This is a genomic window from Fundicoccus sp. Sow4_D5 (genome assembly GCF_052116365.1).
In the GTDB taxonomy this organism is placed as follows: Bacteria; Bacillota; Bacilli; order Lactobacillales; family Aerococcaceae; genus Fundicoccus.
Map to the genome: position 1 here is coordinate 1 of NZ_JBQKLF010000015.1, position 44,445 is coordinate 44,445.

At 39.5% G+C, this 44,445-nt stretch carries 41 protein-coding genes and 1 pseudogene; 16 read left to right on the forward strand and 26 right to left on the reverse strand.

The genetic code is table 11. From position 1 onward, the window contains the following. Positions 1-1,449: 1,449 nt before the first annotated feature. The 11 genes from tuf to ACTQ45_RS12780 all read right to left on the reverse strand — a co-directional run bounded on the left by tuf (position 1,450) and on the right by ACTQ45_RS12780 (position 15,869). Positions 1,450-2,643: an elongation factor Tu gene (gene tuf, locus ACTQ45_RS12730; RefSeq protein WP_441753560.1), complete on the reverse strand. Its 1,194-nt coding sequence runs from the start codon at positions 2,641-2,643 to the stop codon at positions 1,450-1,452. A gap of 153 nt (positions 2,644-2,796) precedes the next feature. After that, the gene (gene fusA, locus ACTQ45_RS12735) at positions 2,797-4,887 is read right to left on the reverse strand and encodes an elongation factor G (RefSeq protein ID WP_441763959.1); all 2,091 of its coding nucleotides are present in this window, start codon (positions 4,885-4,887) and stop codon (positions 2,797-2,799) included. Between the two features lie 89 nt (positions 4,888-4,976). Beyond that, entirely contained in the window at positions 4,977-5,447 is a 471-nt protein-coding gene (rpsG, locus tag ACTQ45_RS12740; RefSeq protein WP_441753563.1) for a 30S ribosomal protein S7, read from the reverse strand. Positions 5,448-5,511: 64 nt separating this feature from the next. Further along, positions 5,512-5,925: a 30S ribosomal protein S12 gene (gene rpsL / locus ACTQ45_RS12745; protein WP_441753565.1), complete on the reverse strand. Its 414-nt coding sequence runs from the start codon at positions 5,923-5,925 to the stop codon at positions 5,512-5,514. A gap of 301 nt (positions 5,926-6,226) precedes the next feature. After that, the gene (locus ACTQ45_RS12750; RefSeq protein WP_441753567.1) at positions 6,227-6,511 is read right to left on the reverse strand and encodes a GNAT family N-acetyltransferase; all 285 of its coding nucleotides are present in this window, start codon (positions 6,509-6,511) and stop codon (positions 6,227-6,229) included. A gap of 92 nt (positions 6,512-6,603) precedes the next feature. Beyond that, entirely contained in the window at positions 6,604-8,115 is a 1,512-nt protein-coding gene (gene lysS, locus ACTQ45_RS12755) for a lysine--tRNA ligase (RefSeq protein ID WP_441763960.1), read from the reverse strand. Between the two features lie 119 nt (positions 8,116-8,234). Next, positions 8,235-9,122 (reverse strand): Hsp33 family molecular chaperone HslO, encoded by an 888-nt coding sequence (hslO, locus tag ACTQ45_RS12760; protein WP_441753571.1) that lies wholly within the window; start codon positions 9,120-9,122, stop codon positions 8,235-8,237. A 161-nt stretch (positions 9,123-9,283) separates the two neighbouring features. Continuing rightward, positions 9,284-11,335 (reverse strand): ATP-dependent zinc metalloprotease FtsH, encoded by a 2,052-nt coding sequence (ftsH, locus tag ACTQ45_RS12765; RefSeq protein WP_441763961.1) that lies wholly within the window; start codon positions 11,333-11,335, stop codon positions 9,284-9,286. Between the two features lie 69 nt (positions 11,336-11,404). After that, positions 11,405-11,959 (reverse strand): hypoxanthine phosphoribosyltransferase, encoded by a 555-nt coding sequence (gene hpt / locus ACTQ45_RS12770; protein ID WP_441753575.1) that lies wholly within the window; start codon positions 11,957-11,959, stop codon positions 11,405-11,407. 64 nt (positions 11,960-12,023) lie between these two features. Then, complete coding sequence (tilS, locus tag ACTQ45_RS12775; RefSeq protein WP_441753576.1) at positions 12,024-13,484, reverse strand: tRNA lysidine(34) synthetase TilS; 1,461 nt, start codon at positions 13,482-13,484, stop codon at positions 12,024-12,026. Positions 13,485-13,529: 45 nt separating this feature from the next. Next, positions 13,530-15,869 (reverse strand): ABC transporter ATP-binding protein/permease, encoded by a 2,340-nt coding sequence (locus tag ACTQ45_RS12780; RefSeq protein WP_441763962.1) that lies wholly within the window; start codon positions 15,867-15,869, stop codon positions 13,530-13,532. 201 nt (positions 15,870-16,070) lie between these two features. Between ACTQ45_RS12780 and ACTQ45_RS12785 the strand changes: the two genes are divergently transcribed. After that, positions 16,071-16,742, forward strand: coding sequence for a response regulator transcription factor (locus ACTQ45_RS12785; RefSeq protein WP_441753579.1), 672 nt, complete (start codon positions 16,071-16,073; stop codon positions 16,740-16,742). Next, positions 16,742-17,785: a sensor histidine kinase gene (locus ACTQ45_RS12790; RefSeq protein ID WP_441753580.1), complete on the forward strand. Its 1,044-nt coding sequence runs from the start codon at positions 16,742-16,744 to the stop codon at positions 17,783-17,785. Before ACTQ45_RS12785 ends, ACTQ45_RS12790 begins: the two co-directional genes overlap by 1 nt. A gap of 499 nt (positions 17,786-18,284) precedes the next feature. On the opposite strand, the gene ACTQ45_RS12795 is transcribed toward ACTQ45_RS12790, so the two are convergent. From ACTQ45_RS12795 to pth, 6 genes are all read right to left on the reverse strand, one after another. Next, the gene (locus ACTQ45_RS12795; protein WP_441763963.1) at positions 18,285-19,700 is read right to left on the reverse strand and encodes an N-acetylmuramoyl-L-alanine amidase; all 1,416 of its coding nucleotides are present in this window, start codon (positions 19,698-19,700) and stop codon (positions 18,285-18,287) included. 347 nt (positions 19,701-20,047) lie between these two features. Further along, positions 20,048-20,566 (reverse strand): S1 domain-containing RNA-binding protein, encoded by a 519-nt coding sequence (locus ACTQ45_RS12800; RefSeq protein ID WP_441763964.1) that lies wholly within the window; start codon positions 20,564-20,566, stop codon positions 20,048-20,050. Positions 20,567-20,666: 100 nt separating this feature from the next. After that, the gene (locus tag ACTQ45_RS12805; RefSeq protein ID WP_441763965.1) at positions 20,667-21,164 is read right to left on the reverse strand and encodes an FtsB family cell division protein; all 498 of its coding nucleotides are present in this window, start codon (positions 21,162-21,164) and stop codon (positions 20,667-20,669) included. 176 nt (positions 21,165-21,340) lie between these two features. Next, positions 21,341-21,625, reverse strand: a complete 285-nt coding sequence (locus ACTQ45_RS12810) for an RNA-binding S4 domain-containing protein (protein ID WP_441763966.1) — start codon at positions 21,623-21,625, stop codon at positions 21,341-21,343. After that, positions 21,625-25,188 carry a transcription-repair coupling factor gene (mfd, locus tag ACTQ45_RS12815; RefSeq protein WP_441763967.1) on the reverse strand — a complete coding sequence of 1,188 codons (3,564 nt, stop codon included), beginning with the start codon at positions 25,186-25,188 and terminating at the stop codon, positions 21,625-21,627. Before mfd ends, ACTQ45_RS12810 begins: the two co-directional genes overlap by 1 nt. 103 nt (positions 25,189-25,291) lie before the next feature. Beyond that, a complete protein-coding gene (pth, locus tag ACTQ45_RS12820; protein ID WP_441763968.1) occupies positions 25,292-25,861 on the reverse strand; it encodes an aminoacyl-tRNA hydrolase in 570 nt (189 codons plus the stop codon). A 168-nt stretch (positions 25,862-26,029) separates the two neighbouring features. Between pth and ACTQ45_RS12825 the strand changes: the two genes are divergently transcribed. Then, positions 26,030-26,998, forward strand: a complete 969-nt coding sequence (locus ACTQ45_RS12825; RefSeq protein ID WP_441763969.1) for an L-lactate dehydrogenase — start codon at positions 26,030-26,032, stop codon at positions 26,996-26,998. 178 nt (positions 26,999-27,176) lie between these two features. Here the strand turns inward: ACTQ45_RS12825 and ACTQ45_RS12830 are convergent, their stop codons facing one another. The 4 genes from ACTQ45_RS12830 to ACTQ45_RS12845 form a co-directional block, all read right to left on the reverse strand. Then, a complete protein-coding gene (locus tag ACTQ45_RS12830) occupies positions 27,177-27,410 on the reverse strand; it encodes a Veg family protein (protein WP_441753594.1) in 234 nt (77 codons plus the stop codon). A gap of 102 nt (positions 27,411-27,512) precedes the next feature. Further along, on the reverse strand, positions 27,513-28,394 hold the full coding sequence (gene rsmA, locus ACTQ45_RS12835; RefSeq protein WP_441753596.1) for a 16S rRNA (adenine(1518)-N(6)/adenine(1519)-N(6))-dimethyltransferase RsmA: 882 nt from the start codon (positions 28,392-28,394) through the stop codon (positions 27,513-27,515). Further along, positions 28,381-28,992 (reverse strand): ribonuclease M5, encoded by a 612-nt coding sequence (gene rnmV, locus ACTQ45_RS12840; RefSeq protein ID WP_441753598.1) that lies wholly within the window; start codon positions 28,990-28,992, stop codon positions 28,381-28,383. Before rnmV ends, rsmA begins: the two co-directional genes overlap by 14 nt. Positions 28,993-29,006: 14 nt before the next feature. Next, positions 29,007-29,786, reverse strand: a complete 780-nt coding sequence (locus ACTQ45_RS12845) for a TatD family hydrolase (protein ID WP_441753600.1) — start codon at positions 29,784-29,786, stop codon at positions 29,007-29,009. 287 nt (positions 29,787-30,073) lie between these two features. On the opposite strand from ACTQ45_RS12845, the gene ACTQ45_RS12850 reads away from it, so the two are divergent. Next, complete coding sequence (locus ACTQ45_RS12850) at positions 30,074-30,841, forward strand: superoxide dismutase family protein (protein WP_441763970.1); 768 nt, start codon at positions 30,074-30,076, stop codon at positions 30,839-30,841. A 157-nt stretch (positions 30,842-30,998) separates the two neighbouring features. On the opposite strand, the gene ACTQ45_RS12855 is transcribed toward ACTQ45_RS12850, so the two are convergent. Both ACTQ45_RS12855 and ACTQ45_RS12860 read right to left on the reverse strand, forming a co-directional pair. Continuing rightward, positions 30,999-31,244: a MazG-like family protein gene (locus ACTQ45_RS12855; RefSeq protein ID WP_441753619.1), complete on the reverse strand. Its 246-nt coding sequence runs from the start codon at positions 31,242-31,244 to the stop codon at positions 30,999-31,001. Positions 31,245-31,352: 108 nt separating this feature from the next. Continuing rightward, positions 31,353-31,646 (reverse strand): annotated as a pseudogene (locus tag ACTQ45_RS12860) (nucleotide pyrophosphohydrolase); the annotation flags it as partial. Between the two features lie 262 nt (positions 31,647-31,908). Here ACTQ45_RS12860 and ACTQ45_RS12865 point away from each other — a divergent pair. The 9 genes from ACTQ45_RS12865 (at position 31,909) to ACTQ45_RS12905 (ending at position 37,731) form a co-directional block, all read left to right on the forward strand. Further along, complete coding sequence (locus ACTQ45_RS12865; protein ID WP_441763971.1) at positions 31,909-32,205, forward strand: hypothetical protein; 297 nt, start codon at positions 31,909-31,911, stop codon at positions 32,203-32,205. 74 nt (positions 32,206-32,279) lie between these two features. Then, on the forward strand, positions 32,280-32,534 hold the full coding sequence (locus ACTQ45_RS12870) for a hypothetical protein (protein ID WP_441763972.1): 255 nt from the start codon (positions 32,280-32,282) through the stop codon (positions 32,532-32,534). Positions 32,535-32,544: 10 nt separating this feature from the next. Then, positions 32,545-32,709 carry an FUSC family protein gene (locus tag ACTQ45_RS12875; protein ID WP_441763973.1) on the forward strand — a complete coding sequence of 55 codons (165 nt, stop codon included), beginning with the start codon at positions 32,545-32,547 and terminating at the stop codon, positions 32,707-32,709. Positions 32,710-32,736: 27 nt separating this feature from the next. Further along, positions 32,737-32,922 carry a hypothetical protein gene (locus ACTQ45_RS12880; protein WP_441763974.1) on the forward strand — a complete coding sequence of 62 codons (186 nt, stop codon included), beginning with the start codon at positions 32,737-32,739 and terminating at the stop codon, positions 32,920-32,922. 197 nt (positions 32,923-33,119) lie between these two features. Beyond that, positions 33,120-34,043: a phosphate/phosphite/phosphonate ABC transporter substrate-binding protein gene (locus tag ACTQ45_RS12885; RefSeq protein ID WP_441763983.1), complete on the forward strand. Its 924-nt coding sequence runs from the start codon at positions 33,120-33,122 to the stop codon at positions 34,041-34,043. Between the two features lie 95 nt (positions 34,044-34,138). Then, a complete protein-coding gene (phnC, locus tag ACTQ45_RS12890; RefSeq protein ID WP_441763975.1) occupies positions 34,139-34,987 on the forward strand; it encodes a phosphonate ABC transporter ATP-binding protein in 849 nt (282 codons plus the stop codon). 20 nt (positions 34,988-35,007) lie between these two features. Continuing rightward, positions 35,008-35,787, forward strand: coding sequence for a phosphonate ABC transporter, permease protein PhnE (gene phnE, locus ACTQ45_RS12895; RefSeq protein WP_441763984.1), 780 nt, complete (start codon positions 35,008-35,010; stop codon positions 35,785-35,787). Then, positions 35,787-36,563 (forward strand): phosphonate ABC transporter, permease protein PhnE, encoded by a 777-nt coding sequence (gene phnE, locus ACTQ45_RS12900; RefSeq protein ID WP_441763976.1) that lies wholly within the window; start codon positions 35,787-35,789, stop codon positions 36,561-36,563. The genes phnE (ACTQ45_RS12895) and phnE (ACTQ45_RS12900) overlap by 1 nt, the downstream gene beginning before the upstream one ends. A 13-nt stretch (positions 36,564-36,576) precedes the next feature. Then, positions 36,577-37,731 carry a metallophosphoesterase gene (locus ACTQ45_RS12905; protein ID WP_441763977.1) on the forward strand — a complete coding sequence of 385 codons (1,155 nt, stop codon included), beginning with the start codon at positions 36,577-36,579 and terminating at the stop codon, positions 37,729-37,731. A 262-nt stretch (positions 37,732-37,993) separates the two neighbouring features. Here ACTQ45_RS12905 and metG read toward each other — a convergent pair whose 3' ends face one another. Further along, positions 37,994-40,042, reverse strand: a complete 2,049-nt coding sequence (gene metG, locus ACTQ45_RS12910) for a methionine--tRNA ligase (RefSeq protein WP_441763978.1) — start codon at positions 40,040-40,042, stop codon at positions 37,994-37,996. Between the two features lie 325 nt (positions 40,043-40,367). On the opposite strand from metG, the gene ACTQ45_RS12915 reads away from it, so the two are divergent. After that, positions 40,368-41,378, forward strand: a complete 1,011-nt coding sequence (locus ACTQ45_RS12915) for an ornithine cyclodeaminase family protein (RefSeq protein WP_441763979.1) — start codon at positions 40,368-40,370, stop codon at positions 41,376-41,378. A gap of 70 nt (positions 41,379-41,448) precedes the next feature. On the opposite strand, the gene ACTQ45_RS12920 is transcribed toward ACTQ45_RS12915, so the two are convergent. Beyond that, complete coding sequence (locus ACTQ45_RS12920; RefSeq protein WP_441763980.1) at positions 41,449-42,651, reverse strand: MFS transporter; 1,203 nt, start codon at positions 42,649-42,651, stop codon at positions 41,449-41,451. 112 nt (positions 42,652-42,763) lie between these two features. Here ACTQ45_RS12920 and ACTQ45_RS12925 point away from each other — a divergent pair, with 112 nt between their 5' ends. After that, positions 42,764-43,189, forward strand: a complete 426-nt coding sequence (locus ACTQ45_RS12925) for a cupin domain-containing protein (protein WP_441763981.1) — start codon at positions 42,764-42,766, stop codon at positions 43,187-43,189. A 49-nt stretch (positions 43,190-43,238) separates the two neighbouring features. Continuing rightward, positions 43,239-43,433 carry a helix-turn-helix transcriptional regulator gene (locus tag ACTQ45_RS12930; protein ID WP_441753625.1) on the forward strand — a complete coding sequence of 65 codons (195 nt, stop codon included), beginning with the start codon at positions 43,239-43,241 and terminating at the stop codon, positions 43,431-43,433. Positions 43,434-43,628: 195 nt separating this feature from the next. Here ACTQ45_RS12930 and ACTQ45_RS12935 read toward each other — a convergent pair. Further along, the coding region (locus ACTQ45_RS12935; protein ID WP_441763982.1) for a C40 family peptidase at positions 43,629-44,445 on the reverse strand (817 nt) is incomplete at its 5' end.

Below are 44,445 nucleotides of genomic sequence, written 5' to 3' on the forward strand. Positions count from 1 at the left end.
CTCTCATGAAAGAATTTGAATCTTAATAGACTCATTTAAATACTAGCTAATGATTTTTTATCCTGGTGGTCATCCAGTGTCTCGAAATTTATTCGGTTGTGTTTATCAGCCTTAGCCAATAAACTCTTACACATCTTGGTGTTTATCTTTGTTTAGTTTTCAATGAGCTTTGTGTCAGCTACGAATGTTTTGTTTCGCTGTGACAACTTTTATATTATATCACGTTTCGATTAGGCTTGTCAACCACATTTCAAAAGATTATTTAAATTCTTTTTTTGTGAATGGATGGCTGTGAAGCGCATCGCCTTAACGGAACTTTTATATAATACCATGATTCTCTGTCGCTTGTCAACCACTTAATTAAATTTCTTTTAAGTTATTTACAGAAAGGTTTTGTTCTTGTAAAGACTTCTTTACGTTTTGTACGACCTCTTAACGACAAGAACTAATATACCATGGTTTCAAACATTCTGTCAACAACTTTTTCAAATTTCTTTGAAATATTATGACACTTCTATTTCTTGTTTTATCGACAGTTTTAAAAGCCTTTTAAATCAACAATACTACTCTCAAACATGGATGCTGAATTAATGGATTATTCTACTACCGATTCAGTTCTAAATTAGTTTTGAATTTAATTATTTCTCTTTAACTTTACGAATTCAGATTTTCATTTTAAACATGGCAATAAAATTTATAGATCCGTTCAATTTTATTTAATTTAGTGATTTTTATTTACCAAAGAAAGAGTTTCGCATTTATACTATAAACCTTTGGGTCTTTTAATTACCTGCCTCAATGATAAAGTTTATTCTTTTATCTAATACTATGGTTTTAATATCCATTTAATATAACTTTACTCCTTTGTATTTTCTTATTCTTTTTTTTTAAGAATTCTTTATTAGTTACTAGCTATACACACATCAATAGACATTTATTTCTATCATGCGTTTACTTTATTATTAATACCGTCAGTCATTCATGATCATTAAAATTATATCCAAGTTATCAAGTCTTACTTTCACACAAGGCACGTTAACACGTTTGTAGTCCAAAGTAATATTTACACATCTACAAAGAGCTGTTACTAAATTCTTGTGACAGAGTTATTCCTTTTTTTAGCAGAGCGTTTACATCATCTCTTCTATAGAAAGAACAATTAACTGCTTCTACAGAACACTCTCTTAAACTCAAACTGCTTATTTTTGATTGAGTTTTCATAAATGACTTAGAATAGAGGCGCCATTCCATTTTGAGCTATTCTTGAAGCATTTATACGCTCATCTCTTTAGGTCTAGTTCTCTTTCAGTGGCAGCAGTTATCATTTAACCCCTTTTCCAAGTGTTACACCACTGCCTAAGCCATATTAATCATTTACACCTGTAGATTCTTCTATAAATAGCAAAAAAACGCCCCAAAAGGGGCGTTATATTTGTAGAGTATATTGGATTAAGCGTTGATTTTTGAAACAACACCAGCACCAACAGTACGTCCACCTTCACGGATTGAGAATTTAGTTCCATCTTCAATCGCGATTGGGTGAATTAATTCTACTGTCATTGCTACGTTATCACCAGGCATAACCATTTCAGTTCCTTCTGGTAATTCTACAACACCTGTAACGTCTGTTGTACGGAAGTAGAATTGAGGACGGTAGTTAGTAAAGAATGGAGTATGACGTCCACCCTCTTCTTTTGATAATACATAAACTTCAGCTTCGAATTTAGTATGAGGTGTGATTGTACCAGGTTTAGCTAATACTTGACCACGTTGGATTTGATCACGTGTAACACCACGTAATAATGCACCAATGTTGTCTCCAGCTTCAGCGTAGTCTAATAACTTACGGAACATTTCTACACCTGTAACAATTGTTTTGCTAGTAGCTTCAGCGATACCAACGATATCAACTTCGTCACCAACTTTAACTTGTCCACGCTCAACACGTCCTGTAGCTACAGTTCCACGACCTGTAATTGAGAATACGTCCTCAATTGGCATCATGAATGGCTTGTCAGTTTGACGTTCTGGTTCTGGAATGTAAGTATCTACAGCTTCCATTAATTCTAAAATTTTAGCTTCGTATTCTTCTACGCCTTCTAAAGCTTTTAGAGCTGAACCAGCGATTACTGGAATGTCGTCACCAGGATAGTCGTATTCTGTTAATAAGTCACGAACTTCCATTTCAACTAATTCTAATAATTCTTCGTCGTCAACCATATCTACTTTGTTTAAGAACACTACGAAGTAAGGAACACCTACTTGACGTGATAATAAGATATGCTCACGAGTTTGTGGCATTGGACCATCAGCTGATGATACTACTAAGATCGCGCCGTCCATTTGAGCAGCACCTGTGATCATGTTTTTAACGTAGTCCGCGTGACCTGGACAGTCCACGTGTGCGTAGTGACGGTTAGCTGTTTCATATTCGATATGAGAAGTGTTGATCGTGATTCCACGCTCTTTCTCTTCTGGTGCGTTATCGATTTCTGCATATGATTGTGCCGCTTGGCCACCAAAGCCTTGTTTAGCTAATACAGTTGCGATTGCAGCTGATAAAGTTGTTTTACCGTGGTCAACGTGTCCTAAAGTACCAATGTTAACGTGCGGTTTTGAACGGTCAAATTTTTCTTTTCCCATTTTAGTTATATCCTCCTAAGATTTAAATTCTTCTGTTATAGATTTAAAAGTAAACCTATCAAATTAATTATACCGAGTTACTAAACTAATTTCAATCCTTAGCTTACCAACTCGGTAAAAGTGAAGCTTGTGCTTTTAGCTTGATGCTAAAAATTAAGCGTCTGTTTTACCACCGTATTGTTTGATGATATCTTCAGCGATTGATTTTGGCACATCTTCATAGTGATCAAATTGCATTGAGAAAGTTCCGCGTCCTTGAGTAGATGAACGCAATGTTGTTGCGTATCCAAACATTTCTGATAACGGAATTAATGACTTAACAATTTGTGCGTTACCACGTGCTTGCGTACCTTCGATACGTCCACGACGTGAGCTAACGTGTCCCATAACATCTCCTAAATATTCTTCAGGAACTGTTACTTCTACAGCCATCATTGGCTCTAAGATAGTTGGGTTAGCTTTTTTAGCAGCGTTACGTAAAGCTAGTGATGCAGCAACCTTGAAGGCTGTCTCAGATGAATCGACATCGTGATATGATCCATCAAATAATCTAGCTTTAATGTCTACTAATGGGAATCCAGCTAATACACCATTTGCTAAAGAGTCTTTTAGACCTGCTTCAACTGCTGGGATGTATTCACGAGGAACCACACCACCGACAATAGCGTTTTCGAATTCGAAGCCTTTTCCTTCTTCGTTTGGTGAGAACTCAATCCAAACGTGTCCGTATTGACCTTTACCACCAGATTGACGAACGAATTTACCTTCAGCTTCAGTTGACGCACGGAATGTTTCACGGTATGAAACTTGTGGTGCACCTACAGTAGCAGAAACTTTAAATTCACGTTTTAAACGGTCAACGATGATATCTAAGTGTAATTCACCCATACCAGCGATGATTGTTTGTCCAGTTTCGTGATCAGTTGATGCACGGAAAGTTGGATCTTCTTCTGCAAGTTTTTGTAATGCAATACCCATTTTATCCTGGTCAGCTTTTGAATCTGGTTCAATAGCGACTTCAATAACTGGTTCTGGGAATTCCATTGACTCTAAGATTACAGAATCTTTTTCGTCACATAAAGTATCACCAGTTGTCGTGTTTTTCAGACCTACAGCTGCAGCGATATCACCAGAGAATACTTCTGGAATCTCTTTACGAGAGTTCGCATGCATTTGTAAGATACGTCCAACACGTTCACGGTTATCTTTAGTTGCGTTTTTGATGTATGATCCAGCTTTTAAAGTACCAGAATATACACGGAAGAACGTTAAACGTCCTACGAATGGGTCAGTCATCACTTTAAATGCTAAAGCCGAGAACGGCTCGTTATCATCAGCGTGACGTTCGATTGCTTCACCAGTAGATGCATCGATACCTTTAATAGATTCGATATCAGTAGGTGCTGGTAAGTAATCGACAACTCCGTTTAATAGAAGTTGAACACCTTTGTTTTTGAATGAAGATCCACAGAATACTGGGAACATTTCTACAGCTAAAGTCGCTTTACGGATTCCAGCAGTCAGTGTTTCAGCATCTACTTCTTCACCTTCAAGGTAAGCCATCATAATGTCTTCATCAGTATCCGCTACTGCTTCAACTAATTTCATACGCCATTCTTCAGCTAACTCTTGCATGTCTTCAGGGATTGAAATTTCTTCAATATCTGTCCCTTCGTCATTGTTATATTTGTAAGCTTTCAATTCAACTAAGTCAATGATACCGTTGAATTGATCTTCAGCACCGATTGGTAATTGAACTGGGTGAGCATTTGCTTGTAAACGTTCGTGTAATGTACCAACTGAGTACAAGAAGTTCGCACCGACTTTATCCATCTTGTTAATGAAAACAATACGAGGTACACCATAAGTAGTTGCTTGACGCCAAACTGTTTCAGTTTGTGGTTCAACACCAGACTGAGCGTCAAGTAATGTTACCGCACCGTCAAGTACACGTAATGAACGTTCTACTTCTACAGTAAAGTCCACGTGACCTGGTGTATCGATGATGTTTACGCGGTGGTTATCCCATTCTGCAGTTGTTGCTGCTGATGTGATTGTAATCCCACGTTCTTGTTCTTGTTCCATCCAGTCCATTTGTGACGCACCTTCGTGAGTTTCACCAATTTTATGGATACGACCTGTATAATATAAGATACGTTCTGTTGTCGTTGTCTTACCAGCGTCGATATGGGCCATGATACCGATATTTCGAGTTTTCTCAAGAGAAAATTCTCTTTTTGCCATCTATGTTTCCCCTCTTTCATATAGTGAATAGATGTTTAGCAACGATATATGTCAGCTGGTCAAACCAACTGACATAACCATTATAAATCTTACCAACGGTAATGAGCAAATGCTTTGTTAGCTTCTGCCATTTTATGCATATCTTCACGTTTCTTAACAGATGCTCCAGTGTTGTTAGCAGCATCCATAATTTCGCGAGCTAAACGAGTTTCCATTGTTTTTTCTCCACGAAGACGTGAGTAGCTTACTAACCAACGAGTAGCTAGTGTAGTACGACGCTCTGGACGAACTTCAACAGGAACTTGGTAGTTAGAACCCCCTACACGGCGAGCTTTAACTTCTAATAGTGGCATAATGTTTTCAATTGCTTGTTCAAAGACTTCAATTGGTTCGTTACCAGTTTGTTCTTTGATAATGTCAAATGCTGAATATAAAATCGTAGCAGCTTTACCACGTTTACCATCAACCATTAAACGGTTAATTGTACGTGTTACTAACTTCGAATTGTAAAGTGGATCTGGCAAAACTTCACGTTTTGTTACGGGACCTTTACGAGGCATTCAAATTCCTCCTTTCATGTTTATAATAGAATTATTTATTTTATATAATATATTGAACCTGAGCTTAAGCTTTAGGTTTCTTAGTACCGTATTTAGAACGGCTTTGTTTACGTTCGTTAACTCCAGCTGTATCTAAAGCACCACGTACGATATGGTAACGTACCCCTGGTAAGTCTTTCACACGTCCACCACGAATTAAAACAACACTATGTTCTTGTAGGTTGTGTCCAATTCCTGGGATATATGCAGTTACTTCCATTAAGTTCGATAAACGAACACGTGCATATTTACGTAAAGCAGAGTTAGGTTTTTTAGGTGTCATAGTTCCCACACGAGTACATACCCCACGTTTTTGTGGAGACATTGTGTTTGTTTGGGCTCTCTTGAAGCTGTTATAACCTTTGTTTAAAGCTGGTGAATTCGATTTAGTCAATTTTGACTTACGCGGTTTGTTCACTAGTTGGTTAATAGTAGGCATTAAATGTCCTCCTCCCTTGTATTCAATCTTAGTCCACACATCCAAGTGTGTCATTTTTGTATAAAATCCAACCGCGATGCATAAGCATCACGATTCTGGGTGAGTCTATAGCAGTCAGCACGACTGTGAAACAGGAATCTGTCAATAAAAAACACCTTAGTCATAATAGCACGCACTTTTGCTAACGTCAACCTTTGATAATGCATTTTATGAATTCTAATTAAATTATCATTTATCCCCATAAAATTAAAGGAGATAGCTACAAAACATCGCCATCTCCTCAGTATTATTTGTTTGCGTCTTATGCGTCCGCGTTGATATGATCAAATTTTTCTGGTTCTTCTTCAAATTTTTTCACAACGTAAGAACAGCTCGCTTTAATTTTCTTGCCTTGTGCTTCCATCTCTTCGACTAAGCGATCTAATAACTTACCTGCAGCTCCTTGGCCGCGTAAAGCTGGAGACACAAAAGTGTGATCAGCAACAACTACCTTTGGATCATCTGTTAAACTAAATGTTATTTCAGCTAACTTTTCACCATTCGCGTCACGATGGACAAACGCATTGTTTTCTCTAATTAATTCCACGTTATCTCCTCCTTATAATACATACGACACTTCATAAAGAGTATAACATAGATGATATCTATTCAAAAAAAATATGATTGAACGCACTTATTCTAGTGATTACGCATTGTTGGGAATAATAAAACATCACGAATTGATTGAGAGTCTGTTAACAACATAACCAATCGGTCAATTCCAATACCTAGTCCACCTGTTGGCGGCAATCCATATTCTAAAGCCTCAATAAAGTCTTCGTCTAATGGATGTGCTTCATCGTTTCCTGCATCTTTTTCACTTAACTGCGCTTCGAAACGTTCACGTTGATCAATCGGATCTGTCAACTCTGTAAATGCGTTCGCATACTCATGACCTACAATAAATAATTCGAATCGGTCAGTAAAGCGAGGCTCTTGGTCATTTTTACGTGCTAATGGAGAAATTTCAACTGGATGTCCATAAACAAACGTTGGTTGAACAATTGAATCTTCACATTTTTCTTCAAAGAAATTATTAATCACATGACCTACAGTGTTATCGTGAGGATTTAAGTAAACACCATGGTCTTTGGCTAATGCTTTAGCTATTTCAAAGTCCATTTCTGGCCAGAAATCTACACCAGTTTCTTCTTTAATAATGTCTACCATGTGAACACGACGCCATGGAGAACCTAAATCCACAACTTTATCAGCATAATTAACTTGACTTGTGCCTAATGCTCTTTCAGCTACAGTACGGATCATTTCTTCAATTAAATCCATAACGTCTGTATACACCGAGTAAGCAGTATAGGCTTCTAACATCGTAAATTCTGGGTTATGCGTTGTATCAATCCCTTCATTACGGAAGACACGGCCAATTTCATAAACTTTTTCCATGCCACCTACTACTAATCGTTTTAAGTGTAGCTCTAAAGCGATTCGCATATAAAGCTCCATATCTAGAGCATTATGATGGGTAATGAAAGGACGAGCAGATGCGCCACCTGCTAAGTTATGCAAAGTAGGGGTTTCTACTTCTAAATACCCTTTATCATCTAAAAACTTACGGATTTCACGGATGATTTTCGAACGATTGACAAAACGATCAAAACTTTCACCGTTACTGATCAAATCTAAGTAACGTTGACGGTAACGTTGCTCAACATTCGTTAGACCATGATATTTATCCGGTAATGGGCGCAATGCTTTGGTCAATGGTTTGAAGTCACTTGCCCAAATTGAAAGTTCTCCAGTATTTGTTTTGAACAATTTACCTGTCATTCCAACGATATCGCCTAAGTCAGCGGTTGTCCACCAACTATATTGTTCTTCGCCAATGCCATCTTTACGAACATACAGTTGAATACGGCCCTTCATATCTTGAATGTGAGCAAAGCCGGCTTTGCCTTTACCTCGTTTTGATACGATACGTCCCGCTACCGAAACGATAATTGGCTCTGCCGCTTCTAACTCCGCCTTATCCATCGAGTCATACTCAGCAAGCAAATCTGCTGATAAATGGCTTTTTTCAAAGCCAATGTCGAATGGGTTTATATTGGCCTCAGCCATCGCTTGCATCTTCTCGCGACGCACGATCAACTGATCATTTAGTTCTTGTTCAGTTTCATGTTGATGATTATCTGTCATCCATTTCACTCCTCACTTAATCTTTACACATTGCATATTTTAACTGAAAACATCATAAAAGTCATTGAAAGAAAGAATTTATCTCCAGACTTCTATTGTTTACTCTATCTACCTTAAAATTAGTCAGCGATCTCTTTATCCACTAAGATCGCTTCTAGATCTTCTTCAGAAAATTGATAATGGTTATTACAATAGTGACATACCGTTTCAGCACCATGATCCTCGATAATCATCTCTTCAATTTCCTTACGGCCAATTAACTTTAATCCTTCAGTAAAACGTTCTTTACTACATGAACATAAAAATTTAACATCTTGGTAGGCAAGTATTTCTGAATTATTCTCTCCTACTAGGAGATCTAATAATGATTCAATGCTTTCGGCTTCTTCTAATTTATCAGAAAAACGCCCAAGTGATCCGATACGCTCTTCAATAGCAGTAATCGTTTCTTCTGTTGCACCTGGCATTACTTGAATCATAAAACCGCCTGCTGCAGCTACCGATTCATCGGGATTTACTAACACACTTAAACCAATCGCTGATGGCGTTTGCTCAGAGACTGCCATATAGTAGGTAAAATCTTCTGCTAACTCACCACTAATTAAAGGCACTTGTCCTGAAAAGGGTTCGCTATCGCCGATGTATTTACGAACAATCAATGAACCTGGCAAGCCAACAGCAGCAGCTACGTCTAGTTTACCTTGATCATTTAATTCTAAAGCAACTTCTGGATTGGTTACATAACCACGAACATGACCATACGCATCACCATCTGTCACAACGCGACCAACCGGTCCTTCCCCAATAATTTCAACACTTAAACGATCTGTCCCTTTTAAGTTTGCTGATAGTAACGCAGTCGCCGCTAATGTACGACCTAAGACAGCCGTTGCTGTATGCCAAGTTTGATGTCTTTCACGTGCTTCGTTCACTGTTTTAGTTGCATCTAATACAAATACTCTTACTTGACCATCATAGGCTAATGCTTTTAATAATTGATCTGTCATTTTATATACTCTCCTTTAACATTCCAAAGTCTTATATATCTTACTCAAAAACTCCTTTGATTGAAAGACTACAGTCTCAATCAAGGATATATTTAGCAAAATAAAATCGAACAACATCTAAGCAAATTACTCAGCTTGGATGTAGTTCGATTTAAAATATCTTATGCTTGTGAATCAGAATCGCTTTCAGTCAATCCTTCTGACTCTTCACGTTTGGCTAGCTCTTCATCCGTTGATTTCTCTAATGCTTCTTCAAAAGTATCAGCTTTTTCAACTGGTTCATCAACTATTTCTACGTCAGTCGGCATTTGGCCTGTTTCAAATAAAGCTTTGATTTGGCGTTTGTCCAACGTTTCGATTTCTAATAATTTTTCAGCAATGATTTCTAGCTGGTCACGATGTTGATTGATAATGTCATGTGCTTCTGTATGAGCTTTCTCAATGATTTTGCGAACTTCCTTATCAATTTCATAAGCAACCTGTTCTGAATAAGCTGGACGTTGTCCATAATCACGTCCAATAAACACCTTGCCGTTACCTTCGTATTGGATTGGCCCAAGTAAGTCAGACATTCCATATTCAGTTACCATGCTACGTGCAATTTGAGTTGCTTGTTGGAAGTCATTACTTGCCCCAGTAGACTGAGAACCAAAGACTATTTCTTCCGCCACTCGCCCACCAAGTAAACCAACGATTTGCTCGTATAGCTCTACTTTAGTGACGATAAAACTATCTTCTCTAGGAAGCATAATCGCATAACCACCGGCACGACCACGAGGAACGATTGTCACTTTATGGACGATTCGAGCATCACTCAAGACCATTCCTACTACTGTATGACCAGCCTCATGGAAAGCAATCGTACGACGCTGCTTAACAGAGATAACCGAGTCCCTTTTAGCAGGTCCTGCTATCACACGGTCATGCGCTTCATCAACGTCCTCAGCCGTAATAAATTTACGATCAAAACGAGCAGCAATCAATGCAGACTCATTTAATAAGTTTTCTAAGTCAGCACCAGAAAAGCCTGGTGTTTGTTGAGCAATGACTTTCAAGTCCACATCTGGCCCAAATTTCTTATTACGTGCATGTACATGCAAGATAGCTTCACGGCCTTTAACATCTGGATTACCAACTAAAATTTGACGGTCAAATCGACCTGGTCTTAATAAGGCCGGATCTAAGACATCTGAACGGTTCGTTGCTGCAATGACAATAACACCTTCATTACCTTCGAAACCATCCATTTCAACTAGTAACTGGTTTAACGTTTGCTCACGTTCATCGTGACCTCCGCCCATTCCAGCTCCACGTTGGCGACCTACTGCATCAATCTCATCGATAAAGATAATAGCTGGTGCACTTTTCTTGGCATTTTCAAATAAATCACGCACACGACTTGCACCGACCCCGACGAACATTTCAACGAACTCAGAACCTGAGATACTATAAAATGGTACACCGGCTTCCCCTGCAACAGCTTTTGCAAGTAATGTTTTACCAGTTCCTGGAGGTCCCTCTAGGAGAACACCTGCTGGAATTCTAGCTCCGAGTGCTGTAAAGCGTTTCGGGTCTTTTAAGAATTCAACCACTTCAACTAATTCTTGCTTCTCTTCTTCAGCTCCAGCCACGTCTTCAAAGCGGACTTTAACTTTTTGTTTCGAAACATCTTTTGATTTCGATTTACCAAAGTTCATCACACCTTTACCACCGCCGCCACCACCTTGCTGCATCATTGAATACATCAAGAAGAAAGCTGGTATCATTAAAATTAAGAAAGGTAAGAAACTCAACCACAAGCCTGTGCTTGATTCTGGAACAGTATCCATTTTAGTTTCAGTTTGTAGCGCTAATTGGGTCACGCGCTCAAGTGTCGCATCATTGCCTAATACTTCAGTTTCAAAACGACGTTCTGTATCTGAACTTTGGAAAATTTGTACTAAATTCTCTTCTTCTTCATTCACCGTTGTTGATGAATCATACGTCCCTTTAATATGATAGACTCCCGAACCAATTTGAACTTCAAATTCATTGAAGGCCCCTTGTTCTAACTCTGTCATAAATTCAGATGATGATATTTCTTTAGTTTGATTATTTAAACCGAAATCTCCTGAAATCATTTGGAAAATTCCTGCAATTGCAAGAAATGCAAGTATATAGAAGAGCGTTCCTCTGAATACATTGCGATTACGATTCGGATTTGGATTTTGCATTAGATATATCTCCTCCTTATCTGTGTATTATATATCTTATTAATCATACCATAATTTGAATAATTTTTGCTACTCTTCTGGTTCAGTATAAATCTCTGGTTTTAATACACCAATGTAAGGTAAATTACGGTATTTTTGTTTATAGTCTAAGCCGTACCCAACAACGAATGCATTAGGTACTTCTATTCCAACGAAATCTGGCACTAAATCTGGAATGATTCGGCGTTCTGGTTTATCTAATAAAGTAACAACTTTAACCGATTTCGCTTTACGATAACGTAATAATTCAACTAAATAGTTTAATGTACGTCCTGTATCGATGATATCTTCCACGATTAAAAAGTCGCGTCCTTCAACACGCGTATCCAAGTCTTTGACAATTTTTACTTCTCCTGAAGAAACAAACCCTTCTCCATAACTGGACACGTCCATAAAGTCGATTTCCAAATAGCAGTCCATTTCACGAATGATATCCGCCATAAACAATGCTGCTCCACGCAGTATTCCAACGACAACAACTTCTTTATCTTGGTACTCTTGTGTTAATTGTTGTCCCAGTCTTTTGATAGCTACTTGTAGCTCCTCTTCTGAAACAAGAACTTCTTCAATGTCATTTTCTAGCATTCAGCTTCTCCTTTAAATCAACCTAGTAGTGTTGTAACAAGTTGCATTGTAACATATTAATCCTTTATTTTCTTACTTTTCTGCATAAAAAGATATGTGTAATTGTATCAGTTTGCTGAGGTTGATACAATCCAGAATACTTTAATGGAATCAACCAAACGATTTGATGGTCTTTTGTGCATAATAGCCACATCGCATCTCGTTGATTAGCGGGTATTTTGTTATCAATCATCACGCGTGAAATTTTCTTATGAAAAGAAGGTTGTCCATTCTGAATAACAAGCATCTCATCCCCATCTTGACGATGTCTTAAGTAGAAGTTCGATACATCTGTTCCGGTTAAATCTAGGGCCAATATATGCTCTGCTTCGTTTTTCATACGCATCGTGACTTGATCTGCCTCAAAAACAGCTAATTCCTCATCTTCCGACAAACGATACCACTTATTGACTTCTTCAAGCTGAATTTCACTCTTTTTAGGTATTGAAGCAATAAAATCATGTGGTTGGATATGCACAAAATCGTATTGGCGAATAGCAAGCCAGCCTGCACCCAACATAACTTCTGCATTAGGTTCTGTCTCATTCATAAGCAATTGATAAACCTGATCCAACATCGCCTTATTATAGTTGGGCACATCTTCTACTAAGCGTTCTTCAAAGAAAACCGATAAATAAGTTTTCAATTTATATGAGCTGAGGGCCCGAAGAGCCGGTACATATAATATCCAATGACCTTGTTCCGTCCTCATGAGTAACTCTGGCTCTATGGCTAAGTAATCATGAAAATGTGTTAAATAACTTGCTTGATACTGCTCTTGCAAGGCTAACATATTATTAAGAAATCTCGGGTTTTCATTTTCAAACAGCGGCACGATTTGATGTCTAATGCGATTACGTAAAAACTTATGACTATCATTTGTCGCATCTTCAATAAATTCAACTTGCTGCTCCTGCGCATAGTCGTATAATTCTTGTTTCGGTATAGAAATCAACGGTCTCATAATATTGGTTAGAACAGCATGTCGGTGTTGATCCGTTAGAATCCGTCGATAATTTGCTGGTATCCCTCGACTGCCCTTGATCGATGTGCCTCTTAAGAGTCGCATCAAAAATGTTTCGACCGTATCATTTAAATGATGAGCCGTCATCAAGGCGTCAGCCTCACTTCCTTTTAATACATCGGCAAAAAACTGATAACGCGCATCCCTTGCTGCAGCTTCCACGTTTGCGTCTGCCGGATGATCCCAAGTACCTACAAAGTAAGTAAAACCATGTTGTTCTGCATACTGCTTAACCAAAGCTTGCTCAGTTGCATGAATCTCCGGTGAGCGCAGTTGATGATTAAAGTGAGCAACGATAATTTCTTTCGTTCTATATTCTTGGAGCTTAACTAACTCACTCATAATATGCAGTAAAACCATGGAGTCTACACCGCCAGAGACGGCTAGAACAATTTTCCGTGAGGTTCCCCATTCGGACCATGACTCAAGTTGTTGTTTGACCTGTCTAAGTAAAGCCTCCATCATAAATTCTCCTAAACTAACTATTTAATAGGCATATTATACCGTTTAATCCGCTCTTAATGCTATAGCGGCATCTTTTTTTGCAGCCATTCTTGCCGGAATGTGTCCACCCAGAACTGTTAAGAGTGTTGAAGTCACAATTAATAGAAGTCCGTGAACCGGATCAAGACGTGCAACGTCTTTCAAGCCAGAGAAATTTTCTAATAGCATATTGATTGGAATCGTTGCCAGATAAGCAATTGAAACACCTAATACACCAGAGGCAATCCCAAGAATAAAGGTTTCCGCATCAAACACTCGTGTAATATCCTTTTTACGCGCCCCTAAAGCTTTCAAGACACCAATTTCTTTCGTACGTTCTAATACGGAGGTATAGGTAATGATACCAATCATAATCATACTCGTTACAAGCGAAATACCTGCAAAGGCTACGAGTACATACGTTGTTGCATCCATTAAACCACCTGTTAATTCCGTCATCGTTCCAGCTAAATCAGAGTAAATAATTCTATCTTCGGTTGACTTACCTTCGTTATAAGCGTCTAAGTAGGTAATGATTTCATCTTTGGTTTCATAGTTTTTTGGATAAATTTGCACACTTGTTGGAATCGCATTACCACCAAGAACGCTCAATAGCATTTCACGGCTATGGCCATCTATTGTTTCACCACTTAGACTATTAACGTCACTTGCTTCTTGGGCGACAACAATTGCGGATTGACGATTTTGGTCAATAAATTCTGCTAATAAATCTTCTGAGTAAGCAATTCCTGGCGCAAGAATCGCCATTTTTGCATCAGCTTTCGCTCTGACAATCCCATTGATCCTTAACTCTTGATTATCACTTGCTTTATAGATAGTCGCTAAGTCTTGATTTGGAATAAAGTGACCCGTTGGTAATTCAGTATAAAAATCATCATTATTGACTAAAGTCACTGTCGTGCCGAGGAGTTCTTCAAAATCTAATTCCTCTTCTGGATCGATAGACAAGCCAAGATTACGTAATGCATTGTAGTTCGTTTGGTTGTTACTATCTACTACCAATACAACATCGTGCGCAGTCGTTGGAAACTCTCCTGCTAATAAATCATAATTATCAACTAACACGGGACTGTTGCCTTCAACATCAGTTGGAATAACGGGTGTTGAAACACCTAACAAAGATGTCATGTCGGCTGCATTCGGTAAGCCTGTTTCTGTTTGAGGGGCATTCGAAAAGACTACTGATTGAACCTCACCGTCTACCTCACGAAGAAGATTTAATTTAAGGGGACGATTAAAGCCCACTGCTTGAATCAAGTTGGGATCAATCTCATTGATGTAATCTACATAAGCTTCATCAAGAGGATTAATGTGTTGAACTTGATCTTGAATATGTTCTTTAGCAATCAATAGTTGCGTATCAGGGTAATCACCATCTGTCGTTCCTAATGGACTTTCAACATTCGTCGGTTGAGTAGAGGCCACTCGTGACATTGAAATTGGAAAAGCTGATACTGTTTCTGCTTGAGTGGAGTCGATTTGATGTTGAAAACCTGTTGATAAGGACAGAACAATCGCAATACTTATGATACCAATACTTGAAGCGAAGGCTGTTAAGAATGTTCGGCCTTTTTTCGTTCGGAGGTTATTAAATGATAAATTTAAAGCCGTCAAGAAACTCATTTGAGTTTTCTTTAATTGAAAACGATTATCTTTATCTGCTTCTTCATATGGTTTCGAGTCCGTGATTACTTTACCATCTGACAAGCGCACGATTCGACTGGCATATTCACGAGCCAATTCCGGATTATGCGTCACCATAATGACAAGTTTTTCTTCAGATAGTTCTTTGATTAAGTCCATAATTTGGACACTGGTCTCAGTATCCAAGGCTCCAGTCGGCTCATCACATAATAAGATGTCCGGGTCGTTAGCTAACGCTCGTGCGATGGCCACTCGTTGCATTTGTCCCCCTGATAATTGATTGGGTTTTTTATTCAAATGATCCTTCAAACCAACACGTTCGAGTGCATCGACTGCCCTTTGATGTTTTTCATCCTTTGAGACACCACTTAAGGTCATGCCCAATTTCACATTGTCTAAGATCCCTAAATGACTGATTAAATTGTAGCTTTGGAAAACAAAGCCAATAGAGTTATTTCGATAAGCATCCCATTCAGAATCTTTAAAAGCTTTTGTTGATTGACCATTAATGACAAGGTCTCCGCTATCATAATTGTCTAGTCCACCGATGACATTTAATAAGGTTGTTTTACCAGAGCCACTTGTTCCTAAAATTGCTACAAATTCTTTTTGACGAAACCCGATTGTTACATCGTCTAAGGCTTTAGTGACTGTTTCACCTACTGTATAATATTTTTTTACGTTTTTTAATTCTAACATGTTGCACCTCTTCAGTTTACGTTCGATTTATTTCAGATTTCACTACAAAATACACAGTGTGATTTCCGTTCATATTCTGTGAATATAATTTACCTGTTTTAGTGTATAGTATATATATTAAGTCACTGTGAACAAATGGTTTTTTATTAACAATCAATTCATAATCGCTTGCTAATATAAACCAAACAAGGAGGAGTCAGTATGAATAAAATTCTTATCATCGAAGATAATGACAATTTAGCTCGCATTTATAAATCAATGCTCACCAAAAATTATTTCGATGTCTTCATTACATCAGATGGACAGCAAGCCCTAGATTTACTCGAAAGAATCCATGTCGATTTAATCATTAGCGATGTGATGATGCCTAATATGGACGGTTTTGAGTTTGCAGCCTTGATGCGCGATACTGGATTTGACGTTCCTATTCTGATGATTACTGCGCGTGATTCACTGGACGATAAGAAACGTGGCTTCAAAATTGGCGTTGACGATTACATGGTCAAGCCGATCGACCTTGATGAAATGGTCTTAAGAGTGGAGGCTCTGCTACGTCGGGCAAAGATTGCACACACCAAACAATTGAAAGTAAAGCAGACGACGCTCGACCAGATGAGTTACACGATTGCTTATCTCGATCAACAGTTAACGCTACCTCAAAAAGAATTCCAATTATTATATAAGCTACTTTCCTACCCAGACAAAATATTTACACGCCAACAATTGATGGATGAAATTTGGGGCTTAGATTCCGATACCGACGAGAGAACCATCGATGTACACATCAAACGTTTACGTGATCGTTTCGACAATAATACTGATTTCGAAATCGTGACCGTTCGCGGTCTTGGCTATAAAGCGGTCGTGAGCTAATGAAAAACATAGTCTATGGTAAAATGCGCTTCCACTTTGCAATTATAACATGCATTGCAACTTTTATTTCTTTGACGATTTTTACCACTGTATTGTTTGTATTGAATAGTTATTTTCAGTGGAATTTAGCCTTAAGTGGTCGTTTTTATATTCTAGTTTTCTTAATTATTATGAGTGGCATGATTTCGGCTTTGATCACGACTTATGTTGGCCTCCAAATTATTCAACCTATCGAAACCTTGCGTGATAATATGACGAAAGTTTCTGGGGGTAATTTTTCAATTCAGTTAGACACACAACACAAGATTGATGAAGTGAGTCAGCTATTCAATGATTTTAATTTAATGGTTCATGAACTCGACGGGATTAATGCTTTACAAAACGATTTCGTCTCTACCGTCTCCCACGAATTTAAAACACCTTTAGCTGCCATTCAAGGTTATGCTCAGCTTTTACAAGATCCTGACTTAGACCCTGATACACAAAAAGATTTAACGTCTCGTCTAATTGCTGCTACTCAACAATTAACACAGTTAACGGATAATATTCTGAAACTAACCAAAATTGAGCATCAAGGAATCAGTATTGAGCGCAAACCGATTCGTTTAGACGAACAAATCCGACAGGCGATTCTTTATTTGCAACCCCGTTGGGAAGAAAAAGGGATTACATTCAATATCATGCTAGAACGCTTAAGTTTTATCGGTAATGAAGAGTTGCTTCAACAAGTGTGGACCAATATTATCGATAATGCGATTAAGTATAATCGCACTAATGGAGAAATTACTATATCACAGCAGCCCTCTCCAGACGGTCGTGTGCAAATTTTCATCGCAGATACAGGTGTTGGGATGTCGAACGATACACTCAATAAAGCGTTCGATAAATTTTACCAAGCCGATAGTAGCCGCTTAAACTCTGGTAATGGATTAGGCTTATCATTGGTTAAACAAATTCTTCATTTGCATAAGGCTGAGATTCACTATACGAGTCAACTAGGTGAAGGGACAACCGCTAGAATTACCTTACCTGCTGATAAGTAAAGGAACTTTTACTGATGACATTTTTTTGATCTCCACCCCACTTTTGATGGGATGGAGATTTTTTTAGGTGATGATGCCTTTCAGGCGGGAATCGCCCCCTTGGTTCTAGCAGGAAATTCTAGCGGCACTTTACCTATCCCATTGAAACTCTCCTAACATATAAACAAGCGCTAACCTGTGGTACTCCATTTGCTTCGTCTGGTTAACGATAAAATTAGAGGACTTAGCGCATTGAATAAAGCCAGTAATTCCTTACGGTTTTATTACTTTGAGTGAACGTTTTATTTTTAACAGGTCGACTAGACCTGCGAGTTAAACACTAAAATATACAAGCTACGATATGGGGCGATTAAAGCGATTATCTTCCTATATTTAGACGCGCTTCCAAATAAGCACCTTAAACTTAGAAGCCCTTATAAGACAAAAAAAGTGCCAAAGAGACAAATCACACAGTCTCTTTGACACGATAAAATTAACCACTCAGTAAATCCACGTTCCATTACTCACTTGTCGTAAAATAATTTTCTAAGCCTTTAGTAATCGATTTCGCGATACTCTTTTGATACTCATGACTAAAAATCACTTCTACATCATAATAATTACTAATATAACCGAGCTCCAATAGGATACTCGGTCGAGTATTCTCACGCAGAACATGATAATTCCCAAACATTATACCGAGATTTTCTAATTCTTGGTTATCCAATTCTTGATTCACAGCTTCCGCTAGAGTCTTGTCTGTTTGATGATAATAATAAGTGCTTGTACCAGACCAATAAGAATCTTCTGAACCATCAATATGTAAGCTAATAAATAAATCGACTTCATTCACATTACTGGCTTCAGTTCGTTCGATCAATTCCACATAATGATCTTCGTCACGTGTCATTAAAACGGTAGCCCCTTTAGCTTCCAATTGTTTCTTTATTTCCAAGGCTAATTCCAAAGTAGCCACCTTCTCCTCAGCCATACTATCCCAACTGAGTGCTCCCGTATCTACACCACCATGTCCTGGATCCAACATAATTGTCGCTTTAGACAACTGTGAGATAATGGGGCCTTCAAGTCTCCCTACAGAAAATGTGTTCACAGCCACTCGATCGGAATCTACATAACCACGTTCACCTTCTGAACTTTCAATCAAATAGAAATCATCATCTTTGTGCTTTGCTAGCTCACCAACTAAGGAGAACACCTCACCAGGCATGGCACGATAAAGAACTTGGGAATAAGTTGACTCTTCTTCATATAATGGCTCATTAGCAAATTGGATGGTCACTTCTGGTTCAACCTCTAAACGTGCAGCAGCAATCGCTTCCGGATCATACGCACGCAACTTTTCAAACCTGTATGCTTCATTATGAGCTAATGCTCTTTCTTCTGGCACTAAATTCACTAATCGTGTGGGAATATAACCTTTTGTTTCCAACTCAGTTGAATCTTCATCAGTGAGTTCTTCTGAAGTGAGCTGCACACTCAACCAACCTTCGGCCTCTTGACTAACCAATAAATAGCTTCCTGCCACAATTGTCGTAACTAAAGGGCCAGATTCCTCTCTTTCACCATAGACTGGTGTGTCAATTAGTAATTGAGCCGCAATAGCTTGATCATTTATTAGCGTCCTATTATCTAAAAACCAAATGGGTAACCAGCCCTCTTGTTGATTTTCAGTACGTACTCGCGCCCAACCATTCCGTTCTTCTAGCAGTCTTACTTTAGTACTGCTCGTCAATTCACCTATACTTTCAGCTAATGTATCCGGTGAGTTTCTTAAAACCACTTGTTCGCGTTCAATGGTCACCTGCTGTTTCGGCCAGTAACTAACAGCTACCACCAAAGCGAGCAAGACGACACAAACACCGATGACAATCGGTACGATTTTAAATTGAGGTTGTTTCCTTTTTTTTCTAAACATATTTATAATTCTCCCCACAAACAGAGTTCCCTGTGTGTATATTCTTCTCGCACCTCGAACGTTCCGTTCGCTTTAACTACCCAAACCAAAGTTCCTGAGCTTATAAACAACCACAAGCCCTCTCTATTTTCCATCATCAGTTTGACATTGTTCGGTGTCGCATCATTCACAACCATCCGATGAATAGTGGATGCCCCTAACTATTTATATATCTTACTATTTAATTCTCTTATCGCCAACTACATTCGACAAAATGACCGTACTATTAGATAAAATACCAAAACAAAATGCGCTTAAGCATGAGATTTTCTCAGGCACTAAGCGCATCGATTAAATATTCAAATTAATTAGCTACGACGACCGCCACGTCCGCCACGTTTTCCTTCCGTATTGCGTCTTAATGACGACAAACGATCTTCACTATCTTTCAGGAATCCACTCATTAGCGAGTCAAAATCTCCCTCTTTTTTAGGTGAGTTATTTTGATTTGGCGTGTATGATGAACGAGATGGAGCAGCACTGCTTTTATTGAATCTTGGTGCTTGATCAGATTGCGGTTGTTTATTATAATTACGATCATTCTCTTTATTAAAGGCAGGTTTTGGTCTACCAGTTGTTTCTGGTTTAGCTTGCTCGTTAGCTTGACGTAACGATAAACTAATTTTACCATCAGCTGCAATCGTTAATACCTTTACTTCGACTTCCTGACCTACAGTTAATACAGTGTTGATGTCTTTAATGTACGAATCTGAAATTTCACTAATATGAATTAACCCTGTTTTATTATCAGGCAATGAAACAAATGCTCCAAAATGTGTAATCCCAGTGACTTTACCCGCAACTTTTTGACCTACTTCAAATGACATAAAAAATATGTTCCTCCTAAAATATTATACGGTTGTCAAACCGTTACGCTGATTACCAGCATTAAAACCAAATTAAACTAACCAATCGACTGGCACTTATTTATTCAGAGCCATCATCATCTACAGCTGGATCAGTGACCGACTTATTCTGAAACAAGTCAGTATCCGCTTGCGAATCTGCATCGCCTAAATCAAAAATAATTTCTCCAGGTTTTGCATAATAATAATCGCGTCGTGCAATTTCAGCTAAATATTCAGGGTCTTGCAATCTCAAGTACTCTTGTTGGACTGCCCGATTCTGTTGAACTGCTTGGTTATGCGCCTGCTGAGTTTGTTCGAAATTTCGTGCAACCTCAGTCGAATGGGACATCGTACGAAGCAAAGGAATACCTGCAAGTGCTAAGGCTGCAGCTCCTATAAATGCTAGTGCGAATTTGCGTCCCTTTTTAGGAGGTGACGGTTTGCTTTCAATAGGTTCAGCCATGCCTCGAAATTGCGGCTCTTGCACGCGATTACTAGGTCTTGCTCGATCACTTCTAAGTTGCTGAAATTCGAGCACTTTCCGTTCTGGAGTCTTAGACTCAACACGATAATTCATCCCACCCCTCCTTTACACTTATCGAGTTTACCATTAATTCAGGTACATTTCCATGTTATTGGACAAAATACTAGCCAAACTTAAGTAAGTCTAACTGAAACATAATATTTCGATAAAGTACAGCATGTTTCTCATACGAAAAAAGAAACTACTCAAGTTGAGTAGCTTCCAGTGAATTAATCATAAGGTGTGAAAGTGTTCGTGTCTTGCACACGTTCTTCAGACACAATGTTATACATACGTGCTGCGTCTTCTTTTTTCGTTGTATCAAGGATACGTACGATGTCAGCTGCTAAAGTGCGGTTACCATAACGAATCGTTAATTGATCGCCTTCTTTCACCGTTGAACTAGATTTAGCCGTGATACCATTAATATCAATTCGACCTTGATCAGCCACTTCTTTGGCAACGCTACGACGCTTGATTAAACGTGATACTTTCAAAAATTTATCTAATCTCATTAAACTTCCTCCTTCTCTTGAAATCCCTCTTCTGCTTGCGTTTCTGGCGCCACAATTTCACTCGTATTAACAGTGAACTTGCGAACCATATCCAACCACTGATAACTTGGTTTCCCTTGAACAAGTAAAGAAACTTTCAGCTGTGTCCCTTCCATGCCGATTTCAGCACGCAACTTAATATCCTGCAAGGCTTCAAACACATTTGGCCCTTTTAGAATATCACTCGCGATTGGATTAAAGAATAGATGCACCCATTGACCTTGTTGCTTAATTAGGTTGACTCCTGACAGCAGTCCATAATGCTTAATCAAGGCAATATCTAATAAGTCAGCAACTTCGCTAGGAAATTCGCCAAAACGGTCAATCAACTGATCTTGTAAATTACGGTATTCTTCTTCGGAATCGATTTGTTGAATCGATTTATAGACAGATATTTTCTGTAACTCATCAGGAATGTAAGTACTTGGGATATAAGCATCCAACCCAATGTCCCATTCCATTTGTTGCGAGCTAGATTTACTTACGGGTGCTTTCCCACGTTTAATATCGACCGCCTCTTTCAACATTTGCGAGTACATATCAAAACCAACTGAGTCGATAAAGCCAGACTGCTGTTTCCCTAAAAGATTACCAGCTCCTCGAATGGATAAGTCACGCATCGCGATTTTAAAACCAGAACCGAGTTCTGTAAATTCGCGAATCGCTTGGAGACGCTTCTCACTTACTTCACTTAGTTGCTTGAACGGTTCATACATTAAGTAAGCATAGGCGATTCGGTTAGTACGTCCCACTCGCCCTCTTAATTGATACAGTGTTGATAGCCCCATGTGATCGGCATTATCAATAAACATCGTATTGGCGTTAGGAATATCCACACCCGTTTCGATAATCGTCGTGGTCACCAAGACATCATACTCACCTTGAATAAAATCGACTAAGACTGTTTCCAATTCCACTTCAGACATTTGCCCATGCGCCACTGCCACTCGTGCCTCAGGCACAAGTTGACTAATTTCATCCGCTCGTTGGAAAATAGTCGCTACGCGGTTGTGCAAGTAAAATACTTGGCCGCCTCGGGCTAATTCTCTTTCGATACCAGACATTACTGCCCCTTCATTTCTTTCCATCACATACGTTTGGACAGGATAACGGTTGCTAGGAGGCGTTTCAATTAAGGAAAGATCTCGCACTCCAATCATCGACATGTGTAAGGTTCTTGGAATGGGTGTCGCCGTTAAAGTCAAGACATCCACTTCCGATTTCAGTTGCTTCAAACGTTCTTTATGCTTCACTCCGAAACGTTGTTCTTCGTCGACAATTAATAAGCCTAAATCTTGGAATTCAATATCTTTAGACAACACACGGTGCGTTCCAACCACAATATTAACGGCGCCGTTTTTTAGTCCTTCTAACGTTTCATTCTGTTTCGACCTGGTCACGAATCGGCTTAGTAAGCCAATTTCAACAGGATACTCTGCAAAACGTTCGATTAAGGAATTATAATGTTGCTGGGCAAGGATTGTCGTAGGAACTAGGAATGCCACTTGCTTACCGTCCATTACAGCTTTAAAAATTGCTCGCATCGCAACTTCTGTTTTACCGTAACCGACGTCTCCGACAAGTAAACGGTCCATCGGCCGACTTTTCTCCATGTCTTTTTTTATTTCCATTGTACTACGTAATTGATCATCTGTTTCGACATAAGAAAAGGCATTCTCAAAATCTGTTTGTTCAGGTGTATCCTTGCCGAAAGCATAACCGACTTCTTGTTCTCGCTTGGCATATAGAGCAATCAGTTCATCGGCAATGTCTTCAATTTTAGCAGCAACTTTTTGCTTCGTTTTCGCCCAGTCCGACCCACCCAATTTATGGACTTTGGGTGTTTTCGATTCAGAGGCGACGTACTTTTGAATCATGTCAATTTGATCAACCGGAATTAATACACGCGCATTATTCTGATATTCAATTGCTAGTAAATCTCGGTGAACACCATTGATTTCAATTGTATCTAAACCGGTATATTGACCAATCCCGTGATTAGCATGCACGACATAATCACCAATATTTAATTCACTATAACTTTTAATTCGTTCCGCGTTCGAAAGATGTTGTTTTTTTATTTTTCGTTTTTTAACTTGGTTAAAGAGTTCTTTTTCAGTTAATACCACCCACTTGGCTAAAGGGAGTTCAAAACCACTCGACAAGCTACCAATGACAATGTTCACGACTGCGCTTTGAACTTCATCACCGTGTTGTATGATACTTGGTCTAATATTATACTCTTCGAACAGCTCAAGTGTTTTATCGGCTTGTTTTTGACTGCTGACCAAGACTTGAATGGTAGCTTTTTGTTTAAACCAGTGGTCTACTTCCGTTTTAATCAAAGGCATTTGGTTAAAAAACGGATTCATACTACGGTATTGAAAAGAATGAACCGCCTCAAATGTTAAGTTGCCTAAACCTTTTTGCAAGGTGACAAAATGCACACGAGGCAATTGAGTATGCTTCAATAAGTCAAAGGCACTCAAGTGAACAGTCAGCTTAGGTGGTAATTGACCTTTACTAATTTCTTGTTCTAACCAATACATGTCGTCATTCGTTGATTGTATTTCTGTTTGATTTATTTTCCCAAAATCATTAATCACAATGAGACAATTGGGGTTCAAGTAATCGATAAGTGACGTTCCTTGAGGGTCATAAAATTCCAAGTATGCTGACGAAAACATCAATGCTTCACCAGAGTTAAGCATTTCAAGTTGCTGTTGCATGCCTCTTTGGATAATTGTCACTAGGGTGTCATCTTCGATTTTTTCAATTACTTTGGCCGTATGCTTTTCAATTGCCTGACTAATGCTTTGTTGTTCCGTGATGCTAAAGAGGATATCTTTTGCAGGAATCAGGTCAAAGCTTTCCAAGTTTCGAATGGAGGTTTGTGTTTCGGCATCGAAATAGCGAATGGAATCCAATTCAATGTCAAAGAAATCCAACCGAACGGGATAATCACTGTTCAGTGGATAAAAGTCAACAATGCTTCCACGCACGCTATATTCTCCTGGAGTTTGCACCATTGGTTGGCGTGTATAACCGAAGTAACTTAATTTTTGTTCTAAGGCCATACGTTCCATTTCATCGCCCAACTCAAGATGGGTCATTTCATAGCGCCATTTATCAACAGGCGTTAGGCGTTTACGGATGCCTGCAACGGGCGATAGAATAATACAATCCTCACCACGTGATAAGGTATTGAGGACTTCGACCCGACGTGCCATATTGTCCATTGAAGCGTAGGAATATTCCAAAGCCAGTGATTCTTCAGCTGGGAATTGTAGAATTTTCACGCCAGGCAATAACTGAACTAAATCATCATAAAGTTGCGTCAGTTGGATTACGCTCGGTTCAACAATTAGTAATTGTTGAGGGCGCTGATGGTATAGCTGAGCTATCATCACCGAACGAGCACTAGCATCAAGTCCTGTGACTAGATGAGGCAACCCTTTAAGAGAAGCACTATTTATTTGTTTAATGGCGGGTTGAAATGCTGGTGTAAATAACTTCGATAGCATAATTGATAAACTCCTTATTTCTAATATGGGCTGTTACAAAGCCCTAATGGCGTCATAACAAACTCAAGGGAGGAGCTCAGCTAACTGACCCCCCTCTAATGTATTATTTCCTTTGGTTATATGTGTTCATAATTTTCAAAAAATCTTTTCCATCTACCCAGTCATCCAGAGCATCTGCCGCTAGTTGGCTTGCTTCATTGACTGAGTCCTGCTCTTCTGGTCTGAAAGTGGCGAGTACATGATCGACAACTTTCCAACCTCCCTGAGGTCGTCCTATGCCGACCCGAATACGTTTAAAATCTTGCGCGCCCAGCATTTGGATAATACTCTTTATCCCATTATGTCCACCGGCACTACCATTCTGACGCAAGCGAATCCGTCCAGGCTCCAAGTCTAAATCGTCATAAACAACGACAATATCTTCCATCGCTATGCCATAATAACTCATAAATGGCAGTAGCGCCTCACCCGAAAGGTTCATATAAGTAAAAGGCTTAAGCAAAAGCACTTTGGCTTGCGGATGACGCCAAATTGTATAATCCGCTTTAAATTTTTGGTCCATCATCGTCAAACCATGACGTGCCATCAAGGTATCAATCACATGAAATCCGATATTATGACGTGTGCCATCATAACGATTGCCTGGATTTCCTAAGCCAATAATTAATTTCACGCTTCCATCACCGTAACTTCCTTTTTCATTTCGTTGCCTATTATAACACAAACAACCTTCCCAAAGCCAAAATAGCACTCCAAATATAGTGCGAGAAAACTTTCGCAATTAGCTTAATATTTGTTATAATAAATTCATTACAATTCAAATATAAGGGAGTTACACAGAATGAATCACACACAAAGTTTTTCAAAACACAAAATAATTCTTGTAGGCGACGGCGCAGTTGGTTCTAGTTTCGCATACTCATTAGTAACGCAAAGTGTCGGCCGTGAATTAGGCATCATCGATGTCAATCACGATAAAGCAGAAGGTGATGCTTTAGACTTATCTAATGCTGTTCCATTCTATTCACCCAAATACATTTATGCCGCCGAATACGCTGACTGTGTCGATGCGGATATTGTGGTTTTATGTGCGGGTGCTGCGCAAAAACCTGGCGAAACACGTCTTGATCTGGTTCATAAAAACTTGAAGATTTATCAAGACATCGTGGGTCAAATAGTAGCCTCAGGCTTTGATGGTATTTTCTTAGTGGCTGCTAACCCCGTGGATATCTTAACTTATGCCACTTGGAAATTTAGTGGTTTCCCGGCTGAACGCGTCATTGGTTCAGGAACATCCTTAGATACTTCACGTTTACGCCAAGAAGTAGCGACTTTAGTTGGGGTCGATGCACGTAACGTTCATGGTTATATTCTAGGTGAACATGGCGATACAGAATTCCCAGTCTGGTCTCACGCGAATATTGGGGGTCTACAGATTAATGAGTGGTTAAAGATCGACGATAGCACCACTGAAGAAGCCTTAGATAAAGTTTTCATCAAGGTACGTGACGCAGCCTATGAAATCATTTCGCGTAAGGGAGCTACTTATTACGGTATAGCCTCTGCCTTGACTCGTATTTGTCAGGCCATTTTTGAAGATCAAAAAGCCATTCTTCCTTTATCTGTTTACCTTGATGGTCAATTTGGCCAAGAAGATGTCTTTATCGGAGCACCAGCGATTATTGGCCGTCAAGGAATTGAGCGAATTATTGAGATTCCATTGAATGAGCTTGAAACAAAACAAATGAATCACTCTGCTTCTACACTGAAACAAGTGATTCAAGAGGGCTTCGCCCGCTTAGACAGCTAAGCTTTAAGAAAGGTACGTTATGTAGAATAGCCCTTGAGCGAATAGTGTATTCGCTTAAGGGTTATTTCTTTAGGTAGAGTTTTAGGTTTGATACAAGCTCCTCTTAAAAAAATGCAAAAAAAAACTAACATTCTGTGCAGACAGAATCTTAGTTATTTTTACTATATATAAATGATATCTATACGAATTCTAACTCAACCGAGTTAGTTAATACATCTTGATAACTAAAAGACACGCGACCGATTTTATTATGATCTTGATCTAGATCCACAATAAACACAGAACGGTAAGTTTCTTTTAAAATACCCTTGCGTTCTTTCTTCTTCTTGCGACCCATCTGTACCGTAACAATAATCTCTTCTCCAACCTTGTCATCAAGCAATGATTTAATTTCTATTAAATCTTTTGGCATGGTATCACCTCACCTAATATTATACCATACCTTTTCAAAACAATCAATCTTATCATAGACAATGGACAGGTGCAAGTGTTAAACACCATTTCTTATGATATTTTAATACAAAATTGAAAACGCTTCATACAATTGTGCAAACTCGATAATTGTTAGTGATTCCGCACGACGAGAACCATCCAGTCCTACTTGATCCATTATCGCACGAACATCGTCCGCTGATACTTCGTCTGAAGTAAATGCTGCCTTTAAGTTATTCCAGATTGTTTTACGTCTCTGTTTAAAACACGCTTGAACAAATTTTTGAAAGCGATGAGTGTCATCCACTGTCACTAAAGCTTCTTCACGGCGTGTGAGCTTCAGAACAGCTGAATCTACGTTTGGTTTAGGAATAAACACTGTCTTAGGAACGATAAAAGCTGTTTCAGCTTCCATATCATTTTGAATAGCAATCGTCAAGGAGTTATAAGCTTTCGTGCCAACTGAGGCCGTCATTCGTTCAGCAACCTCTTTTTGCATCATCATAATTAAACTTTGGAAAGGCAGGTCACTTGCTAATAAATTCATGATAATAGGTGTCGTAATATAATAAGGTAAGTTTGCGACCACTACTAGACGTTTAACATGATGTAACCATTCGTAATCCTCACTTGCAAAGTCGACGCTTAGAATATCTTGATGTATCACACGCACATTGTCATAAGGCGCTAATGTTTTGGATAATATCTTGACAAAGCGTTGGTCAATCTCAAAGGCCAACACTTCTTTAGCGTGAATCGCTAAGTATTCTGTCAAGGCACCAATTCCTGGTCCAATTTCGATAACAGTGGTTGTTTCATCGACCTCGCCTGCTTCGATCATTTTTTCTAACATATGTGGTTCGACAAGAAAGTTTTGACCTAAGCTCTTTTTCATTTTAATGCCATATTGTTGCATGATTTCAATCGTACGCGACGGTGTCGCAATCATTTTATTCGTTTCCATCCTGACCCTCCTTTGCGTCTAAGCGCTCTGCTTCTTTTAAATATTCTGTTAATTCACTTAAGGTTACTTGGTAAAGTGCTAATTGCTTTTGTAGTTGCTTACCATTTAGATGACCTAAATGAAAATGCTTAGCTACTTTAGCACGACGACTGGCAGCTTCGGGGTGTCCAATCAATTGTAGTCGAACTAAATCCGCAAGGGGAATCCGTTCAACAGCATCGGTTAAAGCCAAGTCTGCTACAGCCGCAATTGCTGTTCGAATGGCTTCTGGTGTCGCATGTTCCACACCTAAACTAGCACCTACTTTATTGCCCCGTGAGTCTTCAGGCGACAAATGAGCTTGCTTAGCTTCAGGAATGGCTTCACTAATTATGCGGCGCAAACGTAAACCTTGAAAATCTGGATCCGTAAAGATAATAATTCCGAATTGCTCGGCCGCTTGCTTGATTCGCAAACGCGTCGATTTATTCAAAGCCGAGCCCCCTGTTTCAATTATTTTGACTTCTGGTCCAAAGGTCTCAATTAATCGGGCGGTATCATCGCGACCTTCCACAATGATGACTTGCGTTGGTATTTTGTTAATATATTTATCTGTCATGGTCACTCAATCTTTCATTCATTTGGTCGCCAACGAAAAAGTTCAAAAGCATTGTTCGTCGTTAAAGCCGCGATTTCTTCTAAGGAGACATTACGCACTTGCGCTAGATGTTCTGCAACATAGCGGACATAAGCGGGTTCGTTACGTTTACCTCGTTTAGGAACGGGTGCTAGGTATGGGGCATCAGTTTCTACCAGCAATAATTCACTAGGGACAATTGCTGCTGCTTCTCTAACTTCAATCGACTTTTTAAAAGTCAGTACGCCACTGAAACTGATATGCATGCCTAAATCAATAAAGCCTTTAGCCTCTTCCGCCGTTCCACCAAAGCTGTGCATAATCCCTCCAGCGTCCGGTACACCCGTTTCTTTCAAGATTCGGTAAACATCTTCCGTCGCGTCGCGGTTGTGAATCGTAATCGGTAAATTATGTTCTTTGGCAATTGCAATTTGACGTTTAAATACGTCAGCTTGAGTCGAGCGTGGCGCGCTATCCCAGTAATAGTCCAAACCAATTTCACCGAGCATATACACATTTGGTAATTCCAACCAATGTTCCAAACGACGCTCAAAATCCGGCGTATAATTACTCGCTTCAGTCGGATGGCAGCCAACAACACTAATAATATTTTTATAAGTCTCACTAATAGCTAAAGACCGTTCGATTGTCTGTTCATCAAAACCCACGACTGCCATGTAATGAACGTCTTGCTCAGCGGCTTCTTGAACCAACTTCCCAACCTCATCAACAAATTGATCTGCATTCAAATGCGTGTGTGTATCGAAAATTTTCAATTAAAAAACCCCTTTACTTACTTCTTTCATTATACACTATGTGGGCAACTCAATAATCATACCATAATTAGGTGCTCTCTCACATGTAAGTTGAGCGTCCTTTAAACATTCTTAAGTTTATCATACTGACGCCACTCAATGCTATTCGAATAGGCTTTCACTGTTTGGCTATTAACTGTCACATTCTAGAGACACTATTGTAAAGGTCAAGAAGGTGCATATCGTGTGACATCGAAAAAGGACCGTGATAGGATACATTTATTAAGTACAAGAGAGGGAGTTACACTATGAATAAACTTAAAAAGTTATTAACATTGTCAAGTGCAGGGTTACTATTAAGCACCTTCAATCCTTCAACCTTAAATATTTTTGCTCAGGATGATTCTGATACACAAGAAACATCGGAAACAATTGAAACAGAAACAAATGAGTCAAATGAGTCAACTGAAGCAACTGATGATAAAGAATACGACTTTGAAGTCGAAACTAAGGTCATCAATACAGATGAAGAAGAAATTGGAACGGCTACTTTCAAACAAGATACAGACGGTGTCGTAACATTAGAATTGAAATTAGAAGGACTCGAAGCAGGCGAATACGGTATGCACATTCACACGGTTGGTTTAGCAACAGCCCCAACGTTTGAAGATGCCGGGGGCCATTTTAACCCCGAAGAGGTTGAACACGGAACTGAATCTGAAACCGGGCCACATGCTGGAGACTTACCAAATTTAGTCGTTGGCGAAGATGGTACCGTTGAAGAAACGATTGAAATTCCAAACGTTTCACTAGATCCAGAAGGAGAAAATACTTTAAACTCTACAGATGGGACAACATTGATTATTCATGAAGGAACAGACGACTACACCACGCAACCTACTGGTGATGCGGGGGATCGTCAAGCAGCCGCTGTCATCTTTGCCCCATTAGAAGATAGTGAATTTTACGCAGAAGACTCTTCTGACGCTTCAAGTGAAGACGCAAATGATGCGACGGACGATACATCGGACGACGCTAATGCAGATGACGCTTCAAGCGACGAAGACAGCGAATAATATATTTCGATAGCTAGTAGCTTGCAATAAAATTTAATGCTTGTATACCTCAAAATAAAAAACTAGACGCTCATTTCAGCTAATCGCTGATAAAGTGTCTAGTTTTTTTGCTGACTTGTAGCTTTTAGCAAGCCCTCACGCATAAGGGTCAATGACTCTACAGTAATTCGTCGTACTTTTTATTACTATCACGACTCTTATGAACCGGATATTTAAGATTGTTCTTCTCAAGTTTATTCGTTATCAAGTCATTCACTTCTAAGTTTAATGACTGAGCCAAGACATAACTATAAATAATGACATCAGCCAACTCATCCTGTAATTCGTCCATTGCCTCTTCATCGGCTAAGACTTCTGACGACTCACGCCACTGGAAAACTTCCAACAACTCAGCTGCTTCCACCGCAATCGCAATTGCGACATCTTTGGCATTGTCCCATAAGGCCCAATTACGCGCTGCACGATAAGCGACAATTTTATCTTCTAAAGACAAATCTGCCGAAATTTCTGATGCATTCGGTTTAGCTGGATACTTTTCAGTATTTCTTTGTAATTTACGGTCCACCAAATAGTCAATATCCAATGCTAAATTACCAGCTAACATGTGTCCATAAATGAATACATCTGCTAATTCATCTTTAATCGCCTCAATATCTGAAACCCCTTCTTCCGCCTCTTTCCACTGGAATATTTCCAACAGTTCTGAGGACTCCAAAGTTATCGACAAGGCCAAATCTTTTTCATTATGAAATTGACGCCAATGACGCGCGTCACGAAACTGATTTACTTTTTCAATATTGTTCATGTTATCCACTCTTTTCGTAAGTTTACAAAAAAATCATTATCTATAGTATACCACATATTGACAGAAAAACGTTAAAAACAAGCCTCTAACAAGCGTAATATTGACAACAAAATATTAACACTAAGGCTGTGCTGTCACACTAATAATTACCACTTACTCCTAAAAAATCACACCATGTTATAATCCATACAATGAATAGGTGTGCTTTGCCATTCCATACAGCTTCCCCAAACAAAAAAATTTTATTTAAGGAGCCAATGACATGCAAGGTCTAAAACAACACATTTTCCATTACAATCGTCCCCAAGATAGCAAGGTCAGGCTAATATCAGCAGGAATTTGTATTCTCATCATTAACCTCGTCGGATTCTTATCAGGTAATTACAGCATCAACGCCGTCGCCTCTTTAGGTGTCTTTACTTTTTTACACTACACACCAACCGAAGACGACCGCATCATAAAACGTCTCGTGTTTGTCGGACTCATTCTTTTTATTAGTTATGTCCTTGGTTTACTTTCAACCGTTTATATTCTGATGGACCACTCATCATTGGATTGATTGCTTTCGTTAGTCGCCTGCTGTTTAGACTTTTTAAGCTTGATAAACCAGGGGATTTGTTTATCATCCTTTGTGTGGCAGCTGGGGCATCTAATCCAGTTCAATCAGAAGAAGTCGCCCAGCTGAGTTTGTATTTTTTATCCTGTGTCACCCTGTCTATCTTGATGGGCTACCTCTCTTTAAAAATCGAACAAACACCGAAGCAGTCAACTAGCTTCCAGCTTAACTTGCTCGAACGCATTCGCCAAGGCCCCCGCTCGATTATTGATAGCTTCAGTTTTCGATTACTCTATTTATTGCTAGTTACATTAATCTCGCGGTCGGCTTAGATCAGAAAAGTTGGCTGATTGTATCAACAGCCGACATTTTCAAAGAATGATCGGGACAACTTTAGGGCTCGTTACAGCTACTTTATTGATGTTGGTGCCCATGACCATTGAAGTCAAAATCATCCTCGTTGTGATTATCTACGTAGTGGTTGAATATTTTATGCCACGCAATTAGTCAATCGGTATCTTTTTCGTCACCAACATGATTTTGTTACAAATGACGCTAACCAATCCTGACATCTGGCCCAGCCTGATTCATTCACGATTTTTTGGAATGTTAATTGGTAGTTTAATTGGTGTCATCTCGGCCTTCATTCAATTCAAACTCTTTGATTTTTACAGCCAAACCTTAATTAATGAAAGAACATACGATTCCAATAAATTCTAACCACCTTTCAGGAATAGAATGATTAGCCAAAAGTTGATTTTCTACTGTCAGATAATGTGTCTATTCCACTCGTGGTGTCTTGACAACAGTGACTTTCCGAACGTTTCTTGTATTATTTATAATTTAAAACAAACTTTACACTATTTTTACAAAAGTTAGCGTATACTGAAGACAAATATCATTTTGAAGGAGATTGAATAATGTTTAAATCAATCAAAGCTTTACTTTTAGGCAGTTTAGTTCTAGGCACGATGCTCAATACAGTTGCTTTTGGTCAAGTCGTTACGGCACAAGACGAGGAAGCACTGGAAGTTCAATTTGTTCCTACTAACAACGATGGTTCAATGGAGGCACGCGCTTTGCCGCTGGCTGAATATTTATCAGAAGCCTTAGGTCGCGAAGTGAATGTAACACTAGCTACAGACTATACGACAATTGTTCAAGCCATGGCTTCGGGCCAAGTTGATTTAGGTATTATGCCACCGGCTGCTTACGTACAAGCGCGCGATTTAGATTCTGCTAAAGCGATTCTGACATCTGTTTTAGGTAAATTTGATGACGAAACTGGTTTGCCAGTGGCAGGCGAAACTACCGGCGCTTTCCAAGGTGAAATTTTAGTCAAAGCGGATAGCGATATGCAAGAACTATCTGATTTAATTGGCAAAAAAATCGCAACCTTAAGTCCTAACTCTGCTTCAGGATACATTTATCCAGTGGCTGAAATGATTAATGCAGGGATCGATATCAATAAAGATGTGACTTTAACGACAGTTAACGATATTCCAAGTGAGATTACCGCTGTTTTAAATGGTCAACAGGATGCTGCGTTTGTATTTGAAGGCGCTCGTGTAGTGTTCGCAGGTGCTTTCCCAGATAATGACTTAATGAAAGAGTTACGTGTGCTTTATTTAACGGAAGGTGAAATTCCTAACGACGCGATTGCGGTTCAACCAGATATGGATGAAGATTTGCAAGAAGCGATTAAAGAAGCATTCTTAACAATGGGCGACACAGAAGAAGGCTTAGAAATCATGTCTCTTTGGAGCCACTTAGGTTACACAGAGGTTGACGAAGCATTTTATGACCAAATTAAAGAATACACTGAGATTGCCGCTCAATAAATAATTTTTGATTAGTCCAACAGATAGTCAACTTTCAGTAGCGATTCGCATACAGAAAGTTGGCTATTTTTTTTGGCTAACTGGGAGGAAAAAATATGATAGAACTCAATAATGTCACGAAGGTTTTCCCAAATGGGGTCACTGGTTTAAAAAACATCAATTTAACGATTCACAAGGGGGAATTTGTGTGTATTATCGGCCTTAGTGGTGCTGGTAAGAGTACTTTATTACGCAGTTTAAACCGTTTAAATGATGTCTCAGAAGGTGAAGTCAAAATTGCGGGTGAGTCAATTACCCATGCTAACGCTCGTCAGTTGCGTCGTATGCGTCGCAATATTGGGATGATTTTCCAACAATTTAACTTAGTTCGAAAAAACACCGTTCAAAAGAATGTCATTTCTGGGCGCTTAGGTTACTACTCTAATTGGCAAACTTTACTAGGCCTCTTTTCAAAAGAAGATTATGCTAGAACTGAGGCAGCTCTGGAAAAAGTGGGCTTGGCTGACAAGTTGAAGGATCGTAGTGATTCCTTGAGTGGTGGGCAACAACAAAGAGTCTCAATCGCTCGAACGATTGTCCAAGAAGCTGATCTTATTTTAGCGGATGAGCCTGTATCAGCCTTAGATCCGGTGACGTCTGAAACCGTCATGAATGACTTCAAACGCTTGAACGAAGAAAACGAACGCACAATTGTCATCAATATTCACTCGGTTGATTTAGCTCGCCGCTATGCATCACGAATTATCGGCATGCGGGCTGGCGAAATTGTCTTTGATGGTCCGGCTTATGCAGCAACCGATGAAAAATTAAATGAAATATACGGTAAAGCAATTTTCGAAAATGAAGCACAGGCTAATTTAAAGGCCTTGGAAGTCAAAATCGAAACAGATTTACGCCAAGAACATGTAAATGACGACTCGACTAATGGATCGACTGAGGGTTAAGTAGGAAGGATGGGTTAATGATGAAACATAAAGATACAATCCATGACAATCTTCTTAAACAATTCGGCGGCACTCTATTGATAGTGCTTTTATTTCTGATGGCTGGTAGCTTAATTAATGCCGATTGGTCAGAAGTCGCAGATAATCGCAGACAAGCCGCTATGTTCTTAGAAGGTTTCTTGAAACCTGAATGGTCTTATATTGACAGACTGATTGAACCAATGATTGAAACCATTTTAATGTCAGTGTCTGGTACCTTTTTAGGTGTGGTATTTGCGATTCCGGCTGCCTTTCTAGGAACCAATTTGGTAACACGCAATCCAATCATCACCTTTGTTTTCCGGACTTACTTTAGTTTAATTCGCACGATCCCTAACTTGTTACTGGCCGCATTGTTGGTGGCAATTATTGGAATTGGTGAGTTAACCGGGGTGTTAACGATAGCCATCTTTACTTTCGGCATGGTTTCACAATTAATTTTCTCGACGATTGAAACGATTGATATTGGTCCACTTGAAGCGGATGAATCAATTGGCGCTACACGTTTTCAAATGGCAGTTAATGCTGTCTGGCCACAAGTCGCTCACAGCGTCTTCGCCTATGCCTTATATGCTTTCGAGGTAAACATTCGTGCGTCGGCTGTCTTAGGTTATGTCGGTGCTGGCGGGATTGGCGTGATGCTAAATACCGCTTTAAGCTTCATGCAGTTTGGCCGTGTAAGTTTAATTATTTTAATTATCTTATTACTAGTTTTCCTTACGAGTTGGATTAGCGAATATATTAGACGGGAGGTTATCTAATGAAGTCGAATAAATTGATTAATCGAAGTTTACTGTTTGTCTTGTTCGCCCTCACCTTCTATGCCTTTTTAACGCTTGATTACTCTAACCTCGTTAATTTACAGTTCAGCAATATTTGGCATATTATCACCAGCCTATTGCAACCTGATTTTAGTTACGTCTATGATGGCACAAGCGAAGACTTAGTACATTTAATGTTCCAAACAGTCGTGATTGCTTTTTACGGTACAATTATTGGCTCGATTCTATCGATTCCATTTATTTTACTAAGTGCCAAATCGACATGGGGACGTCTGACTTTGATTCCTTTAGGGATGCGAGGTTTATTAAACTTAATGCGTTCCGTTCCAGCTTTGATTTATGCAATTTTATTTGTACGCGTTGTAGGTCCAGGTCCTTTTGCGGGTGCCTTGGCTTTAGGTGTACAATTAGTCGGTATGCTGGGAAAATTAGTCAGTGAGGAACTCGACCGCATTGATGAAACTCCAATTGAGTCGATGCGAGCAGTCGGTGCCAGTTCCAGTCAGATTTTCCAATACGCACGCTTACCACAAGTCTTACCCATTGCCGCGTCGCATGTGCTCAATCATTTTGAAATCAACGTGCGTAGTGCGACCACCTTAGGCTTGGTTGGTGCTGGCGGGATTGGTGCACCCATTATTTTTGCTTTACAACAAAGAAATTGGGCCCGTGTCAGTATCATTTTACTCGCGATTATTTTGGTCGTTGTTGTAATTGATTTGATGAGTAGTAAAATTCGCCAGAAGTTATTATAGAAAGGGTGCTTTTATGACGCAGATTTCCATCGCTGCCACAACAGATGTTCATGGCTTTTTAGATGAAGGCCTGGCAATCATACCAACTGTATTAGAAGTCGTGACTGCTGATCTTTTAATGGATAATGGCGATTTTTTCGTCGGTAGCCCCTTTGCAGCCTACAGCTATGACCAAAAGATGATTAGTCCGCTAGTCACCGTTGCTAATGATTTAGCTTATGATGTGATGATTCCAGGAAATCATGATCTGGATTTCGGCTTAGCTTGGCTACAAAGACAAGTAAGTGAGTTGAAAGCAGATTATATTTGCGCGAATTTAAAGGATATTAGTGGGACCCCTATTTTTCCAGCCTATACGATTAAATCGGTCAAAGGTGTAAAAGTAGCCATCATCGGTTTGATGACCGCCGCTTTTAACCAGTTATGTTCCCGCAAAGTCGCAGAAGAAGTTGTCGTCGAAAATCCTTTTGTGGCGTTGCAAGATGTATTGGAGCACTTAAATAATGAAGAGTCTTACGATTTAGTGATTGTGAGCTACCACGGCGGCTTAACCAACGATCCTGAAACAGGTGCCACTTGGTTTTACCCCTCAATGGAGGACCAAGCCTATCAACTGATGGAAGCTTTTCCTGAAATCAATAGCTTAATTTGTGGCCACCAACACTTTACCAATACTGGAATCCACCCTCACCAAACCGCCTTCTTACAAGTTGGAACACGCGCACATTATTTTGGTTTACAACGCTTTAAAGTTTACGAGGATCACACAGAAATTATTGAGAATCGCTTGTTAAATTTGCGAAATCAAGCAATTGACTATCCCTTGGGACCAGAGCGTACAATGTACCAGTCTTGGCTTCAACAAAATGTGACGCTGTCAAACATTCAGTCTTGGATTGAACATCGTTACCCAGCCGATGGTTACTTGTTGGATTTCAGTGCCCGGACACTGGGTGAATTCAGCGCCGAACTGAGCGCACCTTTCCCCTTAAGCTACTATTACTTGCCGGGCAAGGAAATCCCTTCTGTATCTGACCAGGTCCTGGCCTTTGACCCTGACCATTTTTATTCAATCGTGGCGATTACAGGCCGCCTGCCTCAAACGCGTCTGCGTGAGGGCGTCTTGCTACCACTGTTCGACGAAATCATTAAACATACGGCCTATTAAAAGAAAACCAGGTCTTCCTTGAAGGATAACCTGGTTTTTTATCTATTCATAAATGAGTCCTTAAGTCACTCGCTTGTTTAGTGAATCGTGATTTCTATTCTAATCTGACCACTAAAACTAGCTAGACTGATAGATTGACTGAGTCTACGAGTCAACATGTAAACATTCAAACAGCCCACAACCAAGTACATTCCACAATAAACCCAAAAACAGCCTGACGAGTTTGACGCTCGTCAGGCTGTAAGTCTGTTGTGTTATTCACTTAACCTAGTAATGCACCGTTTTCAGCGTCATCCGGAGCAAAGATAAGCGATAAGTCGCCATCGCTTTCTGCAGACAGAATCATCCCTTGGCTAATATGACCCATCATTTTACGCGGCTTCAAGTTCGCAACAACCGTTAGTTTGCGACCAATCAACGCTTCATGATCTGGGTAGTATTTCGCAATTCCTGATAAAATTTGACGGTGCCCTTTGTCGCCGGCATCTAAGCGGAAACGCAGCAATTTATTTGAGCCTTCCACGGGTTGAACATCGATCACTTCAGCAACTTTCATTTCAAGCTTGATGAAATCATCAAATTCAATCGCTGGTGTTTCGTAGTGTACAAGTTCAACTTCCGCTGGATTCCAATTAGGATCGTTCACAGTTGGTTCACCACCATCAGCAGTCTCGTCATTATTATCAACCGCCATCAAATCGTGAATGTAGGTGACTTCAACATCAGTATCTAGACGTGGGAAGATTGGCACACCTTTTTTAATGACTACTTGGCCTGCTTCAATCTGTCCCCAGGCCAAGCTTTCCAAGCTACGGTCTAACTCATTAGCCAAACCTAACTGCTCGAAAATCTGAGCTGGAGCGCTCGTCATAAACGGACGTAATAAATGGCCAGCTAGACGCAATACTTCAGCTAAATGATTCATCACAGATTTCAATTGTGGATGAGTTGCTTCATCTTTAATCAATACCCAAGGCGACGTCTCATCAATATACTTATTCGCACGCGAGACAATGTTCATCACATGATCTAACGCTTGGTTGAAAGATAAAGCATCCATTGACGCGTGGAAGGCTTCAATTTCAGTCAATACATATTCTTCAAACACACTATCAAATTCAGTCGCCGTTACACCTTCTGCAGCTACTGGAATTTGACCATCGAAGTATTTATTCATCATCGCAACCGTACGATTTAATAAATTTCCTAAATCATTTGCTAATTCAAAGTTAATCCGGTTAACGAAACTCTCTGGCGTAAAGACCGTATCATTTCCTTGACTCATTTCACGTAGTAGGTAGAAACGTGTCGCATCTAAACCATAACGCTCAATTAATTGATCTGGATAAATGACGTTACCTTTAGATTTAGACATCTTGCCGTCTTTCATTAACATCCAACCATGCGCAAAAATCTTTTTAGGTAATGGTAAACCTAAAGCCATTAACATTGTTGGCCAATAAATCATATGGAAACGTGATATATCTTTCCCAATCACATGCACATCTGCAGGCCAGTATTTATTGAATAAAGTCTCGTCATCGCTACCGTAGCCTAAAGCCGTGATATAGTTAATTAAAGCATCAATCCATACATAAACCACATGTTTAGGATCAGACTGAACCGGAATTCCCCAAGTAAAAGTCGTTCTTGAAACAGCTAAATCTTCCAAGCCAGGCTTGATAAAATTATTGATCATTTCCGTTTTACGAAAGGCTGGTACTAGGAAGTCCTCATGCGCTTCGTAATATTCCACTAAACGATCCGCATATTTACTCATACGGAAAAAATAAGATTCCTCTTTAACCAATTCAACATTATGTCCACTTGGTGCTTTACCACCAACGACATTACCAGCCGCATCTTTGTAGACCTCAATTAATTGACTTTCAGTAAAGAATTCCTCATCACTAATTGAGTACCAACCTTGATACTCCCCTAGGTAAATGTCGCCTTGCGCTAATAATTGCTCGAAAGCTTTTTGAGTAGACGCAATATGATAATCTTCTGTTGTACGGATAAAGTAGTCGTTAGAAATATCTAAAGACTTCCATAAAGCTTTAATTGAATCCGCCATGCCATCCACATATTCTTTTGGACTTATATCAAGTTCATTTGCCTTGGCTTCAATTTTCTGACCATGTTCATCAGTACCTGTTAAAAAGAATACATCATAACCCATCAGACGTTTGTAACGCGACATCGCATCGCAAGCTAAAGTAGAATAAGCATTTCCAATGTGGAGCTTGCCACTTGGGTAATAAATAGGCGTTGTTATATAAAAAGTTGGTTTGTTCGATTGTTCGGTCACGAATGAGTGCCCCTTTCAAATTAAGTAATCATAACTGGGTTTAATTATAACACAGAACACACCCCTGTGGACAAAATAGGGCCATAGATTGTCTAGTGAATGACAATATTTACCACTTCCATCGCCTTTCTATCAAACTTAATTAGCAATTCACAAAGAAATCGTTTAAACTAATAATATGAATACTATTTATATAGTAATTATGCTCAATAATCCCGGCTGAAAAACTCACCTAAACAGCTTTAATTCATATTTTGTAAAGGGTGTTGTATTTTTAATTAGCCAAATATAGACTGAGCAATTAACTGATACTGGGAGGAAAAATATGACAAGATTACTAAACGAAAAGATGATTAGAGAATTGCTGACAATTAAAGAAATCAACGAAATCGTCGATCGAACTTTCAAAGATTTCGGTGACGATAAAGTGATTAATCCACCAAAAGTCAATTTAGATTTAGGTGAAACAGGAAATTATCCTTATTATGAAGGCTTCATGAACGCGATGCCTGCTTATATCGGTGGGACTTCAGATATTGCTGGTTTGAAATGGGTAGGTGGCTTTGCTGGTGAAAGAAAGAAAGCTGACTTACCTTATATTACTGCAATGATTTTGTTAGTGAATCCACAAGTAGGTAATTTCGAGGCTGTTCTTGAAGGTTCATATATTTCGAATATGCGTACAGGGTCGCAAACTGCTGTTGCTTTGAAATATTTACATCCTAAAAAAGAAATCACCATTGGTATGTATGGCGCCGGCCTTCAAGCCAGAACGCAAATCCAAACAATATCTGAATGGTTCGACATTACTCGTTTAGTAGTCTGGAATCACCGCCGTGTAACGGCAGAGTCATTTGCCCAAGAGATGAAGCAATATGTAACTGGCGAGATTATTGTTGCTGACCCTGCTAAACCGGAGGAAGCAGCCAATAACGATGCCTTAATTACAGTGACTCCGGCTCAAGAACCCTTCTTAACTAAAGAGATGGTCAAGCCTGGTACCATTGTCTTTCCAATGGGCTCTTTCCAAGAAGTTAGCGATGATTTGATTTTAGCGGCAGATAAAATTATCGTCGACCATGCAGAACAAGCCTTGCACCGCGGCGCGCTAAAAAGCTTAAATAGTGAAGGTATAATCACTGAAGAAAACATCACAACTACGATTGGCGAATTAGCTGTTGGCAAAGCAAGCGTTGGCGACCTTTCAAATGGGATCACCTTGTGTATTCCTATTGGTACGGGCGCTTTAGATGTGGCTGTCGCCGCTCGAGCTTATGAAAAAGCGGTTGAACAAGGAATTGGTGAAAGCTTTATTTTCTTCGACAATTCATTTTAAACATTAAAAAGAGAGTGTCATTCAGCCTTATATATAACAGCTGAATGGCACTCTTTTCTTTCCTTTATCATCACGTTCTCACTAGTAAGGAACGAACTTGTTGACGGTAACGATAAATAAAACTGAAGGTTACTAATAAAATTGGGAAAACCGTCGCTACAATGAAACCATACTTTAAATTCTCACTAAACAGGCCTGCAACGCCTCCAACGATACTTGGCCCAACTGCACAACCGATATCTCCCGCCAAGGCTAAGATAGCAAATAAGGCTGTTCCTCCTTTGGGAATGCTTTGGGCAGCGATACTGAAAACTCCCGGCCATAAAATACCAACTGACAAGCCACAGATTGCACTACCGACCAGAGACAATACCGGATTAGGTGCAAATACTACCAATAAATAAGAGGCAATACATAGAACGCCGCTTCCCGTAATAAAACTTAACAAATCAATCCGCTCACTATATTTCGCATAGAATACACGAGCAAGCCCCATTAAAATTGCGAACATTGTAGGGCCTAATAAATCACCCACTGTTTTAGAAATTCCCAAGCCACTCTCAGCAAATGCTGACGACCACTGCGCCATCGCTTGCTCTGATGCTCCAGCCGAAATCATTAACACAATGAAAATCCAAAAAGTCTTCATTGAAAATAAGGCTTTGACTGTCATCGAGTCACCCTCTTGCGTTAACATCGCAATCGGAACTTGCGAATAGTAAAAAGCATTCCCTATAACAAACAATGCCCAAATACCGGCTAAGATATTCCATGACTGTGAGCCAAATACATGTAAGAATAATGTTGAGAAAACAACCACTAGGACCATCCCCCAGCAATAAAAGGAATGTAATAAACTCATTGACGAGGCTTTATTTCCTGTAGGCGCCGCTTCGACAATCGGACTAATTAGGACTTCAATTAACCCACCTCCAACCGCATAGGTCATCACTGCTGCTAATAAAGCTAAAAACTTATGATCAGTCAGTAAGGGGAAAACACCCAAGCCCAGAATACCAACTGCCGCAAAAATATGGGCCGCCACAATACAAATTTTGTAGCCAATTCGGTCAACAAAATTGATGGCTAACATATCCACAACTAATTGTGTTAAAAAGTTAATAGTAATTAGTAAAGTCATCTGTTCTAAAGGTATATTAAAAGAATCTCGGAAAATTAAAAATAATAGCGGTGCAAAATTATTGATGATTGCTTGCGTCACATAGCCCAAATAACTCGCTCGTAACGTATCTTGATAAGTAAATTGTTTCATTCACTTAAGTCCTTTCACTTTTTCTAACTAACGGTATAATAATAACTTTAACTATCATAATATCATCATAATAAAGTCTGTTCTAGCTTTATATGATCTAGGTATCATCAGTTTGCATTGGCACCCTGAAGTCGAAACGGCTTATGTTTTCCAAGGAACAGTCAAATGGAAACTCAATCAAGAGACCGTCATTCTTAACTCAGGTAGAGGGGGATTTATCAATGCACAAGTTTTACATAGCGCTGAACCGGTTAACTCCAAGCATGCCCATATGATTTCCATTGTCTTTGACCCAACAGTCGTGGCCACCAAAAGCAACTTAGTCTTCCACCGTTACATACAACCCATTTTTCAGAATAGCTCTTTAAATTATCTAGTTTTGACAGAAGACACCGCCTGGCAACTCGTCGCCTTAGATGCCATCAGTAAAATACATTATTATTCTGAATACGAGCCTATCGCTTTCGAGCTAACGTTTATCCATGATGTAAATCCACCAACACTTCGCAGAAGTAATTACTTTACAAAGTCTAGCTGATGTCGCAAACATTAGCGCTAGTGAATGTCAGCGCTATTTCACCCATTTTATATCCCTTACCCCAATTCAATATTTGATACACTATCGTTTAGAAGTAGCAGCTAAATATTTATGCGAACGCTCTTATAATATCTCGGATATTGAATTAACATGCGGCTTCGAAAGCCATAGCTACTTTAGTAAACAATTCAAAGAAACATACGGTCTTTCCCCTACTGCATACCGTAAACAAATTATAGCCTAAAACTTGTTGCTTAAACTCATACTAACAGACAGACGATTGTGGTCTGTCTGTTAGCATGAGTATCGCTTATCTATACGGACACTCAATCTTATTAGTTGGATGAGTCCAGTTAGCCTAGTTGCGGATTTAATTATTTCGGCTAATTTTATATATAAAAAAGACAGATCACGAGGACCTGTCTTGTTATTTATATAATTAGTTAACTCTTAATGCAAAGCTTGGCATAAAGTAAGAGCTAATGCTGTTGTACTCTAAGGGTGTTCCTGGTTGAGAAGCGTGAATGTAGTCTCCGTTACCCGTTGCGATCGCTACGTGGTAAGTGCTTCCTGGTGAACCCCAGAAATATAAGTCTCCAGCTTGGGCTGATGAAACATCCATTTTTGTTCCTGAATGTTCTTGCGCGCCAGTCCAACCACCGATATCAACGCCGTAAGTTTCTTTAAATACATATTGAACGAAACCTGAACAGTCGAAACCACTTGGTGATTTTCCACCCCATACATAAGGTGTTCCTAAGTATTGAGAGGCATTATCAAGTAATGTTGATGCGTTAGCAGCTGACTCTTCAGCTTTTTCAGCTGCGTCTGCTGCTGCTTGAGCTAAGCGATCTGCTTCTGCCTTAGCCGCTTCTGCTGCGATTCTGTCTGCTTCTGCTTGGGCTGCTTCTTCTGCTGCGATTTTGTCTGCTTCTGCTTGGGCTGCTTCTTCTGCTGCGATTCTGTCCGCTTCTGCTTGAGCCGCTTCTTCTGCTGCGATTCTGTCTGCTTCTGCTTGAGCCGCTTCTTCTGCTGCAGTGTTATCTTCGACTACCGGCACTTCAACTTCAGGTACTTCTACAACTGGAGTTTCTTCTACCGGCACTTCAACTTCAGGTACTTCTACAACTGGAGTTTCTTCTACCGGCACTTCAACTTCAGGTACTTCTACGACTGGAGTTTCTTCTACTGGCACTTCAACTTCAGGTACTTCTACGACTGGAGTTTCTTCTACTGGCACTTCAACTTCAGGTACT

Bases quoted from the DNA above. Each gene is read 5' to 3' on its own strand.
- tuf (WP_441753560.1), bottom strand. From the start codon at position 2,643: ATGGGAAAAGAAAAATTTGACCGTTCAAAACCGCACGTTAACATTGGT.
- fusA (WP_441763959.1), bottom strand. From the start codon at position 4,887: ATGGCAAAAAGAGAATTTTCTCTTGAGAAAACTCGAAATATCGGTATC.
- rpsG (WP_441753563.1), bottom strand. From the start codon at position 5,447: ATGCCTCGTAAAGGTCCCGTAACAAAACGTGAAGTTTTGCCAGATCCA.
- rpsL (WP_441753565.1), bottom strand. From the start codon at position 5,925: ATGCCTACTATTAACCAACTAGTGAACAAACCGCGTAAGTCAAAATTG.
- lysS (WP_441763960.1), bottom strand. From the start codon at position 8,115: ATGACAGATAATCATCAACATGAAACTGAACAAGAACTAAATGATCAG.
- hslO (WP_441753571.1), bottom strand. From the start codon at position 9,122: ATGACAGATCAATTATTAAAAGCATTAGCCTATGATGGTCAAGTAAGA.
- ftsH (WP_441763961.1), bottom strand. From the start codon at position 11,335: ATGCAAAATCCAAATCCGAATCGTAATCGCAATGTATTCAGAGGAACG.
- hpt (WP_441753575.1), bottom strand. From the start codon at position 11,959: ATGCTAGAAAATGACATTGAAGAAGTTCTTGTTTCAGAAGAGGAGCTA.
- tilS (WP_441753576.1), bottom strand. From the start codon at position 13,484: ATGGAGGCTTTACTTAGACAGGTCAAACAACAACTTGAGTCATGGTCC.
- ACTQ45_RS12780 (WP_441763962.1), bottom strand. From the start codon at position 15,869: ATGTTAGAATTAAAAAACGTAAAAAAATATTATACAGTAGGTGAAACA.
- ACTQ45_RS12785 (WP_441753579.1), top strand. From the start codon at position 16,071: ATGAATAAAATTCTTATCATCGAAGATAATGACAATTTAGCTCGCATT.
- ACTQ45_RS12790 (WP_441753580.1), top strand. From the start codon at position 16,742: ATGAAAAACATAGTCTATGGTAAAATGCGCTTCCACTTTGCAATTATA.
- ACTQ45_RS12795 (WP_441763963.1), bottom strand. From the start codon at position 19,700: ATGTTTAGAAAAAAAAGGAAACAACCTCAATTTAAAATCGTACCGATT.
- ACTQ45_RS12800 (WP_441763964.1), bottom strand. From the start codon at position 20,566: ATGTCATTTGAAGTAGGTCAAAAAGTTGCGGGTAAAGTCACTGGGATT.
- ACTQ45_RS12805 (WP_441763965.1), bottom strand. From the start codon at position 21,164: ATGAATTATCGTGTTGAGTCTAAGACTCCAGAACGGAAAGTGCTCGAA.
- ACTQ45_RS12810 (WP_441763966.1), bottom strand. From the start codon at position 21,625: ATGAGATTAGATAAATTTTTGAAAGTATCACGTTTAATCAAGCGTCGT.
- mfd (WP_441763967.1), bottom strand. From the start codon at position 25,188: ATGCTATCGAAGTTATTTACACCAGCATTTCAACCCGCCATTAAACAA.
- ACTQ45_RS12825 (WP_441763969.1), top strand. From the start codon at position 26,030: ATGAATCACACACAAAGTTTTTCAAAACACAAAATAATTCTTGTAGGC.
- ACTQ45_RS12830 (WP_441753594.1), bottom strand. From the start codon at position 27,410: ATGCCAAAAGATTTAATAGAAATTAAATCATTGCTTGATGACAAGGTT.
- rsmA (WP_441753596.1), bottom strand. From the start codon at position 28,394: ATGGAAACGAATAAAATGATTGCGACACCGTCGCGTACGATTGAAATC.
- rnmV (WP_441753598.1), bottom strand. From the start codon at position 28,992: ATGACAGATAAATATATTAACAAAATACCAACGCAAGTCATCATTGTG.
- ACTQ45_RS12850 (WP_441763970.1), top strand. From the start codon at position 30,074: ATGAATAAACTTAAAAAGTTATTAACATTGTCAAGTGCAGGGTTACTA.
- ACTQ45_RS12865 (WP_441763971.1), top strand. From the start codon at position 31,909: ATGCAAGGTCTAAAACAACACATTTTCCATTACAATCGTCCCCAAGAT.
- ACTQ45_RS12880 (WP_441763974.1), top strand. From the start codon at position 32,737: ATGATTTTGTTACAAATGACGCTAACCAATCCTGACATCTGGCCCAGC.
- phnC (WP_441763975.1), top strand. From the start codon at position 34,139: ATGATAGAACTCAATAATGTCACGAAGGTTTTCCCAAATGGGGTCACT.
- phnE (WP_441763984.1), top strand. From the start codon at position 35,008: ATGAAACATAAAGATACAATCCATGACAATCTTCTTAAACAATTCGGC.
- phnE (WP_441763976.1), top strand. From the start codon at position 35,787: ATGAAGTCGAATAAATTGATTAATCGAAGTTTACTGTTTGTCTTGTTC.
- ACTQ45_RS12905 (WP_441763977.1), top strand. From the start codon at position 36,577: ATGACGCAGATTTCCATCGCTGCCACAACAGATGTTCATGGCTTTTTA.
- ACTQ45_RS12915 (WP_441763979.1), top strand. From the start codon at position 40,368: ATGACAAGATTACTAAACGAAAAGATGATTAGAGAATTGCTGACAATT.
- ACTQ45_RS12920 (WP_441763980.1), bottom strand. From the start codon at position 42,651: ATGAAACAATTTACTTATCAAGATACGTTACGAGCGAGTTATTTGGGC.